This window comes from Streptomyces sp. NPDC020747, assembly GCF_044334695.1.
Lineage (GTDB): Bacteria > Actinomycetota > Actinomycetes > Streptomycetales > Streptomycetaceae > Streptomyces.
Window position 1 is genome coordinate 272,095 of the sequence record NZ_JBIRTJ010000013.1, and the last position, 52,597, is coordinate 324,691.

The following is a 52,597-nucleotide window of genomic DNA, read 5'->3' on the forward strand; positions in this document are numbered from 1 at the left end:
GCCTACGGCGGAGGCCTCCTCTTCAGCGACCGCCACCGCCCCAAACTCGACGGCCTCGCCCGCGCCCACACCGTCACCCTCGACCTGCACAAACTGGGCTGGCAGCCCGTCGCCGCAGGCCTCCTCGCCGTACGCGACCGAAACGACCTCGCCGCACTGGCCCACCACGCCGACTACCTCAACGCCGACGACGACACCGAAGCAGGCCTGCCCGACCTCCTCGGCCGCTCCCTGCGCACCACCCGACGACCCGACATCCTCAAGATCGCCGTCACCCTCAAAACCCTCGGCCGCACCGGATTCGGCGCCCTCGTCGACCGCGTCTGCGAACAAGCCGCCGAATTCGCCGAACTCATCCACCGGCACCCGCACTTCGAACTCCACGACCGGCCCACCATCAGCACCGTCCTGTTCCGGCCCACCGACGCCACCGACGACACCGTCGCCGCCGTACGCCGCACCCTCCTCACCGAAGGCCGGGCCGTCCTCGGCCGCGCCCGCCTCGACGACCGCCTCTGGCTCAAAGCCACCCTGCTCAACCCGCACACCGGAGCCGACGACCTGGCCGCGCTCCTGAAACTGGTGGAAGGACACACCCGACGATGACGCCCCCCACGTCACCCACATCCCCCCAGCACCCCGTACACCACGAACCCGAAGCCCCCCGCGACCTCGTCGGCATCGGCATCGGCCCCAACAACCTCTCCCTCGCCGCCCTCGCCCACCCCCTCGCCGAACTCGACACCGCCTTCTACGAACAGCGCCCCACCTTCGACTGGCACCCCGGCCTCCTCATCGAAGGCACCACCCTCCAAGTCCCCTTCATCGCCGACCTGGTGACCCTCGCCGACCCCGCCAGCCCCTGGACCTTCCTCAACTACCTCAAGGCCCGCGACCGACTCTTCCCCTTCTACTTCGCCGAACGACTCCACATCCACCGCGCCGAATACGCCGCCTACTGCCGCTGGGTCAGCGACAGCCTCCCCGGACTCCACTTCGGCCACCAGGTCGACGCCGTCCGCTGGAACCCCGAACGCGACGTCTTCGAAGTCGACTTCACCCAACTCGACAGCGACGGCGAAGCCGAAGCACTCGGCCGCACCTACACCAAGAACATCGCCCTCGGCATCGGCACCGCCCCCCACATCCCCGAACCGCTCCGCCCCCTCGTCGAAGCCCCCGGCGTGCCCGTCATCCACGCCGCCGACTACCTCGAACACCGCGACCGGTTCCTGACCGCCGAACACATCACCGTCATCGGCTCAGGACAGTCCGGCGCCGAGGTCTTCCTCGACCTCCTCAGAAACCGCCCCGCAGGCCGCGAGAAAATCCACTGGCTCGCCCGCACCGAGGCCTTCGCACCCATGGAGTACTCAAAACTCGGGCTCGAACACTTCACACCCGACTACACCCGCTACTTCCACGCCCTGCCCGAACCCGTACGCGACCGGCTCGTCCCCGCCCAATGGCAACTCCACAAAGGCATCGACGCCGACACCATCGCCGCCATCCACGACGAGCTCTACCGCCGCACCCTGGACGGCGGCTGGCCCGACACCGTCCTCACCCCCGGCGTCCACGTCCGCACCGCGGGCCGCATCGCCACCACCAAGGTCGAACTCCACCTGGAACACGCCCAACAGGCCGGCCGCTCCCGCATCACCACCGACGCGGTCATCCTCGCCACCGGCTACCGCGAACGCCCCCTGAGCCGCATCCTCGCCGGACTCGACCCCTACATGCGCCGCGACGCCTCCGAACGCCCCCGCATCGACGACCGCCACCGCCTCGTCCTCGACCCCTCCGTCACCGGAGCCGTCTACGTCCAGAACGGCGAACGCCACACCCACGGCGTCGGCGCCCCCGACCTCGGCCTCACCGCCTGGCGCAGCGCGAGCATCCTCAACTCCCTGACGGGCAAAGACCCCTACCCACTGCCGAGCCGAACGGCCTTCACGACCTTCGGACTCACCCAGCAGCCCCAGATCCCGCCCGCCAGACAGCAGCCACGGATGCTCACACCACTCGCCGAATAGAAAATCCGGCCCCTGTACCTGTACACGAACCGGCCGACCAGAAGCCGACCGGAAGCCGACTAGAAGACCGGCGTACCCTCACGCGTCAGCTTCCAGTCCACCGACGCGAACTCCTTCGGATCCAGCGAACCCTTCGCCGTCACCCACTCCGCGATCCGCGTACGGATCTCCGTCGACTCCGCCCACAGCTCCTTCGCCGACGCCACATGCGGGAACGCCCCACCGCCATTGGCCCGGTAGTTGTTCACCGCGAACACGAACTGCTGCGCGTCGTCCAACGCCACACCGCCGTAGGAAAGGTTCTTGATCCGCGAACCCGCCGCCTGCGCGATGTCGATGTCGTACGTCAGCCCCGACACATAGTCGTAGTTGTAGTCCGGCCGGTTGCCCGCGTTCGTCAGCTTCTCCACATCGACCGCGGCACCGGCCGCCGTCTGCACGAAATACTGCGCCGAGAACTCCAGGTACGCCCGCACCTGAGCACCTGTCATCAACTTCGCGACCAGCGTGTTGTCGTACACATACAGACTCGACAGATCCCGGATCGTCACATCACCCGCCGGGATCTCCGACGTACGCGAGAACGGCGACGCCTGCGACAACACCGGCAACGACGCGTACTCCGTCCCCACCAACGCCGCCTTGACCACGTCCTCCTGGACCTTTGTGATCAGGTCGATGATCGGAGCGTCCTTGTAGCGCGCCTCGACCGTCGTCAGCGTCTCCGTCGCCGTCCCGACCACCTGGTTGACGTACGCCACGACCACGTCGTGCTCGTCCTTCAACAGCTTCGTGATCCTCGGGTCGTCGGCCACCGAGTTCGAGTTGCGGACCGACGCCGCCACCGACTCGACCGTCCAACGGCCCTTCTCGAAGACCAACTCGAAGTCGAACAGCGACAACCGCTCCGCATACGCCAACGGCTCCGACAGAACGACCGTCTTCCCCGTCTTCGTGTTGGTGACCTTCAACTCCGGAATCTCCACATGCGCGTGCCCGACCAGAATCGCGTCGATCCCCGGCACCTGCTGCGCCACCAACCCCGCCGAGTTCTCCACGTACGGCAACTGATCACCGTACGAGGACGTGCCCGACGAACCCGAGTGCGCCGACACGACCACCACGTCCGCACCCATCGACCGCAGCTTCGGCACCCACTTCGCCGCCTGCTCCTCAAGCCCCGGGAACGTCAACTTGCCCTGCACATAAGCCTTGTCCCAGATCGCGATACCCGGGTTCGTCAGCCCCAGCACGGCCACCTTCACCGGCGGGGCGCCCTTCACGTGGAACGTCTTCATGAAGTACGGAGGAAAGGCCGGCTTCAGCGTCTTCGCGTCCAGCGCGTTCGCACCCAGCAGCGGGAAACGGCACTGCGACTCGAACTTCCGCAGCGTCTCGATTCCATAGTTGAACTCATGGTTGCCGAGCGCCACCGCGTCATAACCGATCGCGTTCATCGCCTGGGCCATGGGGTGGACAGGTCCGCCCTTGGCGGTGATCGGATCGACCTTCGCGTAGTAGTACGTGAGAGGGGTCCCCTGGATCGTGTCACCGGCGTCCAGCAACAGCGTGTTGCACCGGCCCTTCTCCTTACGGACCGCGTTCACCAGCGTCGAGATCCGCGCCAGACCCTGCGCGTTGCCCGCCGCGTCCTTGTACTCCGCGTCCTTGAAGTAGTCCCAGTTGAAGATGTGACCGTGCAGATCGGTCGTGCCCATCACCGTCAGCGAATACCGCTTCGGCTTCCTGCCACCCTTCGCCACCACAGCCTCCGCCGCCTGAGCGCTCGGAGCCACGGCCACACCGGCCAGGGCGACCCCCGCGCCGGTCACGGCGGACTTCTTCAGGAACTTCCGACGGTTCAACGGCATGACGGGCTACTCCTCGGGAAACGATCGACAACACACGCAGATACGCGCGTAGATTCTGACCCGGTCATGACGCACGGCAACAGCCCCCGCAGGTTTCGATCTGATGACCGGCAAGGTCCGGAAACGGGCCGCCGGTGACAGAGTGGGACGTATGACCTCACCCTCCGAAGCCTCCGAGGAAGCCCGCTCGGCGGTCCCCTACGGCACGCCCGACGCACCCCGCATCGCAGTCCGCGGCGAAGCCCACCTCGAAGTCGACCCCGAGATCGCCCGCATCGGCATCACCGTCAGCGCCCGAGGCACCGACCGCCGCGACGCCCTCACCGACCTGACCCGCCGCAACACCACCGCCCTCGACCTCGTCAAAACCTACGGAGACGCCGTCGAGAAACTCGAAACCGGCGCCTTCTCCATCACCCCCGAACTCACCAAACACGGCCGCGGCGAACGCATCCGCGCCTACCACGGCCGCGTCCACATCACCGCCGAACTCACCGACTTCACCGCCCTCGGCGAACTCACCACCCGCCTCGCAGACCTCGACCTCACCCGAGTCGACGGCCCCTGGTGGGCCCTGCGCCCCGACTCGCCAGCCCACCGCCAGGCCCGGCAACAGGCAGTACGCGAAGCCGTCCAACGAGCCCGCGAATACGCCGAAGCCCTCGGCACCACACTCGCGGCCCTCGTGGAACTCGCCGACATCGGCGCCGAGAACGCCCACCCCTACGGCATGGAAGCCCAGTCCGCCCGATCCATGCGCACCATGGCATTCGACGCCGGCGCCCCCGAAGGAGCCCCCGCCCTCGACCTCGAACCCGAACGACAGCACGTCTACGCACAGGTCAACGCCCGCTTCACCATGTCACCGCCGACGCTATAAAGCGCTCCGCGCTCTTACTGCTCCAGCCGGACTTCTGTATTCGTCCTGGTCAACGGTTTGGCGGTGGGGAGTATGGCGGGGTGTGGCACGGGCAGGGCGGTCTCGGCTCGGCCGTCCAGCCAACGTGTGCCCGCGCCGCATGCAACGACAGTTTGACGAGCAGTTCGTTCAAGGACAAGCAGTTCGTTCAAGGGCAAGCAGTTCGTTCAAGGACGAACTGGCCCACACCGTGATCCGTCGCGACGCGGCAGCGGTGCATGCCGGCCCGACGCATCATCAGCAAGCCCGACGAGATCGCCTACCACCGCGCCTGCGCCCCGCTGGACGCCACCGTTGCCGACCTGGTCCGCGTCGCCGGGTGCCGCGTGCCCGACGCTCTCATTTCATGCGGTGCGGGCGCACGTCGGCGGGACGGCCGACCCAAGACCGTCCCGCCCATGCCACACCCGCCACTCCCCACCGCCAAGCCGTTGACCAGGAAAAATACAGAAGTCCTGCTGGGGTACTAGCCCTCCACAACGATGCGGCGTGCCGCCTCCACTTTCCTGTGGTGGGCCGTGCGGAGCCCCTCCAGGGCCTTGGCGTTTCGCTCGATGTCCGCCTTCTGGATCCTGGACTCGGCCTTGAACCAGATGCCGAGCAGCCCGGTCTCCTCCTTGCACCGCACATCCGCGATCGCGGTCTTCGTCTCCTTCGCGGAGACCGTCTTGCCCTTGAACGCGGGAGTGTTCAGTGGGTCCATGGGGGAGGCATATCGGAATCCGGAATTCTGCATGCACGCGGACCATTTCCGGAACCCTTCCCTTACCGGAGAAGCGTTGAGAGATTTCGTGTAGCCCTCAGTGGCGATACGGCTCGCGACTGCCGACCCGGCCGGTTCGTCGTACTCCTTCGAGAGCTTTTTCACCGACTGGCCGAAGCAGCCGTCCGCCGGAACCTCTTTCCCCTTGTACATAACCCTTTCCCCGCCGTCCGGCACCGCGCCCCGGTTTCCGTAGAACACCGGGAGGGCGTCCTCCGGCAAAGGGATCCGCTCGTTCCGGATGGCGTCGCTGTTCGGGCGGTAGCCGAAGCGTGCGGCCTCGGTCGCGCTCGACAGCCCGTAGCGACGATCGGCGGGCCTGGGTACGTCCCGGTCCGGCTTCGCAGGCTCGTACGCGATCCCGTATTCGCGCAGACAATGCCGCGTCAGCACTTGCTGGGCGGACTCGATCGCGGTGTTCTCGGCTTCGGTGTAGCTGTACCGGGCGATGGGCAGCCGGTCGGTGTACGCGACCTGTCGCTCGGCCGCCGGTCTGCTCGACGCGGCGGAGTTCTCGGAGGCCTCGGCCGGGCCGCCGCCCTCGCCCGAACTGCTCCCGGGGGAGCAGCCGAGCAGGGCGGCGGCCAGGGCCAGGCAGGCCGGTGCCAGGCGTCGCATGCGGATCAGAACTTGTAGCAGTTGCCGTCGTAACGGCCGTAGCCGAAGGACGCGTTGTTGTTGTACGTGTTCACGAGGCGGTCGTCCGAGGTGGTGTTGGTGTCGCCCCAGGCCGGGATCGCGTCGCAGGCACCCGCGAGGTTGCTGTTGTAGTAGATGTTCAACGAGTACGCGCTCATGTTCAACACGGAGGCGGCGTTGTTCTTGACGGCCTGGCCCTTTCCGGCACCGCTACCCAGGAATGTGTAGTTGTTCAGGCTGTAGTGGTCGAAGCCCACGAACACGGTTCTGGAACCGGACAGTCCGCTATTGTAGTAGAAGACCATGCAGTACGCATTGGAGTTGGAACAGGTGAGGCCTGCCGAGGCCTGTGACTGCGGGGCCATTCCGAGCACGAGGCCCGCGGTAGCGGCGGCGGTGAGGCCGAGAGAGGCAATCTTGCGGCGCATACGCATGGGAAAACTCCTGTGTAGGTCCAGACGCGGAAGATGCGACTCACGAATTCCTTGCCGCGTGAGCCGTTTGATCGTAACAACCCTTGATCCGAACGGGAATTGAATTCCGGGACCGATTCCCCAGACTGTCCGTTTCCGGCTTCGTTTTCCGATTTCCCCCGGGTGACCCTGCCGCAGGCCGAGCGGCGCGTCGGTGTAGGCGGTGCGCTCATCAGAGCACCCCTGCGCACAGTTAAACACTTGTCAACAACCCTTCATGCAAAGGTTGTTGGGTAGTCAGGCAGGACCAATTCCCTACCCGCTGGTAAGGCCTAGGCTCGAACCATGCGCCGAGCAAAAATCGTTTGTACATTGGGCCCCGCCACCGACTCGTACGACCAGATCAAGGCACTGGTCGAAGCCGGAATGGACGTAGCCCGCTTCAACCTCAGCCACGGCAGCCATGCCGACCACGAGGAGCGCTACCAGCGCGTGCGAAAGGCCTCCGACGAGACCGGCCGCAGCGTCGGAATCCTCGCCGACCTTCAAGGCCCGAAGATCCGACTCGGCCGCTTCACCGAAGGACCCGTACTCCTTGAACGCGGAGACACCTTCACCATCACGGTGGAAGAGGGCACGGAGGGTGACCGCCAGACCTGCGGAACCACCTACTCCGGCCTCGCCGCCGACGTCACCACCGGCGAACGCATCCTCGTCGACGACGGCAAGGTCTGCCTCGAAGTCACCTCCGTCGACGGACCCCGCGTCCACACCACCGTCATCGAAGGCGGCATGGTCTCCGACAACAAGGGCCTCAACCTCCCCGGCGTCGCCGTCTCCGTCCCCGCCCTCTCCGACAAGGACGAGGACGACCTCCGCTGGGCCCTGCGCACCGGCTGCGACGTCATCGCCCTCTCCTTCGTCCGCAGCGGACGCGACATCGAGGACGTCCACCGGATCATGGACGAAGAAGGCCGGCGCCTCCCGGTGATCGCCAAGGTCGAGAAACCCCAGGCCGTCGAGAACATCGACGACATCGTCGCCGCCTTCGACGGCATCATGGTCGCCCGAGGCGACCTCGGCGTCGAAATGCCCCTCGAACAGGTCCCGATCGTCCAGAAGCGCGCGGTCAAACTCGCCAAGCGCAACGCCAAGCCGGTCATCGTCGCCACCCAGATGCTCGACTCGATGATCGACAACTCCCGCCCGACCAGGGCCGAGGCGTCCGACGTCGCCAACGCCGTCATCGACGGCACGGACGCCGTGATGCTCTCCGGCGAGACGAGCGTCGGCAAGTACCCCATCGAGACGGTCCGCACGATGTCCCGCATCGTCGAGGCGGCCGAGGAGGACATCCTCGCGAAGGGCCTCCCGCCACTGACGGAACGCAACAAGCCCCGTACGCAAGGCGGCGCGGTCGCCCGGGCGGCGGCGGAAATGGGCGACTTCCTGGGCGCGAAGTACCTGGTCGCGTTCACGCAGAGCGGCGACACGGTCCGCCGCCTGTCGCGTTACAGGTCGCCCATCCCACTCCTCGCCTTCACTCCGGACGCGGCCACCCGCTCCCAACTCAACCTGACCTGGGGCGTCGAGACCTTCCTCGGCCCCCACGTCGACTCGACCGACGCGATGGTCGACCAGGTCGACGAGCTGCTCCTGAAGTACGGCCACTGCGAGAAGGGCGACATCGTCGTCATCACGGCCGGCTCCCCGCCCGGGGTCTCCGGCTCCACGAACCTGGTACGTGTGCATCACATCGGCGAGGACGACAGCCCCAAGTAGGGGCTGGGGGTCAGTACTTGGGGCCCACGTGGGTGTCCATCAGGGCTACGGAGGCGCGGCGGGCGACGGAGATGTTGAATGAGTTGGACTGCTTCCAGCCGACGCCGACCTTGTCGAGGGTGTCGGTGTAGAGCCGTGTGATGTCCGCAGACAGATTCGTGAAGAAGTACCGCGGGTACTCGTAGCGCTTCTTCTCGCCCGCGACTACACGTGTTGTCCAGTTGGTGATCCGGCAGCCGTCGGAGTGGATGAGGCCACGGATGAACTCCCATGGGTGGGCGTCCACGATCTTCTGTTGCCAGGGTTCGAGGGCGATTGTGCGCTCATGCTTCTTGCCGGGGCCGTGTTGGGGGAACAGACAGGGCCAGTGGCGGCTGTAGCTGGTGACCATCGAGTAGCCCTGATTCTGGAGGATGTAGACGCCGATGCCGGGACGCACTTTCGTGATGGCTTCGCGGCACAGTTGCAGTAGTCCGGGCCACGCATCAGCACACGCGACTCTGAGGTAGTAGCCGGTGCCGCGCATGTGCGGGCTGATGCAGCCGTCGCCGAGATAGAGGCCCAGTAGGTAGGCGTACGCGCGCTCATCTGCCGGCGGGCCCGGATCCGGAGTGGCCATGCGCGGCAGCGGTTCCATCCGGTCCTGCCAGGAGCGGATCGCGGCGCGCGAGATGCCTGTTTCTTTGCTGACGGAATTCAGGCTGCGCCCCTGGCCGACCAACGCGAGTGCCCGCTTACGCGTGCCCATGTCGTACATGTGGCCACTGTCCGGGCGGGATTGGGGCGACACGCAGCAAAAAGCGGATGTTCACGAGAACGTGAGCATCCGCTTCCAAATGGTGACCTTGGAATGCCAGGAAAAGTGCCCCGAGTCGGACTCGAACCGACACTGTATGGGTTTTGAATCCATTGCCTGCTGCCAATTGGGCTACCGGGGCCCAGTGAATCGAAGGTTTACTCCGACCCGCTGCCTGACCACCATACCGCAGCTAGGTACGCTCTTGGGAGCAGTACTTGCCTGCCTTGGAACAAGGAGCCCCCGTGACCGCCCCCGAGTCGCCCCAGCCCGTAGACGCGCCCGACGACGACAAGTCGCACGTGCCTCCGCTGACGACCCGTGTCGTCATCGCCGAGGACGAGGCGTTGATCCGTCTCGACCTCAAGGAGATGCTCGAAGAAGAGGGATACACGGTCGTAGGCGAGGCCGGTGACGGTGAGCAGGCCGTCGAGCTCGCCCGGGAGCACCGCCCCGACCTGGTCATCCTTGACGTCAAGATGCCGAAGCTGGATGGGATCTCCGCCGCCGAGAAGATCGCCGAGGAGTCCATCGCCCCTGTGCTGATGCTCACCGCGTTCTCGCAGCGCGACCTCGTCGAGCGGGCGCGTGACGCGGGCGCGATGGCGTATCTGGTGAAGCCGTTCAGCAAGAGTGATGTCGTTCCGGCGATCGAGATGGCGGTCTCGCGTTTCACGGAGTTGAAGGCGCTGGAGAAGGAGATCGAGGATCTCACGACGCGTCTGGAGACGCGGAAGCTCGTCGACCGTGCGAAGTCGGTGCTGCAGACGGAGTACGGCTTGTCGGAGCCGGCCGCGTTCCGTTGGATTCAGAAGACGTCCATGGATCGTCGTATGTCGATGCAGCAGGTCGCGGAGGCGGTCATTCAGGACGCCGACGAAAAGAAGGCCGCGAAGGAGTAGCGCGCTGCGTGAAGTCGAGAGGCCCGCCCCTTGAGTACCTGGTAAGAGGGGCGGGCCTCTCGGCTGTGCACATGTACGTGCTGTGGGTGTGACGGCTCAGTCTTCGCGGACGTATGCCTTGTGGAGGGGCTCGGCGTTGAGTAGGTCCTGGCCGGTGCCGGGCACTGTGACCTTGCCGATTTCCATGTCCTGGTCGTCGTCTGCCAGTGGCAGCGCGGTGTGGGCGGTCTGTTCGATCGCGCGGTAGCCCTCGGCCTGGATGGCGAACAGGTGGGCGTACTGTCCTTCGGCGGCCATGAGTTCCTCGTGGGTCCCGTGTTCGGCTATGCGGCCGTCTTCCAGGACGATGATGGTGTCCGACTCCCTGACGACTCCGAGGCGGTGGGAGACCAGCAGGCTCGTGCGGCCCGATCGGTGCCGGCGGAGGCGGCGGTGGATCTCGTGTTCCGCGTTGGCGTCGAGCCCGGCGCTGGGCTCGTCGAGGATGAGTAGGTCGCTGTTCTCGCGCAGGAGTGTGCGAGCCAGCGCGACGCGCTGCCATTGACCGCCGGAGAGTACGACTCCGGTCTGTGGGTCGTCCTGGTCGAGGTTCTCGAAGAAGATCCGGCTGAGGAGTGTGTCGTAGCCCTGTGGGAGTTGCCCGAGCTTGGTGTCGATGTCGGCCAGTTGTGCGGCGGCCTTGATGCGGGTGAGATCGGTCAGCAGGGAGAGGTCGCCGACTCCGATGTTCTCGGCCGCGGTGAGGTCGTAGCACATGAAGTCCTGGAACAGGACGCCGATCCTGCGGCGCAGTTCAGTCGGCGGAATCGTCCTGATGTCGACGCCGTCCCAGAGTATGGCGCCGCGGGTTGGGTCGTAGAAGCGGCAGAGGAGCTTGATGAGGGTGCTTTTGCCCGCCCCGTTGAGGCCGACGAGTGCGACTGATGATCCGTGCGGGAGGGTGAAGTCGAGGCCGCGCAGTACCCAGGGGTGGCTTTCGTCGTAGCGGAACCACACGTCACGCAGTTCGATCCCCTTGTGGAGGGGGGAGAGGGCCGTCGCCGTGGCTGGGGGGAAGTCGTTGGGTGTGGAGATGATCTTCTGGTGGTAGCGGAGCATGAGCATCGACTGGTAGGTGCTCGCGAGGCCGGCCGCCAGGCCGATGAGTGCTCCCTGGGCTCCGGCCACGGCGGTGACGAAGGCCATGACGGAGCCGACGCTCAGGGTGCCGGTGGTGGTTGCGAAGACGGCCCACACCAGTCCTCCCCCGGCGACTGTGGAGGAGAGCAGGGAGAGCAGGCTGTGTGTACGGAACTCGCGCCGGTCGACTCGTCGCTCGCCATCGTGCATGACGGTGAGCTCGTTCAGCATGCGGTTCTTGAGGAAGGGGCCGAGGCCGAAGAGGCGGGTTTCCTTCACTGCTGTCAGGTCGGAGATCAGTGACGAGTAGAAGATCTGCCGCCGTGTGGCCGGGGAGATGGCGTCGAGCATGGAGACGCGTCCGCGCGACAGGGCCAGGTGGGCCAGGAGGGCGGGTAGTGCGGCGGCGGCGACCAGAGCTGCCATGATCGGGCTCATGGCGAACAAGGTTGCCAGCAGGCTGACCATGGTGATCACGTTGCGTCCGATGTCGAACAGGCCTGCGGTGGCGCTTCCTGCGGCGGTACCGGATGCCTGCGATGCCATCGAGAGATCGTTGCGGAAGCTGGGATCCTCGAACCGTGCCAGGCCTTCGAACTCGTTGATCGTGGTGTAGAGCTGGTCCTTCATGATCTGGTCGAGCCGCCGGTCCAGTTCGCTTCTGAGGAAGCGGATCAGGTAGGGCAGGAGCCCAGTGGCCAGTCCCACCGCGGCGAGCGCAATCGACCATCGTAGGGCGCCCGCGACCTGTCTGGAGGTGAGGTCGTCGACAACGAACTTGGTGATCCATGTCGTGGCGGTGGGTAGCAGCCCGCCGATCACGGTGGCTGCGAGATAGGTCAGGCAGCGGCCACGCCCCGCTCGCCAGCAGAGGCCGACGGCCGCGCCGACCAGTTGCATGGCGTCATGCAGCCGGAAGGTCTCACGTCGGCGGGTCATGTGGTGGGCACCGGCTGGGCCAGAGTGCCGGGTTCGGTCATGGCCTGGGTGATCGTTCCGTCGGCTTGGACGAGGAGGAAGGGCGGGAACACCGGGGCATGGTCGTGGCAGCTGTCGCGGTTGGCGTCGAGGAACGTCACGAGCCGCGCTTCGGATTCACCGGCGAGCTCGGGAGTCGTCGTGCCCGCGAGGGTCTGTGGGTCGTACATCTTGAACGCCGGTTGCGCGCGGGGCCTGCCGGGTTCGGCGGAGTGTTCGCGGAGCCTGCGCGGCGCGGCGAAGGTGAGCAGCAGGTCGAGCAGGCAGAGCAAGCCGACCAGCACCACTGCGGCGACTGGGAACGTCATGAAGGCGAGTCTCGCTTTGTGTCGGTGGACAGTGGGGCCAGGTCGTCGAAACGGATTACGAGGAGCGAGCCGGCCAGTGGCAGCTGTGGCCAAGTCGGCGTCGCTGATGAGGGCAAGGGTTGGATTGCGTACGACCTGAACCGGACCTGGAGGGGCGGCCGAGGCACCGAAGCACCTGGCATGGGGCTGTCTGGCCGTCACGTGGCGTCACGACGATGCCTGTGGTGAATGGCATGGGTGAGGTGACTTCCCACGGCGGGACCGGCCAACGGGGTGTCGGTGTCTTCGAGTAATACCGGTGCGGCGTTCGGCGTCCACGATCGCCGCCGCGGCTGTTGCGGATGTTCTCCGGGACGGCCGCCGCGAGGCAACGATCGAGGACGAGAATTCAGCGAATGCCCTGTGGCTTTGGGTCTTCCCCGTCACGGTGACGATGAAGTCCACGAGGAGCAGTACGCGGCACCGGATGAACGGGTGGGTCACCTACGAGCAGCCGACCTGGAACGAGTTGCAGGGCCCGCAGCTGGAAACCCCGCCCACGACGTGACACAGCTTCACCATATGTCCGACGGAACCGATCACGTCGATGTATCCACAGCTGCTGCATTTCTTCCAGAACGAGGTGTCGGCGCTCGCCGTGGCTTTCGGCACCAGGCGATCGAGCATCTTGTCCATCAGGGTAAGTATGGTGTTCCTTTCTTTTGGTGAAATCCTCTCTGAGGATCTCTCTGAGAATATGGACGGCCTATCTACCGGGTCAGACGCCGTGGAAACATTCCGCGATCGCAGCTGTGGTTTCCGCGCGTGGAGGGCGTCACTGTCCAGCAGTGCCGCGATGAGTCTGACGTCCGTCTCGGTGGGGTTCGCGTCGCCGGGGAGTCGGAGTGTTCTGGCCGCTGCTTCGGGCAGTGTCGCGTAGCTGGCCGCGAAGCATGGGCGAAGGTCGAAGTCGCCCGAGGATCATTCCTCCGGCTGTCGCCGCTCCAACCGCTTCCGTAGCCAGGCGAATGAGAGTTCGGGCCGGGCTGAGATCCGTGCGCCCGCGATCCGCACGGCCAGTGTGTGTCGTTCGCACGCCCGCACGGCCGCGTCGGCTGCCCCTGGGTCTTCCGCGGCCCGGCCTTGCCCGCTTGCAGGGTCAGTGCCTCTACGGCTTCGGTGTGACCGAGCTCGCCGAGGGTGATCTGCTGGGCCGCGCGCAGGAACCGGCCGAGCACGTCGCCGGGAGAGAGCGGCGGCAGGGCGGAGGTTGCCCCTTGCGGGTCCACGTACAGCTGTCCGTCGCGGTGGTGGTCGGCGACGCCGTACGCGGCTCGGAGCCCGAGTGCGGACTTCCCGATGCCGCCGGGCCCGTGGGTCGCGACCACGACCGGACCCGCGTCTGCGCGCAACGTCGACACCATACGGTCAAGTTCCGCCGTGCGACCGACAAAGATGGTCGGCCTTGGCGGCAATTGCCGCGGTATGGGTCGGCCCATAGGAATGCAAGGGCCAGGGCTCGACGTCGGGGAGTCAAGCTCCGGATCGCGAGCAAGCACGGCCTGGAAGAGCTGGAAGAGCTCGTGGCCTGGATCGACGCCGAGTTCTTGGCGCAGCGCGCCGCGTGCCTGGCGGAAGACGCGTACCGCGCCCTGCACGTCTCCGCCTCGGTAGGGGGCGAGCATCGGTTGGCCGTAGGCGCGCTCGCGCAGCGGATGGTGTTCGACGAACGGACGGAGTCTGTCGGTCACTCCTCTGTGGTCTCCGAGTGCGAGACCTGCTTCGGCGTGATCTTCAACCGTCCGCGCGTACTGCTCGCCGAGGGCATGCGCGAGGTCGTTCAACGCAGGGCCCAGGGGGACGTTCTCCGGTGGGCGCCCCCGCCGCTGCGCCAGGGCGTGGTCGAAGGCTGAGGCGGCGGTGCTCGCGTCTCCTTCCGCCAGTGCCTTGCATCCCGACTCCGTGGCCTTCTCGAAGGTTCGCACGTCCAGTTCGTCCGGCCGTACCCGCGGCCGGTAGCCGGACGGCGAGGTCATCAGGCGCTCGCCGAGCGCCTGATCGCTCCGTCGTAGTCGCATGACGTAGGTGCGGAGGTTGGGTAGGGCTGAGGCCGGAATCCGGTCGCCCCAGATCTCATTTGTCAGCGAGGGGGCGGCGACTACCTGGCCGGCAGCGGCCAGCAGCGCTGCGGTGACTGCTCGCTGCTTGTCCGCCGCGATATGGATTTGGCGATCTCCGGCCTGGATTTCGAGCGGGCCCAGGAGCCGGAACCTCATCGGGGGGAGAGCTTGCACACTACGACTCCCATCAGCCGCTCTGCGGGGAACGGGCCCCGATGCCGGGAATCGATGCTGTCGTCGCGGTTGTCGCCGAGCACCGCGAGGGTTCCTTGGCTCATCTGCCCGCCGCCGGGTATCTCGGGCGGTACGGGATCGCCCGGCAGGGCGGCGACTCGTTTCACGTTCCAGACCCGGCCGTCGGCGCCTGCCTTGGCGGCAGTGCGGAAGGGGCCCTCCAGTGGAGGTTCCAGGACGACGACGTCGCCGATTCTCACTCGCCGAAGTCGTCTTCGCCTGACGAGGACGCGGTCGCCGTGCGTCATGGTGGGCGTCATGCTCGTGCCCTCGACAGTGACCACGACCAGATTCCTGCGGGACCAGAACAGCACCGTACAAATGGCCAACACCCCCAGAACTCCATATGTCAGGGCCATGCCATGTCCTTATCTCCGGTGGTCAGGAAGCCGACCGCTCCACCGGCTCCAGATTCCCGCGTTCCGTGACGTGGTTGCGCGCCGTGCCGAAGAGGCCGTGGTGGCGGTTCCCGTGGTGTTGGACCGGCGGGGGAGTTGACGCGTGCCGACGGGTTCCGGGCGCGTCGTCGTCATGCGGTCGGGACGAGGTCGGACAGCTCGGACAGCTCCGTCGTGGACCGGATGACCGAGCCGTCTCGGTCGAGCACCAGGAATGTCGGGAAGGCTTGGATTCCCGCCGTGTTCACCAGTTCATCCGCTTGCGCGTCGCGCACCACTGTTGCTGCGCCGACCATGTGGTCGGCCAGTCTGTCGGCCTTCTCGCCGTTGCCGGATATGACGGCCAGTGCGCTGTGCTCTCGTACCTCTGCGGCGAACTGGGGTGCGTGTTCGTGACAGCTGCTGCAGTTCGCCTCGAAGAACGCAACCCATCGCGCTTCGTTCTCGTCTGCGATTTCGGGAATCCTCCGCCCCAGCAGCTCGGCCGGGTCGTAGGCGGCGAACTGAGAGCGTGTCCCGAGGCGTTCCAATTCGGCGGTGTGCTCGCGAAGCCGGCGCAGCACCGCGAGGGTGAGCAGGAGGTCGAACAGGCACAGTGCACCGACCAGCACGGTCGCGACTATCAGAAAGGGCACGAGTGGAAGCCTCACTTCTTCTCGGCGTGCACGTCAATAGCTGATGAAATAGATGGATTGCTGAACAACGAGACCAGATCGTCGAGGCGGACCACGAGCAGAACGCCCACGAGTGCTGTGATCAGTGCGATGGTGCTGCCGCCTGGATGCGGCGGCCAGGAATCCGGCTCATTGCCGAATGCGGCGATGATCCCGACGCCACCGATGGCGGCGAGAATCAAATTTCGAGTCACATGGACCGGGCCGAGAGGAGTCGCGGAGGTGCCGAAGCACCTGCAAGGTGTCCGACGGCCCATTCGCAGCGAGGCCAGAATTCCTGTGGTGAGGACGAGCAGCAGTCCGGTGCCCAGGAGGAGTCCTGCCTGGATTGTCGCAGGTATCACCAGGAGGGCGACGACCGCGAGTTCGACGGCTGCTACCGCGCTAGCCGCGGCTCCGGACAGTTTCCGTGGAAGCAGCCGCAGATCCACGATCGAGGCCGCGAACTCGTCGAACGCGGCCCGACCGCGGAGCTTCCCCGCCGCTGCGACGAGGAAGACACCGAACAGCAGCGCCCGACACCCAAATATCAAGTAGGGCATGAGCGGGTTCACTTCTCGGTCAGACGCAGATGGCGTAGTAGATGCAGCCGCTGCACGAGCTGGTTCCGCCCACCACGTGGCAGAGCTTCTTGTACTCTTCGAGCCCACGGCAATAACACCGCTGGTAGAACGACGTGTCGGCCTGCGCGGTGGCCTTCGGGATCAGGCGTTCCAGTACTCGGTCCCCGATACGGGCAATCGTGGAGTTCATGGAATTCTCTCCTGTCTGACTCAAGGAAGACACGGTGAGCTGAGGTAGCACGCGGAACAAGAAGTTCGGCCACCGACCACGTGGCAGTACTTCCGGTAGTAGAAGTCGTTGCTCCCGCAGTAGCAGATGGTCTCGAAGCTGGTATCTGCCTTGGCGACCGCCTTGGGTGCGAATTTTTCCAGCAACCGGTCGCCGATACTGCCGACGATGCTTTTCACCAGATTTCCCCCTCATCGTGGCGCCACGATTTCCCGCAGCGATTCGTACGCTAGCGGATGGGCATACAGCCATAGATACAGTGGACATATAGCGGCCGATGTACGGGACCTACAGCAGACGAACCACTACGCCCAGCAGTTGATTCGCGGCGTAGAATCCGCGGTGCCGCGAGTCGATGCTGTCGGGGTTGTCTCCGAAGACGACCAGGGCGCCGAGCGGCACGACGGCTGTGTCCTGATGTCCCGCGACGTGGGGTGGTACGGGATCTCCGGGCAGCGCCGCAGCGCGTTTGATGTTCCAGTGTCTGCCGTCCGCTCCGGGGCCCGTCGGCCGGTAGTCGGAGTTCAGCGGTGGCTCAAGTACGACGACGTCGCCCGTTCGCACGTGGATGAGTCGCCGTCTGCGTACGAGCACCCGATCACCGTGGGCGTAGGCCGGCAGCATGCTGGTCCCGTCCACCGTGACCACGACCCAGTGCCGCCGGATTCCCAGCAGGACTGCTCCGGCACCGAGGGCAACGGAGAGGCCTGTCCCGATGAGAATCAGCACCATGCGAACTCCTCTACGTTGCTTGTGAGTCGCGGATGTTGTCCCGGCCGGACCTCATCGCCTGCTGTCCGCGGTGAGGAAGGCCTCCAGAATGGGGTCGAGGCGGAGCGTGGGCGACGCGAACAGTTTTTCGGCCGTCCTGGCGGCGTCCGCAGAGGCAGTGAGATCGCCGGCGTCCTCATGGGCGCGGGCCAGTTGCCTCATGACGGCGGCTCGGCCGTAGTCGTCGCCGGTTTCGGCGACGAGTTCGCGTGCCCGGGTGAGATCTGTGAGGGCCACGGCCGGTCGTCCCTGGTGCAACCGGATCTCGGAGCGGCACAGCAGCGCTTCCCAGGCGTCTTCCCGGTTGCCGACCTCCTGGCAGCGGCGCAGGGTTTCCTCGAACATGGTCAGCGCTTGGTCGTACTGGCCGAGGAGGCAGTACGCACGGCCGAGGGCCGCCATGGTGATGCTCTCGCTGAGCCGGCCGTTCCGGTCGCGTTCGGCGCTGAGGCGTTGCTGGAAACAGTGCGCGGCTTCGGCATACCGGCCCAACTGCAGCAGTGCTTCCCCTTGGTTGTGGCGGAGCCGTTCGGCCACGGCGGTGTGTCCTCGCCCGTGTTCGTCGAGGAGCCGCCGGGCGGTGGTGATGTGGTCGAGTGCGTCTGTGGGATCTCCGCGGCGCAGGCTCAGCCAGCCGAGACTGTGCAGTGCCCGGGCCTCGGTCTCGGGGTCCCCGAGTTCCTGGGCGAGCGATCGGCTGCGCACCAGGGAGTCGCGTGCCGCTTCGGGCCGGTCCGCCCGCCAGTCGATGACCGAGGACACCATCAGGGTCGTTGCCTCTTCGGCCCGGTCCCCAAGCCGTCTGGTGACCTGGAGCGCCAGCTGGGTCAGTGTCTCCAGCTCTCGCCAGTAGCCGCGTTTCATGGCCGGTGAGCTGATGACCGTCAGGAGTTCGGTGACATGCCGCGCGGTCTCCGGCGGCGCGTCCGCGGCCTGGATCGCTGCCGCGACCAGGCACGGAAACTCCTTGTCGAGCCACCGCAGGCCGTCTTGGGCCGTCCACGGCCGCCCGCTGCCGGTCGCCGACTCGGGTGCGACGTTGTTGGACGCGCCGCGCTGGAGCAGGGCGACGATGTCCCGGCAGACGTCGAGGTACCAGCTCAGGGCACGTTGGACGGCTGCGCTGCGGCTCTCTGCCGGGAGTTCGGCGGCGCGTTCGGTCGCGTAGGCCCGCAGCAGGTCGTGCATCCGGAACCGGTCTTCGGTCACTGGTTCGATCAGCCGGCTCTCCACCAACTCATCGAGCGCGGTCTCAGCGGGAACCGCATCAGCGCTGAGCAGCGCGGCGGCCAGTTCCGTTCCGAACTCCGGTACTCCGAACGCTCCGAGCAACTGGAAGAGTCGTGCGGCATCGCCTTCGCCCGGGCGGGCCGCCGATGGCAGCGATCCGTAGCTGACCGCGAAGCAGCTGCGGATGTCCTGGTCGGCCACCCGCAGCTCGTCCAGGCGCCGCCGTTGGTCGCTGAGCCTCCCGCGGAACCGGCTCAGTGACCAGTCGGGGCGGGCGGCGAGCCGTGCGCCCACGATGCGCAGGGCCAGCGGCTGGTGGCAGCATAATCGGGCGATGTCCAGGGCTGCTTGGCGTTCGGTGTCGACCCGTGGCCGGCCGATCGACAGCTCAAGCAGGTGGAGCGCGTCGGCGTCGTCGAGTACGCCCACGGCGATCTGTACCGCGTCCAGCGTGGTCTGAACGGTGCGGCTGGTGACGATCAGGGCCGAGCTGCCCCGGGCCGGCACCAGGGGAGTGATCTGAGTGATGTCCGCCGCGTTGTCGAGAACGATCAGAACCCGTCGTTCGGCCAGCAGCGTCTGATAGCGGCTGGCCGCCTCGGCCCACGCCACGGGGATCTCGGCGTGGGGCACGCCCAAAGACCGCAGCGTTCGGCTGATCACCTCGGACGGCCGCAGCGGCGGCAGGCCGGGAGTCGACCCCTGAAGGTCGAGATAGAGCTGACCGCCGGGGTAGCCGTCGGCGACGGTGTGCGCGGTGCGCAGGGCCAACGCGGATTTACCGGTACCGCCCGGCCCGTGGATCGCCACCACTCGTGGCCCGTCGTCACCTTCCAGCGCCTCGTACACGCTGTCCATCTGGGCCTTCCGCCCGACGAAGATCGAGGGTCCGCACGGCAGTTCACGCGGTGGCTCACCGATGACGGAGGGGGCGGTGGCCCGCACCACTTCGACCGACGTCCCGGAGGAGATCGGCAGGCCGGAGTGGGAGGAGGGACCCGGGCGCAGCACATCCACATCACGCCGCAGGATCGCCTGATGCAGCCGGGAGAGTCCGGTGCCCGGATCGACTCCCAGTTCGTCGGCCAGATTCTGGCGTGCCCTGGCGAAGATCTTCAGCGCGTCGGCCACATCGCCGCACCGGTACATCGCCAGCATCAACTGCTCGTGGATCCGCTCCCGTAGCGGATACTGATCGATCAGAGTTCGCAGTCGTCGTGCCACGGCGATATGGCCGCCCAGCGCGAGCTGGACATCCATATGGTTCTCGACCGTCTCCACGTACCGCTCCGAGAGCTGAGTGACCAGGGTTCGTAGCGTCGGTCCCAGTACCACGTCCTCGGCAGGGGTACCTCGCCACAACGCCAGCGCACGGTCCAGAGCGGCATCCGCGGTGCTGAAGTCCCCCTTGGCCGCGGCCTTGAGTCCCTCTTCGCACGCCGTGTCGAACCGGTGGAGATCGAAGTCGTCGGGCTCCACCCTCAGGAGATAGCCCGAGTTCGAAGTGATGAGCCGGTCCGCCTCCGGTTCACCGGCCGGCGAGAGCAGCCGACGCAACTGCATCATGTAGGTACGCAGGTTCGGTACCGCTGAGCGCGGGGGGTCTTCCCCCCACACCTCCGTCACCAGTGAACGGATCGGCGCTCCATGCCCAGCACGTACCAGCAGCATGGCGAGCACGGTCCGATGCTTGTCGGCGGTGATGCGGACCAGCCTGTCACCATCCCGGACCTCCAGTGGTCCTAGAAGCCGAAATCTCAAACCCGGGGACCGCCTTCCTCGTCACAACTGTGCCCCACGCTATGTCGAGATGATGTTCGAAGTGAGGGTTTGGTGATTTCCTTCGGCAGGTCAGGGCGGCGGCCAAGGGCCTGTCACGCGTACGGCCGAGGCCCGCATCCCGGACAGGGAGTGTGGACCTCGGCCGTGTACGAGCGAGTGGTCAGTCCTCGCCGAGGTACGCCTTGCGTACCGACTCGTCGTGCAGGAGGTCCTGTCCGGTGCCGGAGAGCACGACGTTGCCGATCTCCATGACGTGTCCCTGGTCGGCCAGGGAGAGCGCGGCCTGGGCGTTCTGCTCGACGAGGAGGATCGTCGTGCCCTGGGACTTGAGTTCGACGATGGTGGACATGATCTTCTGCATCATGATCGGCGAGAGGCCCATGGAGGGTTCGTCGAGCATGAGGAGCTTGGGCTGGGACATCAGCGCCCGGCCCATGGCCAGCATCTGCTGTTCGCCGCCCGAGAGGGTGCCCGCTGCCTGCTTCCGCCGTTCTCCGAGGATGGGGAAGAGGTCGTAGGCGCGCTTGATGTCCTTCTCGATGCCTTCCTTGTCATTGCGGAGGAAGGCGCCGAGGTGGAGGTTCTCGGCGATGGTGAGGCGCGGGAAGATGTGCCGGCCTTCGGGGGAGTGGGCCAGGCCGAGGGCGACGATCTTGTGCGCGGGTACGCCGTTGAGGGGCTGGCCGTTGAAGAGGATCTTGCCCGAGGTGGGCTTGAGCAGGCCGGAGAGGGTGCGCAGGGTGGTGGTCTTGCCGGCGCCGTTCGTGCCGATGAGGGTGACGACCTGGCCTGCTTCGACGCTGAAGGAGATGCCCTTGACGGCTTCGATCTTGCCGTAGGAGACCCTGAGGTCCTCGACCTCTAGCAGTGCGGTCACTGGGCTTCTCCTCGCGTGCTGGTGGTGCTGTCCGCCGGGGCCGCTTCGGCGACGGCCTCCGCGGCTTCGACTTCGGCGACTTCCTCGTCTCCGGGTGCGCCCTCGAAGGGGGTGCCGAGGTAGGCGGCGACGACGCGTTCGTCGGCCTGGACGACCTCGGGGGTGCCTTCGACGAGTTTTTCGCCCTGGACGAGGACGGCGACGCGGTCGGAGAGGTTGAAGACGAACCGCATGTCGTGCTCGATGAGGAGGACGGCGATGCCCTTGTCGCGGATGGCGAGGACGAGTTCCTCGGTGGCGCGTGTTTCCTGGGGGTTCATGCCTGCGGTGGGCTCGTCGAGCAGGAGCAGTCCGGGCTCGCTCGCGAGGGCCCGTGCGATCTCCAGCTTGCGCTGCTCGCCGTACGGCAGGTTCCTCGCCAGGTGATCCCGCTTGTGGGCGAGGCCGATGAATTCGAGGAGTTCCATGGAGCGTTCCTCGGAGGCCTTTTCGGCTTTCTTGAAGCCGGGGCCGCGCAGAAGTGCGGACCAGATGCCTTCCTTGGTACGCGTGTGGCGACCGACGAGCACGTTCTCCAGGACGGTCATGTTGGCGAAGAGCCGGATGTTCTGGAAGGTGCGCGCGATGCCGGCCTGGGTGACGAGGTGGGGCTTCGGCGGGAGAACGGTGCCCTTGTAGGAGACCTTTCCCTCCGTCGGCACGTACAGGCCGGTGAGGCAGTTGAAGAAGGTGGTTTTTCCGGCACCGTTGGGTCCGATGAGGCCGACGATTTCGCCGCTGTTGACGGTGAAGTCGACGGAGCGGACGGCGGTGAGGCCGCCGAAGCGCATCGTGACGTCGCGGGCTTCGAGTACTGGTGTCGTCTGTGTCGTCATCGTGGCTAGGCCCCCGTCTTGGTGACGGCCGGTTGGTCGGTCAACGTCGTGGTGTCCGGTACGTCGAGTTGGCCGGTCTCGTGGAATTCGAGCTGGCGGCGGCGGTTGGCGATGATGCCTTCCGGCCGGAAGCGCATGAGGAGCACGAGGGCGATACCGAAGGCGAGGAGCGACTTGTCCTGGAGGAAGACGAGCTTCTCGGGCAGCAGGTAGAGGAGTGCCGCGCCGAGGAGGGGGCCTGCGACGGTGCCCATGCCGCCGAGGACGACGGCGGCCAGGAGGAAGGCCGAGTTGGGCGGGGTCGAGCCGGCGAACTGGTAGGGGTTCGGGACGACGCTGTAGGTGACGTGGGCGCTGACGGTGCCGGCGAGGCCGGCGAGTGCGGCGCCGAGGGCGAACGCGACGAGCTTGACGCGGAAGCCGTTGATGCCCATGGCGGTGGCGGCGGTCTCGTCCTCGCGGATGGCGATCCACGAGCGGCCGATACGGGAGTCGGCGGCGCGTGTGTAGACGAGTACGACGATCGCCATGATCAGGACCATGAGCAGGTAGTAGTTGGCGAAGCGGCCGAGGGTGAAGCCGGCGATGTCGTGGGATTCCCCGAAGTTGAACCCGAAGAAGGACAGGTCGGGGATGGAGGGGATGCCGTTGGGGCCGTTGGTGATGTCCGGGCCGGAGTCGCCGTCGAGGTTGTTCACGGCGATGCGGAAGATCTCTCCGAAGCCGAGGGTGACGATGGCGAGGTAGTCGCCGCGCAGTCGCAGGGTGGGGGCGCCGATGAGGACGCCGAAGAGGAGCGATGCGGCGGCGCCGGTGAGGGCGGAGGCCCAGAAGGGGAACTGCACGCCGGAGAAGGTGGAGAACTCGGAGCCGGAGACGAGGGCCGCGGTGTAGGCGCCGACGCCGAGGAACGCGACGTATCCGAGGTCGAGGAGTCCGGCGAGGCCGACGACGATGTTGAGGCCGAGGGCGACGGTTCCGAAGATGAGGATGTTGACGCCGATGTTGGCGTAGTGGTCGTCGGTCTGGGTGAAGGGGAAGGCGATGGCTGCGGCGAAGCCCATCGCGAGGGTGAAGCTGCGGTTGCCGGCGACGAGCGCGGAGAAGCGGTCGATGAGGCCGGCGGTGTGCAGGGCCCAGATGGCGAAGACGACGACGAAGAGGTAGCCGATGAAGAGTTCGCCGTACTCGGTGTCGATGCCGTAGGTGAAGGTCGCGAGACCGATGATCGTGACGGCGGTGACGATGAGCCGCTGGATCCAGGGTGCGGTGGCCTGGGCCGCGGGGATGCGGTCGGCCTTGGCGATGTAGTGGCCGAGGGTTTCCTTGACCGGTCGCTCGCCCGCGCCTTCCTGGGGGAGCGCGAGGGCTCCGATGAGGGGCAGCAGGGAGGCGACGGCGGCGATGTACGCGCCGGGTTCGAGGTTGGCGAGTCCGCCGAGGTCGGCCGCGATGGAGATGACGGTGAACCAGGTGGTCCCGAAGGCGCCCAGTGCGCTGAGGACGACAGGCGCGTTGTTGCTCGCGGGGCTGAGCCATTTCAGGCCGGGGGCGCCGTGGCGGGCGAGGGCGAACAGCACCGTGAGGATTCCGGCGGTGAAGGTCAGCCACTGGAGGCCGCCGGGGTATCCGTTGATGGTGAGGTCGCCGGGGAACGCGCTGGTCCAGGTCCAGGCGAGGAACGCGGACGCGGCGGTGGCGACGCCGCCGACGAGGACGAGCGCGCGGGCGGCGGCATCGGGCAGCGGTATGAGGCCGCGGGTGGCGGGGCGGGTCTTCGTGAGGGTGTCGGTCATGGTGATCACGCCCTGTCCGCGACGCGCTCGCCGAGCAGGCCTTGTGGCCTGAAGAGCAGGACGAGGATGAGGAGGCAGAAGGCCCAGACGTTGGCCCAGCTGGCGCCGCCGAGCTGCTGCATACCGGGGATGCCGTCGATGTAGGCGGAGGCGAGGGTCTCGGCGACGCCGAGGACGAGTCCGCCGAGCATGGCGCCGTAGATGTTGCCGATGCCGCCGAGGACTGCCGCGGTGAAGGCCTTGAGGCCCATGAGGAAGCCCATGCGGTAGTCGATGTTGCCGTACTTGAGTCCGTAGGCGACGGCTGCGACGGCGGCGAAGAAGCCGCCGATGGCGAAGGCGATGACGATGATGCGGTTGGTGTCGATGCCCATGAGCTGCGCGGTGTCCGGGTCCTGCGCGGTGGCCTGCATGGCGCGGCCGGTGCGGCTGCGGCGGACGAAGAGCGCGAGGGACGCCATACAGACGACGGCGGCGAGGATCAGGAAGATGTCGGCGTCCTTGATGGTGACGGAGCCGATGTCGTGGGTGTTGTCGAGGCCGGGGAAGGCGCGGGCGCGGTCGGCGTCGGGGTAGAAGTTGCGGACGACTTCCTGGAGGGCCAGGGAGAGACCGATGGCGGTGATGAGCGGTGCTAGCCGTGGTGCTCCGCGCAGTGGTCTGTAGGCGAACCGTTCCGCTCCGACGGCGATGAGGACGGCGACTATGCCGCCACCTATCAGCATCAGGGGCACGAGTGCCCACATCGATGTGCCCGAGGGGAGGGCCAAGTAGACGGTGAGCGCGCCGAAGCCTCCGGTCATGAAGATCTCGCCGTGCGCGAAGTTGATGAGCTGGACGATGCCGTACACCATCGTGTAGCCGATGGCGATGAGCCCGTACATCGAGCCTAGGAGCAGCCCGTTGGCCAGCTGCTGCGGCAGGGTGTTCACCGCATGGCCTCCATAGTCGCTGGTCGTTGTGCACTGTGGCGTGCACGCAGGGGTGGGTGTGGAAACGGGCCGCGCGGTCGGGGTCCTCCTTCCGCACGGCCCGTGGTGTGGTGCTCTGGGGTTGAGCGTCAGCCCGGAGTATCAGCTGCGGAGCGTCAGCTGGGGTCGTAGGTGCCGGTCTTGACGGCCTTCCACTTGCCCTTTTCGACCTGGTAGACGGTGAGCTGCTTGTTGGTCGTGTCGCCGAACTCGTCGAAGGCGAGCTTGCCGCTGATGCCTTCGAAGTCGGTCTTCTGTACCTCTTCGACGACCTTGGAGCGCAGCTCGTTGCCGGTGATGTCCTTCTTGGCTTCCTTGGCGGCCTTCACGGCGTTGATGATCGCGGTGGTGGCGTCGTAGGCGTAGGCACCGTAGGCGCCGTAGTCACCCTTGTAGCCCTTGTCCTTGTAGGTCTGGACGAAGGCCTTGGCGCCGGGGAGGGTGTCGACCGGGACGCCGATGGCGGTCGCGAGGTCGCCCTCGGAGGCGGTGCCGGCGGTCTCGATGTAGGTGGAGGCGAACATGCCGTCGCCGCCGAAGAGCGGGATCTTGACGCCGGCGTCCTTGAGCTGCTTGGTGATCAGCGCGGACTCGTCGTACTGGCCGCCGTAGTAGACCAGGTCGGCCTTGGAGGCCTTGATCTTGGAGACGAGGGCGCCGAAGTCCTTGTCGCCGGTGTTGATGTGGTCCGTCTCGGCGACCTTGCCGCCGAGCTTGGTGAAGGCCTCGTTGAAGAGCTTGGCGAGGCCGGCGCCGTAGGTCTGCTTGTCGTCGACGACGAAGACGTTCTTCTTCTTGAGGCCGGTGTAGGCGTAGTCGGCCGCGAAGCCGCCCTGGAGGGCGTCGGTGGTGGCGGTGCGGAAGTACGTCTTGTACGGCCGCTCCGGCTTGGTCTGCCAGTTCTTGCCCATGGTGAGCTCGGGGTTGGTGTTCGCCGGCGAGATCTGGACCATGTCGGCGGAGGAGAAGACCTGGGTCATCGTCTGGGCGACACCGGAGTTCAGCGGGCCGACGGCGCCGACGACGGACTTGTCGCCGACGAAGGCCGTGGCGTTCTGCTGGCCGGTGGCGGGCAGGGCCTTGTCGTCCAGGGCCTTGATCTTGAACTTGACGCCCGGGACGGTGTTCTTCTTGTTGGCGTCGTCGACGGCTATCTGGGCGCCGTACTGGATGCCGAGGCCGGTGGTGGAGTTCTCGCCGGTGAGCGGGGCGTCCACGCCGATGGTGAGGGTGGTGCTGCCGGAGTCGCCGCTGTCGCCGTCACCGCTGTCGTCACGGGAGCCACATGCGGTGAGGGTCAGAGCTCCGGTGGTGAGAATGGAGGTGAGAACCACCATAGAACGCTGTCGCACAATAAGTCCTTTCCGCAGGCATGGCCGCCCCTGAGGGACCGACGGATGCCGAGGTACCGAACTCCCGGTGGAGCGGTGACTGGGCGTGACTCTAAGCCTGGTCTGTGGGCAGGAGCATCGTTCGACGCTGGCTTGTGACTTTCTTGTTATGACGTGCCGGATGGTGCCCTTACGGGAAGGAGGGTCTCGGCCGGTTTGGCGGAAATTCCCCGACGTCCACATTTTGAGAACCCGCACTTCCGGTTGTACGTGGGCGGGGATGGACGTCATACGGGGTCACAGGCGGTGTGGAGCAGTCGGGAAAGGTCTCGGGGGTAGGCGCCGCCGAAGATGAAACTGTGATGTTGTATTGCGCGCGTGTTACGGAGCGTTACGTCAAGGAACGGCAAGCTCGCGTTGAGCGGGAGCCCGGAACACTCGGTCACGGCTATTCGGACGGTAATCCGGTGTGTTGTTCCGGCGCGCACGGTGAAGGGGGCGTCGGGTGCGGTGTGGGCGTGGAGTCCGGGGTAGGCGGCGCTCGTTATATGGAGGGTGACGGGCGGTCCGTCCCGCACGGAGACGGTGAAGTGGAAGGAGTCGCTGGTCGCGTCGGGGTCGTCGGTGTTCGCGGTGCCCGTGTACGCGAACGTGGTGACGTTGGCGGGGAACGGGGTGGGGGGTGGGAGGAACGGGGCGAGTGACGGCTCGTCGGGCGGCGGTGGCGGCGAGGTGCCGAGCGGGGAGGGCGTGAGCAGGATCGCGGCCGCGAGGGCGCCGGCGGTGGCGGCGGCGAGCACGGTTCTGCGGATGCGTGGCGGCAGCGCGCTCAAACGGCCGTACAGGTGTGGGGAGTTGTCGCCGATGACGTCGTCGGCCTGGTGGACCCGCGCTGTGCCGATCGGACCGGTCGGACCGGTCGGACCGGTGAAGTCGGCGGTGTCGGTGGGTTCGACGGGTCCGATGCCGCTCATGGCCGGAGCCTCATGGAGAAACGGTAGGCGTGCGGAGCCCGGCCGGGAAGGCGTACGCGGGTGGGGTCTGTCCGGCCGGGCGGCGGGCTGTGGTCAGTTCCCCGCGCTCGCTCGCTGTCCGTCTGCGGCGTTCACGTCCCGCAGCATGCACGTCAGCCGCGCGCTGCACACCCGCTTGCCGTCCTCGCCGCTGATCACGATCTCGTACGTGGCCGTCGAGCGGCCCCGGTGCAGAGGTGTGGCCACTCCGGTCACCAGGCCGGAGCTGGCGCCCCGGTGGTGGGTGCAGTTCAGGTCGACGCCGACGGCGATCTTGGAGCTGCCGCCGTGCAGCATGGCGCCGACCGAGCCGAGTGTCTCGGCGAGCACGGCGGAGGCGCCGCCGTGCAGGAGCCCGTACGGCTGGGTGTTGCCCTCGACCGGCATGGTGCCCACCACGCGGTCCGCGGAGGCCTCGACGATCTGGACGCCCATGCGGGTGCCGAGGTGCCCGGCGGAGAACATGGCGACCAGGTCCACGCCGAGCGCCGTGTACTCGTCGATGACCTCTTGCGGGAACTTCGCGTGGTGCTGCTCGCCCATGGGTTCTGCTCCTTCGTCGTCGATCGCGCTGCCCGAGCGGCCGCGTTGGCTAAGCGAACGCTCAGTTGGCTGTCGATTGTTCCAGACGCACGACGACGGACTTGCTGGCTGGCGTGTTGCTGGTGTCGGCGGTGGCGTCCAGCGGCACCAGGACGTTCGTCTCCGGGTAGTACGCGGCCGCGCAGCCGCGGGCCGTCGGGTAGTGCACGACCCGGAAGCCGGGGGCACGCCGTTCCACGCCGTCCTTCCACTCGCCGACCAGATCGGTGTACGAGCCGTCGGCGAGGCCGAGCTCGCGGGCGTCCTCGGGGTTGACGAGGACGACCCTGCGGCCGTTCTTGATGCCCCGGTAGCGGTCGTCCAGGCCGTAGATCGTGGTGTTGTACTGGTCGTGCGAGCGCAGGGTCTGCAGGAGGAGTCGGCCCTTCGGCAGCTTCGGGTACTCGACGGGCGCAGCCGTGAAGTTGGCCTTGCCGGTGGCGGTGGGGAAACGGCGTTCGTCGCGCGGCGCGTGCGGCAGGGCGAAGCCGTTCGGGTCGGCCACGCGCGCGTTGAAGTCCTCGAAGCCCGGTATCACCCTCGCGATGCGGTCGCGGACCGTGGCGTAGTCCTTCTCGAACTCCTCCCAGGGCGTACGGGATTCGTCGCCGAGGACGCGGCGGGCGAGGCGGGACACGATGGCGGGCTCGGACAGCAGGTGCTCGCTCGCGGGCTCCAGGCGGCCGCGTGAGGCGTGCACCATGCCCATGGAGTCCTCGACGGTCACGAACTGCTCGCCGCCGCCCTGGAGATCGCGCTCGGTGCGGCCGAGGGTCGGCAGGATCAGGGCACGCGCGCCCGTGACGGCGTGCGAGCGGTTGAGCTTCGTCGACACGTGCACGGTGAGGCGGGCGCGGCGCATGGCCGCCTCGGTGACCTCGGTGTCGGGGGAGGCCGACACGAAGTTGCCGCCCATCGCGAAGAAGACCTTGGCCTTGTCGTCGCGCATCGCGCGGATGGCCCGTACGACGTCGTAGCCGTGGCCGCGCGGCGGGGCGAAGCCGAACTCCTTCTCCAGGGCGTCCAGGAAGGCGGGCGCGGGGCGCTCGAAGATGCCCATCGTGCGGTCGCCCTGCACGTTCGAATGGCCGCGCACCGGGCACACGCCCGCGCCCGGACGGCCGATGTTGCCGCGCAGCAGAAGGAAGTTGACGACCTCGCGGATGGTCGGCACGGAGTGCTTGTGCTGGGTGAGACCCATCGCCCAGCAGACGATGGTGCGCTCGGAGGCGAGGACCATGCGCAGGGCCTCGTCGATCTCCGCGCGCGTGAGGCCCGTCGCGGTGAGCGTCTCGTCCCAGTCGGCGGCGCGGGCGGCCTCCGCGAACTCCTCGTAACCGTGGGTGTGTTCGCCGACGAAGGTCTCGTCGACGGCGCCCCCTGTGTCGAGGATCAGCTTGTTCAGGAGGCGGAAGAGGGCCTGGTCGCCGCCGATGCGGATCTGCAGGAACAGGTCGGTGAGCGCGGCGCCCTTGAACATGCCCTGCGGGGTCTGCGGGTTCTTGAAGCGCTCCATGCCCGCCTCGGGCAGCGGGTTCACCGTGATGATCTTGGCGCCGCCCGCCTTCGCCTTCTCCAGGGCGGAGAGCATGCGCGGGTGGTTCGTGCCCGGGTTCTGCCCGGCGACGATGATCAGGTCGGCCTTGTAGAGATCCTCCAGGAGGACGCTGCCCTTGCCGATGCCGATCGTCTCGTTCAGCGCGGAACCCGACGACTCGTGGCACATGTTCGAGCAGTCCGGCAGGTTGTTCGTGCCGAACTCGCGGGCGAACAGCTGGTACAGGAACGCCGCCTCGTTGCTGGTGCGCCCCGAGGTGTAGAACAGCGCCTCGTCGGGGGAGGCGAGGCCGGTGAGCTCCTCGGCGATGATGTCGAAGGCGCGCTCCCAGGACACCGCCTCGTAGCGCTCGGCGCCCTCCGCGAGATACATGGGCCGGGTGAGACGGCCCTGCTGGCCCAGCCAGTAACCGCTGCGGGTCGCGAGGTCGGCGACCGTGTGCGCGGCGAAGAAGTCCGGGGTCACCCGGCGCAGGGTGGCCTCCTCGGCGACCGCCTTCGCGCCGTTCTCGCAGAACTCCGCCGTGTGCCGGTGCTCCGGCTCGGGCCAGGCGCAGCCGGGGCAGTCGAAGCCGTCCTTCTGATTGACCCGCAGCAGCGTCAGCGCCGTGCGCTTCACACCCATCTGCTGCTGGGCCATGCGCAGGCTGTGTCCGACCGCGGGCAGTCCGGCGGCGGCGTGCTTCGGGCCGGCGACCTGGGGCGCGTCCTGAACCGGATCACTCTGGGGCGGCTTGCCGGCCATCTCGGCCTCCTCTTCGAGCACACGTATGAGGTACGTGTTCGATACTCCCACGTGGTGCTGACAACGATCGCGGCCCGTCCGAGGGCGAAGATCGCGCGCGGTGTGAAAAGTGTGACGGCCAGGGCGCGAGGGCGGTCGTGGAGGGCGGGGCGGGTCCGAGTGTCAGTGGGGCGTGGCAGGATCGGGGGCGTGGCAGATTCAGCATCGAAGAAGACCGAGAAGACCTCCGGCGGCGGACGCCCGCGGCTGATGCTCATGGACGGGCATTCGCTGGCGTACCGAGCGTTCTTCGCGCTGCCCGCGGAGAACTTCACGACGGCGACGGGGCAGCCGACGAACGCGATCTACGGCTTCGCGTCGATGCTCGCCAACACGCTGCGCGACGAGGAGCCCACGCACTTCGCGGTGGCGTTCGACGTCTCGCGCAAGACATGGCGCTCGGAGGAGTTCACCGAGTACAAGGCGAACAGGTCGAAGACCCCGGACGAGTTCAAGGGCCAGGTCGAGCTGATCGGCGAGCTCCTGGACGCGATGCACGCCGAGCGGTTCGCGGTGGACGGCTTCGAGGCGGACGACATCATCGCCACGCTCGCCACCCAGGCCGAGGCCGCGGGCTTCGAGGTGCTGATCGTCACCGGCGACCGCGACTCCTTCCAGCTGGTCTCGGAGCACACCACCGTGCTCTACCCGACGAAGGGCGTCTCCGAGCTGACGCGGTTCACTCCGGAGAAGGTCTTCGAGAAGTACGGCCTGACGCCCGCGCAGTACCCCGACTTCGCGGCCCTGCGCGGCGACCCGTCCGACAACCTGCCGGGCATCCCCGGGGTCGGCGAGAAGACCGCCGCGAAGTGGATCAACCAGTTCGGGTCGTTCGCGGAGCTGGTCGAGCGCGCCGAAGAGGTCAAGGGCAAGGCCGGGCAGAACTTCCGCGACCACCTGGACGCGGTCAAGCTCAACCGCCGCCTCACGGAGATGGTGCGAGACGTCGAGCTGCCGAAGACGGCCGCCGACCTGGAGCGCGCTCCCTACGACCGCACCGCTGTCGCGATGGTCCTGGACACCCTGGAGATCCGTAACCCCTCGCTGCGCGAGCGGCTGCTGGCCGTCGACCCCGGGGCGGAGGAGGCGGACGCCGGTCCGCCGGCCGCAGCGGGTGTGGCGGTGGACGGCACGGTGCTCGGCGCGGGCGAGCTGAAGCCATGGCTCGCCGAGCACGGCACCGAGGTCCTGGGCGTCGCCACGGTCGACACCTGGGCGCTCGGCACGGGCTCGGTCGCCGAGGTAGCCCTCGCCGCGGCCGGCGGTGCCGCCGCGTGGTTCGACCCCTCCCAGCTTGACGAGTCCGACGAGAACGCCTTCGCGGCGTGGCTCGCCGACCCCGACAGGCCCAAGGTGCTGCACTACGCCAAGGCCGCCATGCGGGTCTTCGCCGAGCACGGCTGGAGCGTCGAGGGCGTCTCCATGGACACCGCGCTCGCCGCCTACCTCGTCAAGCCGGGCCGCCGCTCCTTCGACCTGGACGCGCTGTCCCTGGAGTACCTCGGCCGTGAGCTGGCGCCCGCCGCGACGGCCGACGGGCAGCTCGCCTTCGGCGCCGACGAAGGAGCCGAGGCCGACGCGCTGATGGTGCAGGCCCGCGCGATTCTCGACCTGGGCGAGGCGTTCACCGAGCGCCTGGAGGAGGTCGGCGCGGCCGACCTGCTGCGCGATGTGGAGCTGCCCACCTCCGTGCTCCTGGCTCGCCTGGAGCGGCACGGCATCGCGGCCGACAAGGCCCATCTGGAGGCCATGGAGCAGATGTTCGCGGGCGCCGTCCAGCAGGCGGTGAAGGAGGCGCACGCGGCGGCCGGGCACGAGTTCAACCTCGGCTCGCCCAAGCAGCTCCAGGAAGTCCTCTTCGGCGAACTGGGCCTGCCCAAGACGAAGAAGACGAAGACCGGCTACACGACGGACGCCGACGCGCTCGCCTGGCTCGCGGGACAGACCGAGAACGAACTGCCGGTCATCATGCTCCGCCACCGCGAGCAGGCGAAGCTCCGCGTCACCGTCGAGGGCCTGATCAAGACGATCGCCGCGGACGGCCGCATCCACACCACCTTCCACCAGACGGTGGCCGCGACGGGCCGCCTCTCGTCGCAGGACCCGAACCTGCAGAACATCCCGGTCCGCACCGAGGAGGGCCGCGCGATCCGCCGCGGCTTCGTCGTCGGCGAGGGCTTCGAGTCCCTCATGACGGCCGACTACAGCCAGATCGAACTGCGCGTGATGACCCACCTCTCCGAGGACGAGGGCCTCCTGGAGGCGTTCACCTCCGGCGAGGACCTGCACACCACCGTCGCCTCCCAGGTGTTCTCCGTCGAGGGCACGGCCGTCGACGCGGAGATGCGCCGCAAGATCAAGGCCATGTCGTACGGCCTTGCGTACGGCCTGTCCGCCTTCGGCCTCTCCCAGCAGCTGAACATCGACGCCGGCGAAGCCCGCGCGCTGATGGACACCTACTTCGAGCGCTTCGGCGGTGTACGGGACTATCTGCGCCGCGCGGTCGACGAGGCACGGGCCACGGGCTACACGGCGACGCTCTTCGGGCGCCGCCGCTACCTCCCCGACCTCAACAGCGACAACCGCCAGCGCCGCGAGGCGGCCGAGCGCATGGCGCTGAACGCGCCGATCCAGGGCACGGCGGCGGACATCGTCAAGATCGCCATGCTGAACGTGGACCGGGCTCTCCGCGAGGCCGACCTCAAGTCCCGCATGCTCCTCCAGGTCCACGACGAAATCGTCCTGGAGATCGCCCCGGGCGAGCGCGCCAAGACCGAGGAACTGGTCCGCCACGAGATGGCCAACGCGGTCCATCTCCGCGCCCCCCTGGACGTCTCGGTCGGCTCGGGGGCGGACTGGGAATCGGCGGCCCACTAGAGCCCTCCGGGGGGCGCGGTATTCGGCTGCGGGTCGGTGGGGGCTGGCCGCGCAGGTCCCCGCGCCCCTGGGTGGGTGGGGTCGGGGTGGTGTGTCGGGTGCGGGTTCGTTTGGGTCGGCCGCGCAGTTCCCCGCGCCCCTGAAAGCGGGGCTGCGCCCCTGGCTTTCATCTTTTAGGGGCGCGGGGAACTGCGCGGCCAGCCCCGACCCGCCCGCACCCGACAAACAGAGCCCTCCGCCTCCCCCCAACCCCCGGAGGGCCCCGTCACCCGCGTGGCCCCCGACCGGAAGCCCCCAGCGGAGCGCCCCGCAAGGATGCGGGCATGGGTCCTCACATACGACACATACAGCGCGTGCGGTACGTACGACACTGCCGTACCGCCCTCGTCGCAGCCCTCGCCTCCGTGCTCCTCACCCCGGTCCCCGCCGTCGCGGCCACCGCGGCCAGCCCCAGAATCCCGGCCGGTGCCACGACCAGACGCGTCCCGGCCGACGCCGCCGACTGGACGGACTGGACCGACCGGCAGCTCCGGCAGGGCGTCACGGGCCACCACGCCTCCTCGGCCGACCCCACCGACACCGTCACCTGCCAGGCCCCCCACGCCCCCGACCTGGCCGCCCGGCTGGCCCAGGACATCCAGGCGGCCCTGTCGGGGAGGGACGGCACGGTCTCCCTGGCGGTGCAGGACGACACGGGACTGACCTGCGCACGCGCCGGTGAGCGGCAGTACGACTCGGCGAGCGTCGTCAAGGTGCTGATCATGGAGGGGCTGCTCCGCCGCGCCGAGGAGCTGGGGCGCCGACTCACCCAGCGGGAGGAGGCGAACGTACGCCCCATGATCGTCAGCTCCGACAACGACTCGGCCGTGCGGCTGTGGGCCGACCTGGGCCGCAGCTATCTGAACGACTTCCTCACCCGGGTCCGCACCAGCGCCACCCTCCTGGGCCCGGACCGCTACTGGGGCCTCACCCGCACCACGGCCACCGACCAGTTGCGCCTGCTGGACGTACTGACGAACGCCCAGTCTTTCCTCCGCACCCGCGCCTACGGCCTGAAACTGCTCTCCGAGGTGCGTGCCGACCAGCGCTGGGGCGTCCCCGCGGGCATGCCGCAAGGACTGACGGCACACGTCAAGAACGGCTGGCTGCCCAGAGCCACCCACGGCTGGCGCGTCCACAGCATCGGCGCCTTCACCGGCGAGGGCCGCGGCTACCGCATCGTCGTCCTGTCCCACGACAACCCCACGATGGCGTACGGCGTCCGCACCATCGAGCGCATAGCCCAGGCAGTCCACCGGGGCCTGGGCCAGGGCCGCGGCATCGGCCGGGACCTCACCCCGGAGACCGCGATCAGCGAGGAGTCGGACGGCTCGGCTCCGTACGAGCCACTGCCGGGCTGGGACGAACCGGAGCCGGACGCCACACCCTGACCGCCACGCCGTACAGCGCGAGGCCAACGGCGAGTCCCGCCCCCGCCCCGAAGCACACGGTGGGAATCAGCTCCCAGGGCTTCGCGGTCGACGCCCACTGGTCCCACCACCGCGTCGCCCGCCGCACCGCGGCCACCGTCGCGCAGCCACCGATCACGGCCGCCGCGAGCCACCGGTCCCGTGCGGACAGCACCGGCACCCCCACCGGTTCCGTGTCGCGCTGCCGCCGCAGGGCGACCACCACGAAGCCCGCGATCACCACCGCGGCGACCGCCGAACCGCCGTACTGCAGATACCAGTAGAGCGGCGAGCCCGCGATCTCCTGCCCGAGGACGGGGAAGACCCGCATGCCCCACCGGTCGAGATGCGTGAACGCGTCCCACACGACGTGCGTCAACGAACCGGCCACCGCGGACACGTACCACCACAGGGCCAGTGCGGGCCGGACGCGGGCGCGCGGCGCACCGCAGCGCAGGAGAGCCCCGACCCGTCCCTGCCGCCCGCGCGGCAGCAGAGCCACCAACGGCTCGCGCAGCACCAGCCAGGCGCCCACGAGCGCCCAGGCGATCAGCACATCGACCGTGAACACCCCGGTGAAGGAGTGCGTGAAGTCGCCGAACTCCATCGCCTCCGGCAGCACACTCGCCGCGTAATAGGTCATGTCGGGCGCGAACGAACCGGCCACGAGCAGGGCCGGAACCAGTCGGCCGCGTCCGGTCCCGTCGGTGCGCACGGCGGGCAGAACGGCCGCGGCATGGCTGAGGGTGAACGGCAACGGGGCTCCTTGCGAACGACATTGACCGCACGCGACGGCCCGGTGATCTCCGAACGGTCCTGCGGTCCCGGCGATCCCTTGATCGATGACGCTCAGTATGCGGGCAGCGGTTCCCGTGGGTCCCGCATGCCCCCAGGGCGCCGGGGCAGGAGAAACGGGATATGGCCAACCGGTGAAAATCGGGCACGAACGGGTGTCTGCGCAACGGAAGTTGTCGTAGGGTCGCCTGGGTCGCCGTGCTGGGGGAAGTGCGGCCTGACAACAGGAAACGCGCGAGGCGCGGGCGATCGTCCACGGGAGGGGTTCACGCAATGGCGGCGCAATTCGGCAGGCGAGTTGTCAAGGGGGCGGCAACCACCGCTGTGGCCGCGGTCGCGGTCGCGGCGCTGTCCGCGTCCCAGGCGCCGGGCGTGACCGACACCGCCCAGAGCAGACAGAACACCGGCTCCCAGCCGTCGTCCGACCCGAACGCCGAAAACAGCGCCACCGGCAACTCGCCGTACTACACCGACCTTCCGCCGCTCAACAGCCCCACCCCGTCGCCCACCACGGGCACCGGGACGCCGACGGGCACGGGCGAGGCGGAGGCCGGCATACCCGCGACCGTCCTCGACGCCTACAAGAAGGCCGAGTTGGCGCTGGGCGAGTCCAAGCCCGGCTGCAACCTCCCCTGGGAACTCCTCGCCGCCATCGGCAAGGTCGAGTCCGGGCAGGCCCGCGGCGGCCGTGTCGACGCCGACGGCAACACGACGAGCCCGATCCTCGGCCCGGTCCTCAACGGCATCGGCTTCGCGAAGATCACCGACACCGACGGCGGCGCGTACGACGGGGACAGCACCCACGACCGTGCCGTCGGCCCCATGCAGTTCATCCCCTCCACCTGGGAGTGGGCCGGCCGCGACGGCAACGGCGACGGCAAGAAGAACCCCAACAACATCTACGACGCGGCCCTCGCCGCCGGCGGCTACCTGTGCCGGTTCGGCTGGGACCTGTCCGACCGGGCCGACCTCAGGCGCGCGATCCTCAGCTACAACAACTCGACGCACTACGTGAACACGGTTCTGACGTGGCTGGACTACTACCGCGAGGGCACCCACGAGGTCCCGGACGGCACGGGCACGCTGCCCTCCGGCCGCAGCGACGACAACAACGGGTCGAGCTCCTCCCCGACGCGGACCCCGACGCCGACCTCGCCGAGCACGACCCCGACCGGCGGCTCCCAGACGCCGGGCAGCGGCGGTTCCACGAGCCCGACCCCGAAGCCGCCCACCACGACCCCGCCCCCGAGCACGCCACCGACGACTCCGGCGCCTCCCACGGCCACCGACACGGTGGACCACCTGGAGGACGCGGGCACCGCCAAGCTCACCGCGACCGCGGGCGACGCCTTCGCCGAGAAGATCGCCACCCGCACCGAGACCGAGGCCGGCAAGGCCGTCGCGAAGGTCCGGGTCCGGTTCACGATCGTCGGTGACACCGACGCCGCCTTCACCGGCGGCGAGAGCGTCGCGACCGTCGTCACCAACAGCTCCGGCGTGGCCACCGCGCCCGCGCTCAAGGCCGGTGAGAAGACGGGCGACTTCACGGTCCGCGCCACCGTCGTCGGCCGTGCCGTCTCCGGCCTCGACTACAAGGCGACGGTCACCGCGCGCCAGGCCGACGCCCTCGCCCGTACCAGCGACACCGCGCTGACCTGCGTCGCGGGCGGCGAGTTCGCGGACCAGGTCGAGGTGAAGGCCACCAACAAGGGTGCCGCCGCGGACGGCGTCGCGGCCACCGCCACGCTCATCAAGGCCGCGGGCGACGCGACCGCGAACGACAAGGGCCCCTACTTCAAGGACGCGGACGGCAAGACCGTACGGACCCTCGCGGGCCTCAAGACGGACGCGAACGGCCTGTTGAAGCTGCCGAAGCTGTACGCGGACGACACGGCCGGCACGTTCCTGCTGCGCATCACCACCACCGGCGGCGCCACGCTGACGGTCGAGCTGAAGGTGACGGCAGCCGCCGCCTCCTCCTCGCCGAGCCCCTCCGCCTCGTAGCCTCGCAGGCCTTCAGAACGACGGTGTCCTTCCACCCGGCCGGGTGGAAGGACACCGTCGTTCTGTGTGTGCAACGTGTTCTCATCTCGCCCGCCCGTTGCTACGGTGCCCGACCTGACGATGTATCAGCTTCGCCGAGTCGGGAGGCCCGCATGCGTGCCCTGATCGCCGCCGCGACCGGTCTCGCCGTCGCGCTCGCGCTCGTGCTCACCATCACGGCCATGGGCTCACCGGCGGGCAAGACGTCACCCAAGCCGTTGCTCACCACCGTCCCCAGCCACCCGTGACACACGAGCCACCTGTGACACACGCCCGCACCGCACGCCCGTGACGCACATCCCCAACGCACAGGGAGGGCCGCCGAGATGCGCCGCAAGGCCAGCCTGATCCTGCTCGCCCTCGCCGTGTTCTTCGCGGCCCTGTCCCCGCTGATGCGCTGGTACGCCTTCCCGCGCCTTGCCAAGATCCCGGCCGGCCAGTACCAGGACATGGTCCTGGAGGCGAAGGACGCGACCCTCCTCGACTACGGCACGATGAAGGCCAAGAAGGTCGACAAGGTCACCGTCGTCCAGACCCTCAGGGGCAACGTCGAGGCCTCCGAGAAGATCGAGAAGACCGCGGGCCGCGACGTCGTCGTCTGGGACGGCCTCTCCTACGTCCAGGGCCCCGACGGCAAGATGGTCTCCAAGATCCCCGAGCGCTACATCTTCGACGCCCACACCCAGGAACCCGTCCACGCCACCGGCGAGATGGTCGACGGCGACCCGGTCAAACGCGAGGGCATCGAGTTCAAGTGGCCCTTCCTCACGGAGAAGAGGGACTACGAGTACTTCGACGCACAGGCCCGTATCACCGCGCCGATCCACTACGAGGGCGAGCGGGACTTCCGGGGCGTAAACGTTTACTACTTCGAGCAGACCATCCCCTGGACCAAGGTGCCCCTCCCGAAGACCATGCCCGTCGAAGGCATCACCCCGGAGTCGGTCGCCAAGACGGGAACGACCCGCTGGTACACCACGGTCCGCAGGTTCTGGGTCGAACCCACCACCGGAGCACCCGTCTACGGAGAAGAGATCCACAAGGAGGAACTGCGCGGCGGCACCCTCCTGGGGGGCCGCGAGAAGGTGACCGCCTTCGCCGGGCACGTGAAGATGCGCGAGGACTACATCCGCTCGACGGTCGACCTGGTCAAGTCCCAGCGGCTGCTCGTCCTGCTGATGACCTCGTACCTGCCGTGGGGCTTCCTGGTCCTGGGCGCCGGCCTGCTGTCGCTCTCCCTCTACCTGGAGGCCCGCAGCCGCCGCCCGGGCGACCCCTCACCGGCGGAGACCCGCGAACCGGAACCGGTCAGCGCCTGAGGCGCGCGTTCGTGTGCCGGGTCGGTTCCGCGGTCGCGGGGTCCTCCGGCCACGGATGCTTCGGATACCGGCCGCGCAACTCCGCCCGTACGCCCCGGTAGCCGTCCCGCCAGAAGGACACCAGGTCGGACGTCACGGCCGCCGGACGGCCCGCGGGCGACAGCAGATGCACGACCACGGGCACCCCGGCGACGGCCGGTGACTCCCGCGCCCCGAACATCTCCTGCAACTTCACCGCCAGCACGGGCCGTTCGGGATCCGCGTAGTCGACCCGGATCCTGGACCCGCTCGGCACCTCGATCCGCTCCGGCGCCAGCTCGTCGAACCGGGCCGCCTCCCCGGACGCCCACGGCAACAGCCGGGCCAGCGCCTTCCCGGCGTCGATCCGCTCCAGATCGGCCCGCCGCCGTGCCCGGCCCAACTCCGGCTCCAGCCACTCGTCCACGCGCGCGTGCAGCGCGTCGTCCGACACATCGGGCCAGGGCGCACCGAGCCGGTGGTGGAGGAACCCGAGCCGCTGCCGCAGCCCCTCGGCGTCCCGGGACCACCGCAGCACCCCGAATCCCTCGTCCCTCAACCCCTCTAGAAGCGCCTCCCGTACGAGCCCGGGCTCGGCGTTCCGCAACGGCCGCACCGCCAGTTCCACCGCGCCCAGCCGCTCGACCCGCCGCGCCACGACGTCCCCGTCGGCCCAGCGCACCTCGTCGCCCTCGCCGTACAGGGCCCCCGCCGCCTCGCGCGCGACCCCCTCGTCCACCACGGCCCCGAGCCGCACGCGCGCGTGCCCAGCGCCGACGGGCCGGTCGGCGACGGCGACAGCGATCCAGGCCGCGTCCCGCAGCCCACTCCCGTCACCCACCTCGGCCCGAGTACCGGACACCATGAGAAAGGAGCCCCCTTGCTTCCGGGCAACCCGCTCGGGAAAGGCGAGGGCGGCGACGAGCCCGGCGGCGTGATCGTCGGTATGGGCTCCGCCCGGAGCGTTGGCGTTCGGTTCCCCCGGGCGACGGTCACGGGCGGTGTGCGGGCGGGAGAGATCCCGCGCCGAAGGCGCGGGCGCCGACGCGGCCCGCAGCCGCCGAACCTCCGTACGCCACCGCCCGGCATACGCGTCACCCCCGCGCCGGGCACCCCTCAACGCCGACGCGAGGTCATCCCCGTACTCCCGCGGCGGCTCCTCACTCAAGAGGGCAACCACCTCCGCGGCGCGCTCCGCACCCACGGAGTGCCCCGCGTCCAGCAACGCCCGCCCCAGCCGCGGATGCAGCCCGAGCCGCGACATCCGTACACCCCGCTCCGTCGCACGCCCGGCGGAGCCCACCGCGCCGATGGCCTCCAGAACGCCCCGAGCGGCCGCCATCGCGCCTGTCGGCGGCGGATCCAGCAGAGCCAGCCCCGAGGCGTCGGGATCGCCCCAGCAGGCCGCCTGGAGGGCGAACGCCGTCAGGTCGGCCACCTTGATCTCCGGCGCCGGGAAACGCGCCAGCCGCCCGTCCTCGGCCTCGGCCCAGCACCGGTACACCGCGCCCGGGGCCTCGCGCCCGGCACGCCCCGCCCGCTGCCGGCCGGCCGCCTGCGAGGCCCGTACCGTCGCCAACGCGCTCAGCCCCCGCGCGTGATCGACCCGGGGCTCCCGCGCCAGACCGGAGTCCACGACCACCCGCACCCCCGGAACCGTCAGCGACGACTCGGCCACCGACGTCGCGAGGACCACCCGGCGCCGCGCACCCCCGGACAGCACCGCGTCCTGCACCGCGGCCGGCGCCCGCCCGTGCACCTGAAGCACCTCGACATCACCGAGCCCGCCGAGCTGCCCGGCGACCCGCGCGATCTCCCCGACACCGGGCAGGAAGCACAGGACGTCCCCGTCGCGCTCGGAGAGCGCCCGCCGCACCACCGACGCCACGTGCGTCAGCAGCACCGGGTCCACCCGCATGCCGTGCGGCGGCCGTACGGGGCGTACGGGCGGCGCCCAGACCACCTCGACCGGATGGGACACACCCTGCGCCTCGACCACCGGCACCTCGCCCAGCAGCGTCGCCCACCCCTCGGCGTCGGTCGTCGCGGAGGCGGCCACCAACCGCAACTCGGGGCGCAGCGCGGCCTGTACGTCCAGCAGGAACGCGGCCACCGTGTCGGCGTCCAGATGCCGTTCGTGGCACTCGTCGAGGACGACCACGTCGACGCCCGTCAACTCCTGGTCCCGCTGCAGCCGTTGCAGCAGCACACCGGTCGTGACGACCTCCACGCGCGCGCGGGGCCCCACCACCCGCTCCCCGCGCACCGTGTACCCGACGCTCTCGCCGGCCTTCTCGCCCAGCAGCCACGCCATCCGCCGCGCGGCGGCCCGCGCCGCGATCCGCCGCGGCTCGGCGACGACGACCCGGCGTACGGGCCCGTCGCCGACCAGACCGGCGAGCACCAGCGGCACGAGGGTGGTCTTGCCGGTGCCCGGCGGCGCGACCAGCACGGCACCGCCGTGCGCGTCCAGGGCGTCGCCCAGGCCGGGCAGCGCACCGCGTACGGGCAGGAGGTCGAGGGCGTCGTAACGGATCACATGCTCAGTCTCTCCCCCCGCCTCCGGCCGGGGGTGCCCCCATCTAGCTTCGCTCGCACACGAAGATCGCCGACCCCGGGATGAGGTTTCCCCGAAGGGGCGACCAGCCGCCCCACTCCTGGGTGTTCCAGGCGGGCCACTGCGGCTCGACCAGGTCGACCAGCCGGAAACCGCCCGTGACCACGTCCCGGACGCGGTCGCCGATCGTCCTGTGGTGTTCGACGTACACCGCGCGGCCGGCGTCGTCCTGCTCGACGTACGGTGTCCGGTCGAAGTACGAGGAGGCCACGGTGAGGCCCTCGGGGCCGGGCTCGTCGGGGAACGCCCAGCGGATCGGGTGCGTGACGGAGAAGACGAACCGGCCGCCGGGCCGCAGCACCCGGTGCACCTCCCGCAGGACCGTCACGGGGTCCGCGACGAACGGCATCGCCCCGTAGGCGGAGCAGGCGAGGTCGAAGGAGGCGTCCGCGAACGGCAGCGCGCCGGCGTCCGCCTCCACGAGCCCCACCCCCTTGGCGCCGATCCGCAACGCGTGCTGGAGCTGGCGGTGGGAGAGGTCCAGGGCGACCGGACGGGCCCCCTGGGCGGCCAGCCAGCGCGAGCACTGGGCGGCACCCGCGCCGATCTCCAGGACGTCCTTTCCGGCCAGTTCCTCCATCGGGCCGAGCAACTCGGCCTCGATCTCGTCGAGGCCCTCGGGGCCCCACACGAAACGGTCGTCGCCGAGAAACGTGCCGTGCTCGACCTGGTACTCGTCCGCGTTCCGGTCCCACCAGCCACGATTGGCGCGGGTGCTTTCGCCGGACCCCGCCTCCCGTCGTGTCGCCTCGGGCTCGAACGGTTCGGGCTCTTGGATGATCGGCTCCCTCGTACTAATCTGCGGGCTCTTCCGTCCGACCCGTCTCCGGCGGCCGTCACGCAAGGGGTGCCGCAGGGCCCTCGTGGCCTCGTGAGACGGGTCTTGTGCCGGGTATGCGGTGTTCCGCCCCGGGTGTGCGCCTTCGCGCATTGACCCTGTCCGGCTGCCCCCGTATGCTACAAGTTGCGCTGCGGGCCTGCGCTCCTCAGACGTAGCAGGCTGCGCTCGCATCTGTTGTATGTCCCCTCGGTTTTCGAGGCGCCACCGGCAAGTGTTCGTCATAGAACACGCCCGGATTCGGCGCTTCCTTGGCTGTCCGGCCTTCTTCAGAGCGAAACGGGCTCCCGGCGTAAGCAGTACCTACGACTCACTGTCCGTACCGGAGCCCTTACCCACATGACGAGCAGCACCGAGACCACCGCCACCACCCCGCAGGTTGCGGTCAACGACATCGGTAACGAGGAAGCCTTCCTCGCCGCGATCGACGAGACGATCAAGTACTTCAACGACGGCGACATCGTCGACGGCGTCATCGTGAAGGTCGACCGGGACGAGGTCCTGCTCGACATCGGTTACAAGACCGAAGGTGTCATCCCGAGCCGCGAGCTCTCGATCAAGCACGACGTCGACCCCAATGAGGTCGTCAAGGTCGGCGACGAGATCGAAGCCCTTGTTCTCCAGAAGGAGGACAAGGAAGGCCGCCTGATCCTCTCGAAGAAGCGCGCCCAGTACGAGCGCGCCTGGGGCACCATCGAGAAGATCAAGGAAGAGGACGGCATCGTCACCGGCACCGTCATCGAGGTGGTCAAGGGTGGTCTCATCCTCGACATCGGCCTCCGTGGCTTCCTGCCGGCTTCTCTCGTCGAGATGCGCCGTGTCCGCGACCTCCAGCCCTACGTGGGCAAGGAGCTCGAGGCGAAGATCATCGAGCTGGACAAGAACCGCAACAACGTGGTCCTGTCCCGCCGTGCCTGGCTCGAGCAGACCCAGTCCGAGGTTCGCCAGACGTTCCTCACCACCCTGCAGAAGGGTCAGGTCCGCTCTGGCGTCGTCTCCTCGATCGTCAACTTCGGTGCCTTCGTGGACCTGGGTGGCGTCGACGGTCTCGTTCACGTCTCCGAGCTCTCCTGGAAGCACATCGACCACCCCTCCGAGGTTGTCGAGGTCGGCCAGGAAGTCACCGTCGAGGTCCTCGACGTCGACATGGACCGCGAGCGTGTCTCCCTGTCGCTCAAGGCGACGCAGGAAGACCCGTGGCAGCAGTTCGCCCGTACGCACCAGATCGGTCAGGTCGTCCCGGGTAAGGTCACCAAGCTCGTTCCCTTCGGTGCGTTCGTGCGCGTCGACGAGGGCATCGAGGGTCTGGTCCACATCTCCGAGCTGGCCGAGCGCCACGTGGAGATCCCGGAGCAGGTCGTCCAGGTCAACGACGAGATCTTCGTCAAGGTCATCGACATCGACCTCGAGCGTCGCCGGATCTCGCTGTCCCTGAAGCAGGCCAACGAGGCCTTCGGTGCCGACCCGGCCACGGTCGACTTCGACCCGACGCTGTACGGCATGGCCGCGTCGTACGACGACCAGGGCAACTACATCTACCCCGAGGGCTTCGACCCCGAGACCAACGACTGGCTCGAGGGCTTCGAATCCCAGCGTGAGGTGTGGGAGACCCAGTACGCCGAGGCGCAGACGCGCTTCGAGCAGCACCAGGCGCAGGTCATCAAGTCCCGCGAGGCGGACGCCCAGGCCGAGGCCGAGGGTGTCACCACCCCGGGTGCGGCTCCGGCCGCCTCCAGCGGTGGTGGCGGCGGCGGTTCGTACTCCTCGGAGTCGGACGACAACTCCGGCGCCCTGGCGTCGGACGAGGCGCTGGCCGCCCTCCGCGAGAAGCTGGCCGGAGGCCAGAGCTGATCGCACACCTCTAGGCAGTGACTAGCTGGTGACTGCGGGCCCGCACCCTTCTGGGTGCGGGCCCGCGGTGCGTTGCTCTTGCCCGGGCTGGTCTCTGTCGTGCCTGGTGCCCGTGCTCGGCGGCGGCGGAGGCGTTCAGCCGGCCGGAAAGCTCGCGGTTGCAGAAACTTGCGGGATACACGAATAACTGACGGGCCGTAACCGGCCATTGGGAGGCTTCCCCGGTCGTTCAAGATCGAGAAGGGGAGCCCAGTCATGGCACAGCCTCAGAGCGGTCCTGGTACGAGTCGGCGCTCGTTCCTGCGCAAGGTGGGCCTCACCGGCGGCGCGGGCACGATGTTCGCCACCATGGGAGCCCTCGGCCTCGCCCCCACGGCCCAGGCGGCCCAGCGCGAACTGCCCTTCCACGCCCCGAAGCCGAGCGACTTCACGCTCACCGGACGCGGCGCGGCCAAGGTGGTCGTCGTCGGCGGAGGCATCGCCGGCCTCACGACCGCGTACGAACTCGGCAAGGCGGGCTACGACTGTACGGTCCTGGAGGCCAGAGACCGCACCGGTGGCCGCAACTTCACGGTGCGGAGCGGGGACACCACCACCGACCTGTACGGCAACAGGCAGACGGCCCGCTTCGGCGACGGGCAGTACATGAACGCGGGCCCGGCCCGTCTGCCCCAGTGGATGGTCACTCTTGACTACTGCCGCGAACTCGGCGTCCCGGTAGAGGTGTTCACCAACGTCAACGCGGACGCGTACCTCTTCAACGAGTCGGCCGGCATGACCGAGCCGATGCGGTACCGCACGGCGAAGGCCGATGTCTACGGGTACGTCTCGGAGTTGCTCGCCAAGGCCACCGACACGGGCGCTCTCGACGCGGAGTTGACGGCCACCGACCGGGAGAGGCTCGTCGAGTTCCTCAAGGACTTCGGCGACCTGGGGGACACGCTGGACTACACGGGCGGCGAGCGTCGCGGATACGACGTCGTCCCCGCGGCCGCGGGGACCCCCGGTGTGCTTCTCGGTGATGTCCCGTCCGCCTCCGAGGTGTTCGCGAGCGGCGTCGGCCGCTACTTCTCCTTCGAGTTCGGCTTCGACCAGGCGATGCTGATGTTCCAGCCGGTGGGCGGCATGGACCGGATACCGCGTGCCCTGACGAGGGCGATCGGGGGCCATCGTGTGCGTACGGGGGCCGTCGTTTCGAGAATCACCGACAAGGGGAGTGGTGTCACCGTCACGTACACCCAGGGCAGCCGGACCAGGAGCATCGACGCCGACTACTGCGTCGGCACGCTGCCGCCCAACATCCTCGCCAGGATCCCGCACAACCTGGGCGCGGGCGTACAGAGCGCGCTGGAGGCGATCACCCCGTCGTCCGCGGCCAAGATCGGCCTGGAGTACCGCTCCCGCTGGTGGGAGCTCGACCACCGGATCTACGGCGGCATCACCGAGACCGACCAGGACGTCACCCACATCTGGCACCCGTCCCACGGCTTCCACGGAGAGCGCGGCGTCATGATCGGCTACTACAACTACGGGGCCGACGCGGACGCGTACGCGAAACTCACGCCCAGGGAGCGCGAGACGCGTGCGGTCGCCGCGGGAGTGAAGATCTACGGGGCGAAGTACCGCACCGAACTGGCGTCCTCCTTCTCCCACCACTGGCGCCAGACACCCCATCTGGAGGCCGCCTGGCACACGACCACCGGCGGTCCCGACCACGCCCGCTACAAGCCTCTCAACGAGCCGACGGGACGCGTCCACTTCGCCGGTGACTGGCTCAGCTACACGGACGCCTGGCAGCACGGAGCGTTCACGTCCGCCCGCAGGGCCGTCACCGCGCTCCACGCGCGCGTGCTGGCGTCGTAGCGCCGGCCTGCATGGCGTTGTCGTGCCCTCGCCGCGCTGTCATGGCGAGGGCAAGGAGCAGTCGAGGCGCGGTCGAGACGCATGAGAAGCCGGTAAAAGGGGGCAGCGAACGGGCGTGAGCGGGGAATGCTCGTGTCCTGGTCCGCGTTGTGGAGTACGAACACGAGGAGGAGCGGTCACTGTGCTTGATCCGCAGGGTTTGTACGCATGGGAGCCGAAGGGCCTGGCTGTCGTCGACATGGCGCTCGCCCAGGAGTCGGCAGGTCTTGTCATGCTCTACCACTTCGACGGATACATCGACGCGGGCGAGACCGGCGACCAGATCGTCGACCGGCTGCTCGACTCGCTGCCCCACCAGGTCGTGGCCCGCTTCGACCACGACAGGCTCGTGGACTACCGCGCCCGGCGCCCGCTCCTGACGTTCAGGAGCGACCGCTGGGCCGACTACGAGGAGCCCACGCTGGACGTGCGGCTCGTCCAGGACGCCACCGGCGCGCCGTTCCTGCTGCTCTCCGGCCCCGAGCCGGACGTCGAGTGGGAGCGCTTCGCCGCGGCCGTCCAGCAGATCGTGGAGCGCCTCGGCGTGCGCCTGTCCGTGAACTTCCACGGCATTCCCATGGGCGTACCGCACACGCGCCCCGTGGGCCTCACGCCGCACGGCAACCGCAACGACCTCGTCCCGGGCCACCGCAGCCCCTTCGACGAGGCGCAGGTGCCCGGCAGCGCCGAGTCGCTGGTCGAGTACCGCCTGATGCAGGCCGGACACGACGTCCTGGGTGTCGCCGCGCACGTGCCGCACTACATCGCACGGTCCCCGTACCCGGACGCCGCACTGACCGTCATGGAGGCCATCACGGCGGCCACCGGCCTGGTCCTGCCCGGGATCGCGCACTCCCTGCGCACCGAGGCGCACCGCACGCAGACCGAGATCGACCGGCAGATCCAGGAGGGCGACGAGGAACTCGTCGCGCTCGTCCAGGGACTTGAGCACCAGTACGACGCGGCGGCGGGCGCCGAGACACGGGGCAACATGCTGGCCGAGCCGGTGGAGATTCCGTCCGCGGACGAGATCGGGCTCGAATTCGAGCGGTTCCTCGCGGAGCGGGAGGGCGACGCGTAGGTGCCCCGCTCTAAGCTCTTGGGCATGTTGAAGGTTGGGCTGACCGGTGGGATCGGTGCCGGTAAGAGTGAGGTGTCGCGGCTGCTCGTGGAGCACGGTGCCGTACTGATCGACGCCGACAGGATCGCGCGGGAGGTCGTCGCGCCGGGAACCGCCGGGCTCGCGGCGGTCGTCGACGCCTTCGGCGAGGACGTGCTCGCCGAGGACGGCGGCCTGGACCGGCCCAGGCTGGGGTCGATCGTCTTCGCGGACGCCGAGAAGCTCTCCGTGCTCAACTCGATCGTGCACCCCCTGGTGGGCGCCCGCTCCCGCGAGCTCGAAGAGGCCGCCGCGGAGGACTCCGTGGTCGTGCACGACGTACCCCTGCTCGCCGAGAACGGCCTCGCACGGCTCTACGACCTCGTGATCGTCGTCGACGCGAGCCCCGAGACCCAGCTCGACCGGCTCGTGCGGCTGCGCGGCATGACCGAGGAGGACGCCCGCGCCCGCATGGCCGCCCAGGCCACGCGCGACAAGCGCCTGGAGATCGCGGACGTCGTCATCGACAACGACGTACCACTGGAAACCCTGCGGCGGCGCGTACGGGACGTGTGGGCGGATCTGGTCCGGCGGGCTCGGGCGGCCTCGGAATAGTGGGCCCCTATGGGGCGTTGATTGGGTGCAGTGAGGGAAGGACTTTGTCGTGCCCGAGACCAGCGGATTCACCGGACGTACTCCGGAGACGCATGTCATCGACTTCCGTGCCGCCGAGCAGTTGCTGGCCGCGCGGGATCCGCGGGGTGCGGTGAAGCTGCTGGACCGAGTCATCGCCGCACACCCCGAGAACACCGCGGCCCGGCTGCTTCGCGCGCGTGCCTTCTTCGCGGCGGCGCAACTGCGGCCCGCCGAGCTGGAGTTCACCATCGTGCTGGAGCGCGAGCCGGACAACGCGTTCGCGCACTTCGCGCTCGCCCGCACCTACGAGCGCTCCGGCCGCTCCGACCAGGCCCTACGCCACTTCAGGCTCGCGGCGGCGCTGGACCCGCAGCCGGAGTATCTGGCCGCGGCCCGGTTCGACTCCTGACACGAGGCTGTTGGCGCTGAGAGCCGCGCGGTGAAGTGCGTGCCCTAGAGGCGGTGTTCCGGCGGTCGGTACGGCGGGATGTCGGGTCCTGGCTGGTAGTGGGGGCCCTGGCGGATGTGTCTGAGGATCATCGACAGGTCGACGGTGACGATCAGCCACAGCACTCCGCAGGCGATCGCCCAGCCCGGCCGGCCGACGAGGAGGAACGCGACCGTTCCCGCGATCGCCCAGACCAGCCCCCACACACTGAGCCACAGTCGCGCTCGCAGCACACTGCGCGCAGTCGTCGGTTCACTGCCCGTACGCATCAGGACCACTACTCCTACGGGAAAACGTACTCTTCGTGGTGCACGTTCACCAAGAGGCGGACGAACGGGGAGCGGCTGTGCTGGTGGAGGAGTTGCGGGCGGACGAGAGGCTCGCCGGATGGCTGAGGGACCTGGAGAGCGAGGGCGAGCCCGACGGTCCACGGGCGGAGGCCGTCCTGCCGGACGCGATCGCGCTGCCGGACGTCCTGCTCGACCTGTCCGTGCCGCACGAGTACGTCAACGAACTCGTCGCGCTGCGCGGCAGGCTGGTGGCGGACCCGGAGGCGATGACGCTGCTGCGGCGGTGCGTCGCCCGGTTCGTACGCGGCATGGGGGAGATCGGCAAGGGGTGGGAGCCGCCCGAGTTCCCGGAGTCCACCGGAGCGTTGGGGCGCACCTTCCACGTGTTCGTCTTCGTCGCCGCGCTGCCGTACGTGCGCGCCTATCACCTGCAGCGGGGCGTTCCGGCGGACGTGTCCCGGCGCACTCTCGCCGACCTGGGCCGGCACATGGCCGTGCACCGGCGACGCGTCGGCACCAGCGGGCTGCTGGTGCCCTGGTGGATCGGGCTGCACTTCCACGGGGAGCTGTACCAGCTGGGGCGGCTGCAGTTCCAGCGCGCGCGGCTCGGCGGCCACACGGGGGAGGCGGCCTCGGCCGCGGGGCTCGACACCGGCCCCGGCGACCTCTGTCTGAGCGTGCACATCGCCGACTTCCGGGGACCTCTGTCACCGGAAGCCTGCGACCAGTCGCTGGACCTGGCCCGGGAGTTCTTCGCCCGCCACTACCCGGACGAGCGCTACGCGGTGGCGGAGTGCCACTCCTGGCTGCTCGACCGGCAGTTGCAGCGGTACCTTCCGGCGGACTCCAACATCGTGAGTTTCCAGGAGCGGTTCCAGGTCGCGTACGAGGAGACGAAGGCGGACGACAAGGGACCCGTGGGATTCGTCTTCGGCGACCCGGAACTGCCGGTGGAGGGGTTGCAGCGGCGGACCAGGGTCGAGCGAGCGGTCGTGGATCATCTGCGGGCGGGCGGTCACTGGTACGGCGGACATGGCTGGTTCGCGTGGTGACCGAAAGATTTACGACCTGCTCACGCCATTAGTGGTCAACTACCGGTCGTTTCATGGCTAGTTCGCGGTGTCACTCGAACGGGTGGTGTGGGCGGTGGTGGGAACGGAGCGGCGGACGCGGGCCGTTGGGCTGGTATGACGATCGAGATGCGTGAGGGATACGAGGGGACAGGACCCGGCGCCATCACGCCGGACGGCTGCGCGGTGGAGCTGTACTCGCGGCTGTCCGTCGGGGACGAGCCGGACATCATCGCCGGGGCCGTGCCGGCTGGGGCGCACATTCTCGAACTGGGCAGCGGTGTGGGGCGTATGACCCACCCGCTCCTGGAGCGGGGGTTCACGGTGACGGCCGTGGACGAGTCGGCCCAGATGCTGGAGCGGGTGCGTGGGGCGCGCACGATATGCAGCCCCATCGAGACGCTCGACCTGGCGGGGGAGAAGTTCGACGTGGTGATGCTCGCGTCGTTCCTCGTGCACAACGGGGACGACGAGGTGCGGCGCGGGTTGCTCGACGCCTGCCGGAGCCATGTCGCGGAAGGCGGGTGCGTGCTGATCCAGCGCGAGAGGGAGGACTACCACACGAATCTGCCGCGCGAGCGGCAGGATCCGAGCGGGTTCACGATCCGGATGCTGTCGGCGGAGCCGGTCGGGGACGGAGTCAACTCGGTGCGGGCGGAGTACGTGTTCCCGGACGCGGTGTGGACGCAGACGTTCCTCGCCCGGCCGCTCACGAAGGAGGCGTTCGAGGAGGCGCTGGGGGAGTCGGGGCTGAAGGTCGACCGGTATCTGACGGAGGACCGGGTCTGGGTGCGGGCGGTGCCGGCGTGATGACGTGACGGTCTGTCCGGCCTCACGGCGTGAAGAGAGCGAAGCCCCTTTGCGGGGCAACGAATTCCTCGTGCGGCGATGAGTTTCGGACACCGGGCCGGTCTTCCTCTGTGACACCAACGCGCACCGCCTCACACAGGAGATCCCCATGTCCGAGACCACCGTTCCCGTCACCTCCGGCACCGGCACCGGCACCGTCATCGCCGAGTCCGCGACCGCTCGTGGCCGTCGTGCCCGCCTCGCCCTGCGGGGGCTGCAGGTGCTGCTCGCCCTCTTCTACGCGTTCGCGAGCGCGCTGCCCAAGCTCATCGCGCACCCCTCGGCGGCCGAGGGGTTCAACGAGATGGGCTGGGGCAGCGCGGGGATGTACAGCATCGGCGTGCTCGAACTGGCCGGTGCCGTCGCTCTGTTGATCCCGGTGCTCTCGTCGGTGGCGGCGGTGTCGCTGGGCGCGCTGATGGTGGGCGCGTTCATCACCCAGATCACCGTGTTCGGAGGGGAGAACGCGGCGACCCCGCTCATCCTGATACTTCCGCTGGCGCTCATAGCCTGGGCCCGGCGGAGGGATGCCGCGGAGCTGCGGAGGCTGGTCCGCGGGCGCTCCTGAGCACGGACGGGGTGCGGACGGGGTTCGTTCGGACGGGCGTCCGGTGGGTCATCGCGAGGCCTTGCCGGACGCTGGGCTGTCTGCTGCTGCCGGATGCTCTGCTGCCTGCGGAGCGCCGGGTGCCCGGTGCCGAATGCTGGGTCTGGGTGTCGGGTCTGGGGGCGCACCCCTTCAGGGGTGCGGGGAACTGCGCGACCGGCCACGGACGGCCCGCACCCCGTGCACCTGCCCTGCCCTGCCCTGCCGAAGTCAAGACGTAGGTGCCCCGGGGCCGCCATCAGGAGCCCCGAGCCCCCGCAGACGTTCCAGCTCGCGCCGGTCCCGCTTGGTGGGTCGTCCCGCACCGCGGTCGCGGACACCCGCAGGGGCGACCGCCTCGCGAGGCGGAGGCGGCGGACTGTTGTCGACGAGGCACTCGGCGGCGACCGGCGCCCCCACCCGCTTGCGGATCACACGTTTCACGACCACGACCCGCTCCCGGCCGTCGTGCCGCAGCCGGACCTCGTCGCCGACGCGGACGGTGTGCGCGGGCTTGACGCGTTCGCCGTTCACCCGGACATGGCCGCCGCGGCAGGCGGCGGCACCCATCGAACGGGTCTTCACAAGGCGCACGGACCAGATCCAGCTGTCGACGCGCACGGTCTCGCCGGTCGCGGGCGCGGCCGCTTTCGCGGCCGTCTTCGCATCGGCCACGGCGGCGTCGGAGCCGCCCGCGCCGGTCCCGTCCTTGCCGTTCCCCTGAGTCCCTGAAGCCATGGTCCGACCTTAGCTCTCGACGGCCGGGCCGTCGGAACCGTTTTCCGCCGGGCATACCGTGGGGGTATGGAGCAGGAGCGCGCCCTGGCAGAGCTGGACGAGCGGATCGCCGGGTGCCGGGCCTGCCCGCGGCTGGTCGACTGGCGGGAGGAGGTGGCCCGCACGAAACGGGCCGCCTTCGCGGACTGGACGTACTGGGGCCGCCCGGTGCCGGGCTTCGGGCCGCCGGACGCCTCGCTGCTGGTGGTCGGGCTCGCGCCCGCGGCACACGGCGGGAACCGGACCGGGCGGATGTTCACGGGAGACCGGTCCGGGGACGTGCTGTACGCGGCGCTGCACGATGTGGGGCCGGCGTCCCAGCCCACCTCCGTGAGCATCGACGACGGGCTGGCCCTCCACGGCGTACGTGTCACCTCGCCCGTGCACTGCGCGCCGCCCGCCAACAAGCCGACGCCGGAGGAGCGGGACACCTGCCGGCCCTGGCTGGTGAGCGAGCTGCGGCTGCTCAGGCCGACGCTTCGCGCGGTCGTCGTGCTCGGTGCCTTCGGCTGGCAGGCCGCACTGCCCGCGTTCGCCGAGGCGGGGTGGACGGTGCCCCGGCCCCGACCGGCCTTCGCACACGGGGCACGAGTCACGCTGGACGGCCCTGACCGGCCGCTGGAACTCTTCGGCTGCTTCCACGTCAGCCAGCGCAACACCTTCACGGGGCGGCTCACCCCCGAGATGCTGCGAAACGTGCTGCGTACGGCGGCGCAGGCGGCGGAGCTGCCGATCCGACCGTACGAGGACTAGGGCCCTTCTGATGGATCTCCGTGGGAGAAGGAGCGGCGGTCGGTGCGTGCGATCGGCGTGCGGTGTGGAGGGTCATGTGGCGGAGCCAC

The 52,597-nt window shown here is 68.7% G+C and carries 47 protein-coding genes and 1 tRNA gene (1 of these 48 cut by a window edge); 20 read left to right on the forward strand and 28 right to left on the reverse strand.

The window, feature by feature from the left end; translation table 11 throughout:
- Both ACH4YP_RS32155 and ACH4YP_RS32160 read left to right on the forward strand, forming a co-directional pair.
- Nucleotides 1–606, forward strand: the 3' portion of a protein-coding gene (locus tag ACH4YP_RS32155; RefSeq protein ID WP_398494253.1) for a pyridoxal phosphate-dependent decarboxylase family protein. Its footprint begins 768 nt before the window's first position; only the last 606 of its 1,374 coding nucleotides appear in the window; its start codon lies beyond the left edge, outside the window; it ends in the stop codon at nt 604–606.
- A complete protein-coding gene (locus ACH4YP_RS32160; protein WP_361058518.1) occupies nt 603–2,036 on the forward strand; it encodes a SidA/IucD/PvdA family monooxygenase in 1,434 nt (477 codons plus the stop codon). Before ACH4YP_RS32155 ends, ACH4YP_RS32160 begins: the two co-directional genes overlap by 4 nt.
- A 59-nt stretch (nt 2,037–2,095) precedes the next feature.
- On the opposite strand, the gene ACH4YP_RS32165 is transcribed toward ACH4YP_RS32160, so the two are convergent.
- Nucleotides 2,096–3,907, reverse strand: a complete 1,812-nt coding sequence (locus ACH4YP_RS32165) for a 5'-nucleotidase C-terminal domain-containing protein (RefSeq protein ID WP_398494255.1) — start codon at nt 3,905–3,907, stop codon at nt 2,096–2,098.
- A gap of 151 nt (nt 3,908–4,058) precedes the next feature.
- On the opposite strand from ACH4YP_RS32165, the gene ACH4YP_RS32170 reads away from it, so the two are divergent.
- Together ACH4YP_RS32170 and ACH4YP_RS32175 are read left to right on the forward strand one after the other, a co-directional pair.
- The gene (locus ACH4YP_RS32170) at nt 4,059–4,787 is read left to right on the forward strand and encodes an SIMPL domain-containing protein (protein WP_361058513.1); all 729 of its coding nucleotides are present in this window, start codon (nt 4,059–4,061) and stop codon (nt 4,785–4,787) included.
- Nucleotides 4,788–5,044: 257 nt separating this feature from the next.
- Nucleotides 5,045–5,296 carry a hypothetical protein gene (locus ACH4YP_RS32175; protein ID WP_361058511.1) on the forward strand — a complete coding sequence of 84 codons (252 nt, stop codon included), beginning with the start codon at nt 5,045–5,047 and terminating at the stop codon, nt 5,294–5,296.
- On the opposite strand, the gene ACH4YP_RS32180 is transcribed toward ACH4YP_RS32175, so the two are convergent.
- Together ACH4YP_RS32180 and ACH4YP_RS32185 are read right to left on the reverse strand one after the other, a co-directional pair.
- Nucleotides 5,293–6,207 (reverse strand): hypothetical protein, encoded by a 915-nt coding sequence (locus ACH4YP_RS32180; RefSeq protein ID WP_398494258.1) that lies wholly within the window; start codon nt 6,205–6,207, stop codon nt 5,293–5,295. The genes ACH4YP_RS32175 and ACH4YP_RS32180 overlap by 4 nt on opposite strands.
- A 5-nt stretch (nt 6,208–6,212) precedes the next feature.
- Nucleotides 6,213–6,656 carry a peptidase inhibitor family I36 protein gene (locus ACH4YP_RS32185; protein WP_398494260.1) on the reverse strand — a complete coding sequence of 148 codons (444 nt, stop codon included), beginning with the start codon at nt 6,654–6,656 and terminating at the stop codon, nt 6,213–6,215.
- Between the two features lie 330 nt (nt 6,657–6,986).
- On the opposite strand from ACH4YP_RS32185, the gene pyk reads away from it, so the two are divergent.
- The gene (gene pyk / locus ACH4YP_RS32190; RefSeq protein ID WP_398494262.1) at nt 6,987–8,423 is read left to right on the forward strand and encodes a pyruvate kinase; all 1,437 of its coding nucleotides are present in this window, start codon (nt 6,987–6,989) and stop codon (nt 8,421–8,423) included.
- A gap of 10 nt (nt 8,424–8,433) precedes the next feature.
- Here the strand turns inward: pyk and ACH4YP_RS32195 are convergent, their stop codons facing one another.
- Nucleotides 8,434–9,180, reverse strand: a complete 747-nt coding sequence (locus ACH4YP_RS32195; RefSeq protein ID WP_361058503.1) for a helix-turn-helix domain-containing protein — start codon at nt 9,178–9,180, stop codon at nt 8,434–8,436.
- Between the two features lie 106 nt (nt 9,181–9,286).
- Nucleotides 9,287–9,361 (reverse strand) — tRNA-Leu (locus tag ACH4YP_RS32200).
- Nucleotides 9,362–9,464: 103 nt separating this feature from the next.
- Between ACH4YP_RS32200 and ACH4YP_RS32205 the strand changes: the two genes are divergently transcribed.
- The gene (locus ACH4YP_RS32205) at nt 9,465–10,121 is read left to right on the forward strand and encodes a response regulator (protein ID WP_361058501.1); all 657 of its coding nucleotides are present in this window, start codon (nt 9,465–9,467) and stop codon (nt 10,119–10,121) included.
- Between the two features lie 96 nt (nt 10,122–10,217).
- Here the strand turns inward: ACH4YP_RS32205 and ACH4YP_RS32210 are convergent, their stop codons facing one another.
- The 18 genes from ACH4YP_RS32210 to ACH4YP_RS32295 all read right to left on the reverse strand — a co-directional run bounded on the left by ACH4YP_RS32210 (nt 10,218) and on the right by ACH4YP_RS32295 (nt 30,253).
- A complete protein-coding gene (locus ACH4YP_RS32210; RefSeq protein WP_398494264.1) occupies nt 10,218–12,179 on the reverse strand; it encodes an ABC transporter ATP-binding protein in 1,962 nt (653 codons plus the stop codon).
- Nucleotides 12,176–12,526 (reverse strand): hypothetical protein, encoded by a 351-nt coding sequence (locus ACH4YP_RS32215; protein WP_398494266.1) that lies wholly within the window; start codon nt 12,524–12,526, stop codon nt 12,176–12,178. Before ACH4YP_RS32215 ends, ACH4YP_RS32210 begins: the two co-directional genes overlap by 4 nt.
- A gap of 483 nt (nt 12,527–13,009) precedes the next feature.
- Nucleotides 13,010–13,201, reverse strand: coding sequence for a hypothetical protein (locus tag ACH4YP_RS32220; RefSeq protein ID WP_398494268.1), 192 nt, complete (start codon nt 13,199–13,201; stop codon nt 13,010–13,012).
- 74 nt (nt 13,202–13,275) lie between these two features.
- Complete coding sequence (locus tag ACH4YP_RS32225) at nt 13,276–14,781, reverse strand: BTAD domain-containing putative transcriptional regulator (RefSeq protein ID WP_398494270.1); 1,506 nt, start codon at nt 14,779–14,781, stop codon at nt 13,276–13,278.
- On the reverse strand, nt 14,778–15,218 hold the full coding sequence (locus ACH4YP_RS32230; RefSeq protein WP_361058492.1) for a S26 family signal peptidase: 441 nt from the start codon (nt 15,216–15,218) through the stop codon (nt 14,778–14,780). Before ACH4YP_RS32230 ends, ACH4YP_RS32225 begins: the two co-directional genes overlap by 4 nt.
- 170 nt (nt 15,219–15,388) lie before the next feature.
- On the reverse strand, nt 15,389–15,868 hold the full coding sequence (locus ACH4YP_RS32235) for a hypothetical protein (protein ID WP_361058490.1): 480 nt from the start codon (nt 15,866–15,868) through the stop codon (nt 15,389–15,391).
- Between the two features lie 35 nt (nt 15,869–15,903).
- The gene (locus tag ACH4YP_RS32240; RefSeq protein WP_361058488.1) at nt 15,904–16,473 is read right to left on the reverse strand and encodes a MauE/DoxX family redox-associated membrane protein; all 570 of its coding nucleotides are present in this window, start codon (nt 16,471–16,473) and stop codon (nt 15,904–15,906) included.
- A gap of 19 nt (nt 16,474–16,492) precedes the next feature.
- Nucleotides 16,493–16,684 carry a hypothetical protein gene (locus tag ACH4YP_RS32245; RefSeq protein WP_361058486.1) on the reverse strand — a complete coding sequence of 64 codons (192 nt, stop codon included), beginning with the start codon at nt 16,682–16,684 and terminating at the stop codon, nt 16,493–16,495.
- Between the two features lie 327 nt (nt 16,685–17,011).
- Nucleotides 17,012–17,455: a S26 family signal peptidase gene (locus ACH4YP_RS32250; protein ID WP_398494272.1), complete on the reverse strand. Its 444-nt coding sequence runs from the start codon at nt 17,453–17,455 to the stop codon at nt 17,012–17,014.
- A 51-nt stretch (nt 17,456–17,506) separates the two neighbouring features.
- Nucleotides 17,507–20,290, reverse strand: coding sequence for a BTAD domain-containing putative transcriptional regulator (locus ACH4YP_RS32255; protein WP_398494274.1), 2,784 nt, complete (start codon nt 20,288–20,290; stop codon nt 17,507–17,509).
- Nucleotides 20,291–20,666: 376 nt separating this feature from the next.
- A complete protein-coding gene (locus ACH4YP_RS32260) occupies nt 20,667–21,383 on the reverse strand; it encodes an ABC transporter ATP-binding protein (protein ID WP_361058480.1) in 717 nt (238 codons plus the stop codon).
- Nucleotides 21,380–22,258: an ABC transporter ATP-binding protein gene (locus ACH4YP_RS32265; RefSeq protein WP_361058476.1), complete on the reverse strand. Its 879-nt coding sequence runs from the start codon at nt 22,256–22,258 to the stop codon at nt 21,380–21,382. The genes ACH4YP_RS32260 and ACH4YP_RS32265 overlap by 4 nt, the downstream gene beginning before the upstream one ends.
- A gap of 5 nt (nt 22,259–22,263) precedes the next feature.
- A complete protein-coding gene (locus ACH4YP_RS32270; protein WP_361058474.1) occupies nt 22,264–24,054 on the reverse strand; it encodes a branched-chain amino acid ABC transporter permease in 1,791 nt (596 codons plus the stop codon).
- Between the two features lie 5 nt (nt 24,055–24,059).
- On the reverse strand, nt 24,060–24,986 hold the full coding sequence (locus ACH4YP_RS32275) for a branched-chain amino acid ABC transporter permease (RefSeq protein ID WP_361058472.1): 927 nt from the start codon (nt 24,984–24,986) through the stop codon (nt 24,060–24,062).
- A 155-nt stretch (nt 24,987–25,141) separates the two neighbouring features.
- Nucleotides 25,142–26,362, reverse strand: a complete 1,221-nt coding sequence (locus ACH4YP_RS32280; protein WP_398494308.1) for a branched-chain amino acid ABC transporter substrate-binding protein — start codon at nt 26,360–26,362, stop codon at nt 25,142–25,144.
- Nucleotides 26,363–26,643: 281 nt separating this feature from the next.
- Nucleotides 26,644–27,330, reverse strand: a complete 687-nt coding sequence (locus ACH4YP_RS32285; RefSeq protein ID WP_398494276.1) for a hypothetical protein — start codon at nt 27,328–27,330, stop codon at nt 26,644–26,646.
- A 93-nt stretch (nt 27,331–27,423) separates the two neighbouring features.
- Nucleotides 27,424–27,912 carry a hotdog fold thioesterase gene (locus ACH4YP_RS32290; RefSeq protein WP_361058468.1) on the reverse strand — a complete coding sequence of 163 codons (489 nt, stop codon included), beginning with the start codon at nt 27,910–27,912 and terminating at the stop codon, nt 27,424–27,426.
- A 61-nt stretch (nt 27,913–27,973) separates the two neighbouring features.
- Nucleotides 27,974–30,253, reverse strand: coding sequence for an FdhF/YdeP family oxidoreductase (locus ACH4YP_RS32295; protein WP_398494278.1), 2,280 nt, complete (start codon nt 30,251–30,253; stop codon nt 27,974–27,976).
- 189 nt (nt 30,254–30,442) lie between these two features.
- Between ACH4YP_RS32295 and polA the strand changes: the two genes are divergently transcribed.
- Complete coding sequence (gene polA / locus ACH4YP_RS32300) at nt 30,443–33,169, forward strand: DNA polymerase I (RefSeq protein ID WP_398494280.1); 2,727 nt, start codon at nt 30,443–30,445, stop codon at nt 33,167–33,169.
- 323 nt (nt 33,170–33,492) lie between these two features.
- Nucleotides 33,493–34,599, forward strand: coding sequence for a serine hydrolase (locus ACH4YP_RS32305; RefSeq protein ID WP_398494282.1), 1,107 nt, complete (start codon nt 33,493–33,495; stop codon nt 34,597–34,599).
- Here ACH4YP_RS32305 and ACH4YP_RS32310 read toward each other — a convergent pair.
- On the reverse strand, nt 34,520–35,374 hold the full coding sequence (locus tag ACH4YP_RS32310; RefSeq protein WP_398494284.1) for a DUF4184 family protein: 855 nt from the start codon (nt 35,372–35,374) through the stop codon (nt 34,520–34,522). The two genes, ACH4YP_RS32305 and ACH4YP_RS32310, sit on opposite strands and share 80 nt — an antisense overlap.
- Nucleotides 35,375–35,685: 311 nt before the next feature.
- Between ACH4YP_RS32310 and ACH4YP_RS32315 the strand changes: the two genes are divergently transcribed.
- The 3 genes from ACH4YP_RS32315 (at nt 35,686) to ACH4YP_RS32325 (ending at nt 38,774) form a co-directional block, all read left to right on the forward strand.
- On the forward strand, nt 35,686–37,416 hold the full coding sequence (locus ACH4YP_RS32315; RefSeq protein ID WP_398494286.1) for a lytic transglycosylase domain-containing protein: 1,731 nt from the start codon (nt 35,686–35,688) through the stop codon (nt 37,414–37,416).
- Between the two features lie 152 nt (nt 37,417–37,568).
- A complete protein-coding gene (locus ACH4YP_RS32320) occupies nt 37,569–37,703 on the forward strand; it encodes an SPW_0924 family protein (protein WP_107102620.1) in 135 nt (44 codons plus the stop codon).
- Between the two features lie 78 nt (nt 37,704–37,781).
- The gene (locus tag ACH4YP_RS32325) at nt 37,782–38,774 is read left to right on the forward strand and encodes a DUF3068 domain-containing protein (RefSeq protein ID WP_398494288.1); all 993 of its coding nucleotides are present in this window, start codon (nt 37,782–37,784) and stop codon (nt 38,772–38,774) included.
- Here the strand turns inward: ACH4YP_RS32325 and hrpB are convergent.
- Together hrpB and ACH4YP_RS32335 are read right to left on the reverse strand one after the other, a co-directional pair.
- Nucleotides 38,764–41,331, reverse strand: a complete 2,568-nt coding sequence (gene hrpB / locus ACH4YP_RS32330; protein WP_398494290.1) for an ATP-dependent helicase HrpB — start codon at nt 41,329–41,331, stop codon at nt 38,764–38,766. The two genes, ACH4YP_RS32325 and hrpB, sit on opposite strands and share 11 nt — an antisense overlap.
- Before the next feature lie 43 nt (nt 41,332–41,374).
- Nucleotides 41,375–42,253: a class I SAM-dependent methyltransferase gene (locus ACH4YP_RS32335; RefSeq protein ID WP_361053016.1), complete on the reverse strand. Its 879-nt coding sequence runs from the start codon at nt 42,251–42,253 to the stop codon at nt 41,375–41,377.
- Between the two features lie 333 nt (nt 42,254–42,586).
- On the opposite strand from ACH4YP_RS32335, the gene rpsA reads away from it, so the two are divergent.
- The 5 genes from rpsA (at nt 42,587) to ACH4YP_RS32360 (ending at nt 48,144) form a co-directional block, all read left to right on the forward strand.
- Nucleotides 42,587–44,098 carry a 30S ribosomal protein S1 gene (rpsA, locus tag ACH4YP_RS32340; protein ID WP_307525612.1) on the forward strand — a complete coding sequence of 504 codons (1,512 nt, stop codon included), beginning with the start codon at nt 42,587–42,589 and terminating at the stop codon, nt 44,096–44,098.
- A gap of 336 nt (nt 44,099–44,434) precedes the next feature.
- The gene (locus tag ACH4YP_RS32345; protein ID WP_361053028.1) at nt 44,435–45,961 is read left to right on the forward strand and encodes an FAD-dependent oxidoreductase; all 1,527 of its coding nucleotides are present in this window, start codon (nt 44,435–44,437) and stop codon (nt 45,959–45,961) included.
- Nucleotides 45,962–46,142: 181 nt separating this feature from the next.
- Nucleotides 46,143–47,081 carry a PAC2 family protein gene (locus ACH4YP_RS32350; protein ID WP_361053013.1) on the forward strand — a complete coding sequence of 313 codons (939 nt, stop codon included), beginning with the start codon at nt 46,143–46,145 and terminating at the stop codon, nt 47,079–47,081.
- A gap of 24 nt (nt 47,082–47,105) precedes the next feature.
- Nucleotides 47,106–47,714, forward strand: a complete 609-nt coding sequence (gene coaE / locus ACH4YP_RS32355; RefSeq protein WP_361053010.1) for a dephospho-CoA kinase — start codon at nt 47,106–47,108, stop codon at nt 47,712–47,714.
- Nucleotides 47,715–47,763: 49 nt separating this feature from the next.
- Nucleotides 47,764–48,144 (forward strand): tetratricopeptide repeat protein, encoded by a 381-nt coding sequence (locus tag ACH4YP_RS32360; RefSeq protein WP_055617514.1) that lies wholly within the window; start codon nt 47,764–47,766, stop codon nt 48,142–48,144.
- Between the two features lie 44 nt (nt 48,145–48,188).
- Here ACH4YP_RS32360 and ACH4YP_RS32365 read toward each other — a convergent pair whose 3' ends face one another.
- A complete protein-coding gene (locus tag ACH4YP_RS32365; protein ID WP_361053007.1) occupies nt 48,189–48,452 on the reverse strand; it encodes a DUF6343 family protein in 264 nt (87 codons plus the stop codon).
- A gap of 35 nt (nt 48,453–48,487) precedes the next feature.
- Between ACH4YP_RS32365 and ACH4YP_RS32370 the strand changes: the two genes are divergently transcribed.
- The 3 genes from ACH4YP_RS32370 (at nt 48,488) to ACH4YP_RS32380 (ending at nt 50,960) form a co-directional block, all read left to right on the forward strand.
- Complete coding sequence (locus ACH4YP_RS32370; protein WP_398494293.1) at nt 48,488–49,525, forward strand: acyltransferase domain-containing protein; 1,038 nt, start codon at nt 48,488–48,490, stop codon at nt 49,523–49,525.
- A 135-nt stretch (nt 49,526–49,660) separates the two neighbouring features.
- Entirely contained in the window at nt 49,661–50,353 is a 693-nt protein-coding gene (locus tag ACH4YP_RS32375; RefSeq protein ID WP_398494295.1) for a class I SAM-dependent methyltransferase, read from the forward strand.
- Nucleotides 50,354–50,501: 148 nt separating this feature from the next.
- Nucleotides 50,502–50,960 carry a DoxX family protein gene (locus tag ACH4YP_RS32380; protein ID WP_361052998.1) on the forward strand — a complete coding sequence of 153 codons (459 nt, stop codon included), beginning with the start codon at nt 50,502–50,504 and terminating at the stop codon, nt 50,958–50,960.
- 249 nt (nt 50,961–51,209) lie between these two features.
- Here the strand turns inward: ACH4YP_RS32380 and ACH4YP_RS32385 are convergent, their stop codons facing one another.
- Nucleotides 51,210–51,716 (reverse strand): RNA-binding S4 domain-containing protein, encoded by a 507-nt coding sequence (locus ACH4YP_RS32385; RefSeq protein WP_361052995.1) that lies wholly within the window; start codon nt 51,714–51,716, stop codon nt 51,210–51,212.
- Nucleotides 51,717–51,782: 66 nt separating this feature from the next.
- On the opposite strand from ACH4YP_RS32385, the gene ACH4YP_RS32390 reads away from it, so the two are divergent.
- Nucleotides 51,783–52,508 carry a uracil-DNA glycosylase gene (locus ACH4YP_RS32390; protein ID WP_361052992.1) on the forward strand — a complete coding sequence of 242 codons (726 nt, stop codon included), beginning with the start codon at nt 51,783–51,785 and terminating at the stop codon, nt 52,506–52,508.
- Nucleotides 52,509–52,597 lie beyond the last annotated feature (89 nt).

Coding starts and splice junctions, on each gene's coding strand:
- ACH4YP_RS32160 (WP_361058518.1), top strand. CDS start 603: ATGACGCCCCCCACGTCACCCACATCCCCCCAGCACCCCGTACACCAC.
- ACH4YP_RS32165 (WP_398494255.1), bottom strand. CDS start 3,907: ATGCCGTTGAACCGTCGGAAGTTCCTGAAGAAGTCCGCCGTGACCGGC.
- ACH4YP_RS32170 (WP_361058513.1), top strand. CDS start 4,059: ATGACCTCACCCTCCGAAGCCTCCGAGGAAGCCCGCTCGGCGGTCCCC.
- ACH4YP_RS32175 (WP_361058511.1), top strand. CDS start 5,045: ATGCCGGCCCGACGCATCATCAGCAAGCCCGACGAGATCGCCTACCAC.
- ACH4YP_RS32180 (WP_398494258.1), bottom strand. CDS start 6,207: ATGCGACGCCTGGCACCGGCCTGCCTGGCCCTGGCCGCCGCCCTGCTC.
- ACH4YP_RS32185 (WP_398494260.1), bottom strand. CDS start 6,656: ATGCGCCGCAAGATTGCCTCTCTCGGCCTCACCGCCGCCGCTACCGCG.
- pyk (WP_398494262.1), top strand. CDS start 6,987: ATGCGCCGAGCAAAAATCGTTTGTACATTGGGCCCCGCCACCGACTCG.
- ACH4YP_RS32195 (WP_361058503.1), bottom strand. CDS start 9,180: ATGTACGACATGGGCACGCGTAAGCGGGCACTCGCGTTGGTCGGCCAG.
- ACH4YP_RS32210 (WP_398494264.1), bottom strand. CDS start 12,179: ATGACCCGCCGACGTGAGACCTTCCGGCTGCATGACGCCATGCAACTG.
- ACH4YP_RS32215 (WP_398494266.1), bottom strand. CDS start 12,526: ATGACGTTCCCAGTCGCCGCAGTGGTGCTGGTCGGCTTGCTCTGCCTG.
- ACH4YP_RS32220 (WP_398494268.1), bottom strand. CDS start 13,201: ATGGACAAGATGCTCGATCGCCTGGTGCCGAAAGCCACGGCGAGCGCC.
- ACH4YP_RS32225 (WP_398494270.1), bottom strand. CDS start 14,781: ATGAGGTTCCGGCTCCTGGGCCCGCTCGAAATCCAGGCCGGAGATCGC.
- ACH4YP_RS32230 (WP_361058492.1), bottom strand. CDS start 15,218: ATGGCCCTGACATATGGAGTTCTGGGGGTGTTGGCCATTTGTACGGTG.
- ACH4YP_RS32240 (WP_361058488.1), bottom strand. CDS start 16,473: ATGCCCTACTTGATATTTGGGTGTCGGGCGCTGCTGTTCGGTGTCTTC.
- ACH4YP_RS32245 (WP_361058486.1), bottom strand. CDS start 16,684: ATGAACTCCACGATTGCCCGTATCGGGGACCGAGTACTGGAACGCCTG.
- ACH4YP_RS32250 (WP_398494272.1), bottom strand. CDS start 17,455: ATGGTGCTGATTCTCATCGGGACAGGCCTCTCCGTTGCCCTCGGTGCC.
- ACH4YP_RS32255 (WP_398494274.1), bottom strand. CDS start 20,290: ATGATGCAGTTGCGTCGGCTGCTCTCGCCGGCCGGTGAACCGGAGGCG.
- ACH4YP_RS32265 (WP_361058476.1), bottom strand. CDS start 22,258: ATGACGACACAGACGACACCAGTACTCGAAGCCCGCGACGTCACGATG.
- ACH4YP_RS32270 (WP_361058474.1), bottom strand. CDS start 24,054: ATGACCGACACCCTCACGAAGACCCGCCCCGCCACCCGCGGCCTCATA.
- ACH4YP_RS32280 (WP_398494308.1), bottom strand. CDS start 26,362: ATGGTGGTTCTCACCTCCATTCTCACCACCGGAGCTCTGACCCTCACC.
- ACH4YP_RS32285 (WP_398494276.1), bottom strand. CDS start 27,330: ATGAGCGGCATCGGACCCGTCGAACCCACCGACACCGCCGACTTCACC.
- ACH4YP_RS32290 (WP_361058468.1), bottom strand. CDS start 27,912: ATGGGCGAGCAGCACCACGCGAAGTTCCCGCAAGAGGTCATCGACGAG.
- ACH4YP_RS32295 (WP_398494278.1), bottom strand. CDS start 30,253: ATGGCCGGCAAGCCGCCCCAGAGTGATCCGGTTCAGGACGCGCCCCAG.
- ACH4YP_RS32305 (WP_398494282.1), top strand. CDS start 33,493: ATGGGTCCTCACATACGACACATACAGCGCGTGCGGTACGTACGACAC.
- ACH4YP_RS32315 (WP_398494286.1), top strand. CDS start 35,686: ATGGCGGCGCAATTCGGCAGGCGAGTTGTCAAGGGGGCGGCAACCACC.
- ACH4YP_RS32320 (WP_107102620.1), top strand. CDS start 37,569: ATGCGTGCCCTGATCGCCGCCGCGACCGGTCTCGCCGTCGCGCTCGCG.
- ACH4YP_RS32325 (WP_398494288.1), top strand. CDS start 37,782: ATGCGCCGCAAGGCCAGCCTGATCCTGCTCGCCCTCGCCGTGTTCTTC.
- rpsA (WP_307525612.1), top strand. CDS start 42,587: ATGACGAGCAGCACCGAGACCACCGCCACCACCCCGCAGGTTGCGGTC.
- ACH4YP_RS32345 (WP_361053028.1), top strand. CDS start 44,435: ATGTTCGCCACCATGGGAGCCCTCGGCCTCGCCCCCACGGCCCAGGCG.
- coaE (WP_361053010.1), top strand. CDS start 47,106: ATGTTGAAGGTTGGGCTGACCGGTGGGATCGGTGCCGGTAAGAGTGAG.
- ACH4YP_RS32365 (WP_361053007.1), bottom strand. CDS start 48,452: ATGCGTACGGGCAGTGAACCGACGACTGCGCGCAGTGTGCTGCGAGCG.
- ACH4YP_RS32375 (WP_398494295.1), top strand. CDS start 49,661: ATGACGATCGAGATGCGTGAGGGATACGAGGGGACAGGACCCGGCGCC.
- ACH4YP_RS32380 (WP_361052998.1), top strand. CDS start 50,502: ATGTCCGAGACCACCGTTCCCGTCACCTCCGGCACCGGCACCGGCACC.
- ACH4YP_RS32385 (WP_361052995.1), bottom strand. CDS start 51,716: ATGGCTTCAGGGACTCAGGGGAACGGCAAGGACGGGACCGGCGCGGGC.
- ACH4YP_RS32390 (WP_361052992.1), top strand. CDS start 51,783: ATGGAGCAGGAGCGCGCCCTGGCAGAGCTGGACGAGCGGATCGCCGGG.